Here is a 57,671-nt window from a genome sequence, read left to right on the forward strand (position 1 = left end):
TGCTGAGGGAGCTGGCGCGGGATCCCGGCCGGGGGCTGCTCGGCCGCATCCTGCTGACGGCTTCGCCGCGGACGTACTACGTCGTCCAGTACTGGGAGTCGAAGGAGAAGCTGTACGCGTACGCGAGTTCGCCGGAGATGCTGCACCACGGGATGTGGAGCATCGTGAACCGCAAGGAGCGTGAAGGGAAGCTGCGGCAGCACGTGGGCCTGTGGCACGAGACGTACGTGGCGCCCGAGGGCGCGTACGAGTCGATCTACTTCGACATGCCGGAGTTCGGGATGGGCGCGGCGAGCGGGGTGCTGCCGCTGGAGCGCCGGGGGCGTTACGCGAAGGACCGGTTCGCTCACCGGAGCGCCCCCTAGGGGCGCGGGGAACTGTGCGATCAGCCACGACGGCGTCGCGGACGGCTGACGGCCTGTGGTGGCACATTCTGTGCCGTAGGAGCTTCGCTCACTGGGCGGGTGCGGGCGGCGAGTGGCTGGTCGCGCAGTTCCCCGCGCCCCTGGGTTTCTCCACTCCCGTGGGAAGAGACCTGCCGCGGCGTTGAGGCCGGCCTCTCCCGACGGGAACGTTCGTGTCGGTCCTCAGCCGGAACGGCGCAGCGCCTCCGACAGGCGGGCCGCCGCGTCGATGACCGCCTGCGCGTGCATGCGCCCGGGGTGGCGGGTCAGGCGCTCGATGGGGCCGGAGACGGAGACGGCCGCCACCACGCGGTTGGACGGCCCCCGCACCGGCGCCGACACCGACGCCACGCCCGGCTCGCGCTCGCCGATGGACTGGGCCCAGCCGCGGCGGCGGACGCCCGACAGGGCCGTCGCCGTGAAGCGGGCGCCCTGGAGGCCGCGGTGCAGCCGCTCCGGCTCCTCCCAGGCCATCAGGATCTGCGCCGAGGAACCGGCCTTCATCGTGAGCGTCGAGCCGACCGGGACCGTGTCCCGAAGTCCGGACAGGCGTTCCGCCGCGGCCACGCAGATCCGCATGTCCCCTTGGCGGCGATACAGCTGCGCACTCTCTCCGGTGATGTCACGGAGGTGCGTCAGCACCGGGCCCGCCGTCGCGAGCAGGCGGTCCTCGCCGGCCGCCGCGGCCAGTTCCGCGAGTCGCGGACCGAGAATGAAACGGCCCTGCATGTCGCGTGCCACCATGCGGTGGTGTTCCAGGGCCACGGCCAGCCGATGGGCCGTGGGCCGTGCCAGTCCGGTGGCCCCGACCAGACCCGCGAGGGTGGCCGGACCGGACTCCAGGGCGCTCAGGACAAGGGCCGCCTTGTCCAGAACGCCGACGCCGCTACTGTTGTCCATGCAACGATACTCACGTCTCACTCTGTGAAACGCAAGTTCAATTTTCCGTGGAACGCGCCACCCTGGAATCACACAGTGGCCCGCAGACCAACGGGCCCGGCGGCGGACGCCCGGAACCACGACTTCAGGGGCCCGGTACTCGGGCAGCCGCCTCCTCAAGATCTCTAGTTGGGCCGGTGCACGTCTGCCGGCCGGAGGGAAAGCGATGGGTAGGACACTCGCGGAGAAGGTCTGGGACGACCACGTCGTCCGGCGCGCCGAGGGCGAGCCCGACCTCCTCTTCATCGATCTGCACCTGCTGCACGAGGTGACCAGCCCGCAGGCCTTCGACGGGCTGCGCCAGAACGGCCGCCAGGTGCGCCGCCTCGACCTCACCATCGCGACCGAGGACCACAACACCCCGACCCTCGACATCGACAAGCCCATCGCGGACCCGGTCTCCCGCGCCCAGCTGGAGACGCTGCGCAAGAACTGCGCCGAGTTCGGGGTGCGCCTGCACCCGCTGGGCGACGTCGAGCAGGGCGTCGTACACGTCGTCGGCCCCCAGCTGGGCCTGACCCAGCCCGGTACGACCGTGGTCTGCGGCGACTCCCACACCTCCACGCACGGTGCCTTCGGCGCGCTGGCGTTCGGCATCGGCACCTCCCAGGTGGAGCACGTGCTGGCCACCCAGACGCTGCCGCTGGCCCGCCCCAAGACCATGGCCATCACGGTCGACGGCGAGCTGCCCGACGGCGTCACCGCCAAGGACCTGATCCTGGCGATCATCGCCAAGATCGGTACCGGCGGGGGCCAGGGCTACATCCTGGAGTACCGCGGCTCCGCCATCGAGAAGCTCTCGATGGAGGCCCGGATGACCATCTGCAACATGTCGATCGAGGCCGGCGCCCGCGCGGGCATGATCGCCCCCGACGAGACCACCTTCGCCTACCTGAAGGGCCGTGCCCACGCCCCCGAGGGCGAGGACTGGGACGCCGCCGTCGCGTACTGGAAGACGCTGAAGACGGACGCGGACGCCGAATTCGACGCCGAGGTGCACATCGACGCCGCCGCGCTCTCGCCGTTCGTCACCTGGGGCACCAACCCGGGGCAGGGTGCGCCGCTTTCGGCGGACGTCCCCGACCCGGCTTCGTACGAAGACGCTTCGGAGCGCTTCGCCGCCGAAAAGGCCCTGGAGTACATGGGGTTGGAGGCCGGCCAGCCGCTGCGCTCGATCAACGTGGACACCGTCTTCGTAGGCTCCTGCACCAACGGCCGGATCGAGGACCTGCGCGCCGCAGCCGAGATCCTCAAGGACCGCAAAGTCGCCGACGGCGTACGGATGCTGGTCGTCCCCGGCTCCGCGCGGGTCGGTCTGCAGGCCGTCTCCGAGGGCCTGGACGTGGTCTTCAAGGACGCCGGCGCCGAGTGGCGGCACGCGGGCTGCTCGATGTGCCTCGGCATGAACCCCGACCAGCTGGCCCCCGGTGAGCGCTCCGCGTCCACCTCCAACCGCAACTTCGAGGGCCGGCAGGGCAAGGGCGGCCGTACCCACCTGGTGTCCCCGCAGGTCGCGGCCGCCACGGCCGTCCTGGGCCACCTGGCCTCGCCCGCCGACCTGTCCGACGCCGACGTATCCACGCCCGCTGGAGTCTGATCAGCCATGGAAGCATTCACCACGCACACCGGCCGGGCCGTCCCGCTGCGCCGCTCCAACGTCGACACCGACCAGATCATCCCTGCTCACTGGCTCAAGAAGGTCACCAGGGACGGCTTCGAGGACGGTCTGTTCGAGGCCTGGCGCAAGGACGAGAACTTCATCCTCAACCGCCCCGAGCGGCAGGGCGCGACCGTCCTGGTCGCCGGCCCCGACTTCGGCACCGGCTCCTCCCGCGAACACGCCGTCTGGGCGCTGCAGAACTACGGCTTCAAGACCGTGATCTCCTCCCGCTTCGCCGACATCTTCCGGGGCAACTCGCTGAAGAACGGCCTGCTCACGGTGGTCCTGGACCAGAAGATCGTGGAGGCGCTGCAGGAGCTCACCGAGAACGACCCGCAGGCCGAGATCACCGTCGACCTGGAGGCCCGCGAGGTGCGCGCCGAGGGCGTCACCGCCTCCTTCGACCTGGACGAGAACTCCCGCTGGCGGCTGCTGAACGGCCTGGACGACATCTCCATCACCCTCCGGAACGAGGCCGACATCGCCGAGTACGAGGCCAAGCGGCCGTCGTACAAGCCGCGGACGCTCCAGGTCTGAGCCGGCGCCGCTTCGGCGTGAACCGACACATCTGAATACGGCTGGTTTCAGCCACCGCAACACCCCTCCTGTACCCCCGATCGCCACGATTGGGGGTACAGCCATGTCTGCACCCGAACGGGCGCTCGCGTTGTCGCAGGTCTTGCCAACTTCCCACGTTAGGGCGGATGTTGTCGGGGTACGTGAGTGCTGTGTCCGCGGCTTCCGCAAGTGCCCGGAAGGCCATTTGAGGCGCCAGTTGCACCCTGCGCAGGCGACAACTCGCCCCAGATGGCACAATCTGTGCATGGAACACGACGGCCAACTCCAGCTCTATGCGGCGGTCGCGGGCCAACTCAAGGAAGCGCACACAAAAGTGCGCGCACTGCAAGTCCCGGAGGGCGTACGGATGGCGCTGACCCGGAAGCTGCTGGTCATTACGGCCGCGGCCAAACACGACGTCGCCGACGCGGCAAGGCGGCTCGAACGGTTCAACGCGGACCTCGACGCGGGTCGAATCCCCGAAGAGGACCGCTGACCGGACCGTACGAGCAGGCCGAGTCCGTTGCGGCACAAGGGTGATAAGCCCGTTTCGTGTTTGATTTGCGGTATATATCTGCCTAACGTGCGAAAAAGCTTGAACACATTCGTTCTGGCGATGTCTCCGAAGGGGAAGACGTGAACAAGGCGCAGCTCGTAGAAGCGATTGCCGACAAGATGGGCGGCCGCCAGCAGGCCGCCGAGGCTGTCGACCATGTCCTGGACGCCATCGTCCGCGCGGTCGTCGCGGGTGAGCGGGTCTCGGTCACCGGCTTCGGGTCCTTCGAGAAGGTGGACCGCCCCGCCCGCTACGCCCGCAACCCACAGACGGGCGAGCGGGTTCGGGTCAAGAAGACCTCCGTGCCGCGCTTCCGTGCCGGTCAGGGCTTCAAGGACCTGGTGAGCGGCTCCAAGAAGCTGCCGCGCGGCGGCGAGGTCGCGGTCAAGAAGGCGCCCAAGGGCAGCCTGACCGGCGGCGCTTCGGCGACGGTCAAGAAGGCGGCGGCGAAGAAGACCACCGCGAGGAAGGCCACGGCGGTGGCGAAGAAGACCGCCGTGAAGAAGACGGTGGCCAAGAAGACCACCACCGCTGCCGCGAAGAAGACCACGGCGGCGGCGAAGAAGACCACCGCGAAGAAGACCACGGCGACGGCGAAGAAGACGGCCGCGAAGAAGGCGCCGGCCAAGAAGGTCACCGCCAAGAAGGCGCCGGCCAAGAAGTCGACGGCTCGGAAGGCTCCCGCCAAGAAGGCCACGGCTCGCTGACGCGGGGAGCGTCGAGGTACTCACGCGACGGGCCGGATTCCCTTGGGGAGTCCGGCCCGCGGTGTGTTTGGGGATGCGCGTCGTGTTTCGGGTGCAGCGCCGTGGGGGCTGGTCGCGCAGTTCCTCCCCCAGCCTTCGGCCGGGGGTACCCCCAGCGCCCCTGGTATCTGCACTCAGAGCGTCTGCAAAGTCACCAGGGTGATCCGGAGGGCCGCTCCGGTCCCCTCTGTTTCGATCCGTACTCGCTGCCCCGGCCTGAGCAGGCGCAGTCCGCCCGCCTCGAAAGCCGGGCCGTCGAACGGCACCGGTGTCCCGTCGTCCAGAAGTACCTGGCCACTGTGCGTCACCGGGTCGTACGTGTATGCGGTCGCCTGCATGAGCGCAGCCTACTGGTCCGGGATCAGTAGGCGGGCCGCCAGCGTGGCCGTGCGGGGGCCCACGCCCAGGGCCAGGGCCGCGCGCAGGTCGGCGCCGGTGTCCACGTCCTGGCGTACCGAGTCCACGCCCACCAGTCGCAGTTCCTCGGCGCCCGAGGCGGCGTGCCGGGCGCGGGAATCCAGGCCGAATGCCGGCGCCAATTCATGGCCGGGGGTCGCCGCCAGCAGGGTGGTGCCGATTGCCGCCGCGTCCGGGAGAAAAGCGCGCGGGAATTCCGCGGCCGCGTCCAGGACCCGGGACAATTCCAGTGGGCGCACCGCCGGCAGATCGGCGTTCAGGGCCGCCACGGGGCTTTCCGGACGCGACGCCCGGACGGCCGCCGCGCCGTGCCGCAGCGCCGCGTTCAGGCCGCTCGCTGGCGTGTCCGGGACGATGCGCGCGCCCAGCGCCGACAGCTCGCGCCCGGCCAGCGTGTCGTCCGTGACGACCGCCACATCCTTCACCGACAGGCAGGCCAGCGCCGCCGCCACCGTGTCCTGGGCGAAGGCGAGGGCCAGTGACGGACGCACGCCGTCCGCCGCGGTGTCCGCGAGCCTGCTCTTGGCACGGGCCAGCGGCTTGAGCGGGATGACCAGGGTCCACTGCACAGTCGTACCGTCCCTCCCTTGTTGCCTCATTGTCACCCGGGCTCCCGGGGTGGTCGCGATGCCGAGGCGTACGGTGTTCTCGACAGGCCGGCGGGCCGGGGCCACACTTCTTCCCGATCCCAGGCCGGGATGAAGTCCTAGAGGAAGGTGTCCGCGTGCCCCGCCGGAGAATCGGCTTCTGGTACCGCTTCGCTGCGGTGCTCTGCAAACCTCCGCTGGTCGTTCTGATCAAGCGGGACTGGCGCGGAATGGAGAACATTCCGGCCGAGGGCGGATTTATCACCGCGGTGAACCACAATTCCCACATCGACCCCTTCGCCTACGCCCACTATCAGTACAACACCGGCCGCGTTCCGAGATTCCTCGCGAAGAGCGGGCTTTTCAAGAAGGGATTCGTCGGCGCCGCGATGCGCGGTACCGGCCAGATCCCCGTCTATCGCGAGTCCACCGACGCGCTCAGCGCCTTCCGGGCCGCGATCGACGCCGTGGAGCGCGGCGAGTGCGTCGCCTTCTACCCTGAGGGAACGATCACCCGCGACCCGGACCAGTGGCCCATGACCGCCAAGACCGGTGCCGCCCGGGTCGCCCTGCAGACCAAGTGCCCGGTCATCCCGGTCGCCCAGTGGGGCGCCAACGAACTGCTCCCGCCGTACGCGAAGAAGCTCAACCTGCTGCCCCGCAAGACGCACCACGTCCTCGCGGGCCCGCCGGTCGACCTCACGCGCTTCTACGACAAGGAGATGACCCAGGACGTCCTCAAGGAGGCGACCGAGGTCATCATGGCGGCCATCACCCGCCAGCTGGAGGAGATCCGCGGCGAGAAGGCTCCCGAGACCCCCTACGATCCACGGCAGGTGCGGATCGAGCAGCGCCGCCGCACGCGTGCGCAGAGCGGTGCGGAAGAGGAGAGCGGCAAGTGAGCAAGCCTGCCAAGGCGGCGGTCTTCAGCGCGGGTTCGTGGGGTACGGCCTTCGGGATGGTGCTCGCCGACGCCGGGTGCGAGGTCACCCTGTGGGCGCGGCGCGCGGAGGTGGCCGAGGCCGTCAACTCGGGCCGTACCAACCCCGACTACCTGCCCGGCGTGGAACTCCCCGAGAACCTGCGGGCCACGACCGATCCCGCCGAGGCGGCCGCCGGCGCCGACTTCACGTTCCTGTCGGTGCCGTCCCAGGCCATGCGGGCCAACCTCGCCGAATGGACGCCGCTGCTCGCGCCCGAGACGGTCCTGGTGTCGCTCATGAAGGGTGTCGAACTCGGCACCACCATGCGGATGAGCGAGGTCATCCAGGACGTCACCAAGGTCGCCGCGGACCGCGTCGCCGTCGTCACCGGACCCAACCTCGCCCGGGAGATCGCGGCCCGCATGCCGGCCGCCGCCGTGGTCGCCTGTACCGACGAGACGGTCGCCCGGCGGCTCCAGGCCGCCTGCCACACGCCGTACTTCCGGCCGTACACCGAGACCGACGTGGTCGGGTGCGAGCTGGGCGGCTCGGTGAAGAACGTCATCGGCCTCGCCGTGGGCATCGCCGACGGCATGGGGCTCGGCGACAACGCCAAGGGTTCGCTCATCACGCGCGGCCTCGCGGAGACCGCGCGGCTCGGCCTCGCCCTCGGCGCCGACCCGCTGACCTTCTCGGGTCTCGCCGGGCTCGGCGACCTGGTGGCCACCTGCTCCTCCCCGCTCTCCCGCAACCACACCTTCGGCACCAACCTCGGCAAGGGCATGACCCTGGAGGAGACCATCGCGGTCACCAAGCAGACGGCCGAGGGCGTCAAGTCCTGCGAGTCGGTGGCCGATCTGGCCCGCCGGCACGGCGTGGAGATGCCGATCACCGAGACGGTCGTCGACATCGTGCACGAGGGCAAGCCGCCGGTGGTCGCCCTCAAGGAGCTGATGTCGCGCAGCGCGAAGCCCGAACGACGCTGAGCGAACCCGCCCTGCCGACGCTGTCTCGGGGCCCTACCACCGGGTACTCTCAACGCGATATGAGCACCCAGAACCTCCCCCAGAGCCCTGAGCAGCCCGCTCGCAAGCCGCGCGTGGCCGTCGTCTTCGGCGGCCGCAGCTCCGAGCACGGGATCTCCACGGTCACCGCCGGAGCCGTCCTGAACTCCATCGACCGGACGAAGTACGACGTCCTGCCGATCGGCATCACCCGGGAAGGCCGCTGGGTGCTCACGGCCGACGAACCCGAGCGCATGGCCATCACCGAGCGCCGCACCCCCGAGGTCGGCGACCTCGCCGAGTCGACCGAGGGCGGCGTGGTCCTCCCCGTCGACCCCGCCAGCCGCGAGGTCGTCTACAGCGAGCCCGGCTCGGTGCCCAAGGCGCTCGGCGAGGTCGACGTCGTCTTCCCGGTGCTGCACGGACCGTACGGCGAGGACGGCACCCTGCAGGGTCTCCTGGAGCTGTCCGGCGTCCCGTACGTCGGTTCGGGCGTGCTCGCCTCGGCCGTCGGCCAGGACAAGGAGTACATGAAGCGGGTGTTCGCCTCCTTCGGGCTCGGCGTCGGCCCGTACCTGGTGATCCGCCCCCGCGAGTGGCAGCAGGACGAGTCCGCCGCCCGCAAGCGGATCGTCGACTTCGCCGGCGAGCACGGCTGGCCGCTGTTCGTGAAGCCCGCGCGTGCCGGTTCGTCGATCGGCATCACCAAGGTCGACGACCTCTCCGGCCTGGACGAGGCGATCGCCGAGGCCCAGTCCCACGACCCGAAGATCCTGATCGAGGCGGGCATCCGCGGCCGTGAGATCGAGGTCGGCGTCCTGGAGTTCGAGGACGGCCCACGCGCCTCGGTCCCGGCCGAGATCCCGCCACCCTCCGAGCACGCGTACTACGACTTCGAGGCCAAGTACATCGACTCCACCCCCGGCATCGTCCCGGCCCCCCTCACCCCCGAGGAGACCGCCGAGGTGCAGAAGCTCGCGGTGGACGCCTTCGAGGCCGCGTCCTGCGAGGGCCTGGTCCGCGCCGACTTCTTCCTCACGGAGGACGGCGACTTCGTCATCAACGAGATCAACACGATGCCGGGCTTCACCCCGATCTCGATGTACCCCCAGATGTGGCAGGCGACCGGTGTCGCCTACCCCGAGCTGATCGACCGCCTGATCCAGGCAGCCCTGAACCGCTCGACGGGCCTGCGCTGACGCGCCCCCAAGGGGGCGCTGCCTGACGGGGCGCTGCGGACCTCGCCGGACCCGCCTAGTCGGCAATCCCTTCCGGCACCGCCTTCTTGATGGCAGGCGCCAGACTCACCAACGGCGCCATGCCGTCCCCGGTCCGCCCCGCGGGAATCGTCACCTCGACATACGCCTTCCGCAACGTCGTCGTGAATCGAAACGATTTGTCGGCCTGCTGCTCCAGCAACCAGCCCACCCCGTTCACCTCGACCCCGTCGGCCTCCGGATCGGACATCTTCGCGGGTCGCGAGACACCGCAGCGCAGTATGATCGCGGGGTCCCCCCAGCCCGCGGTCAGCGCGGACGAGGGCTCGGGGTCACGGCGCGTGAGTCCGTCGACCTTCTTCGGCAGCACCCCGTCGAGGCGACGGCACAGCTTCGCAACCGCCCCGCCCGGACTGGGAACCGCCGCCGACGGGGCGTCGTCTGCTGATGAGCAGCCCGCTGCCGCGATCATCAGCGCGGCGAGCGCGGGCAGACCGGATGGCCGGTGACGGAAGATGTTCACCGGCCAAGGGTAGACGGGGGCTACAGATGGACGACCGGGCAGGTCAGGGTGCGCGTGATGCCGTCCACTTGCTGGACCTTCGCGACCACCATGCGACCGAGCTCATCGACTGTGTCGGCTTGCGCGCGCACGATGACGTCGTACGGTCCTGTCACGTCCTCGGCCTGGATGACGCCGGGGATCTTGCTGATCGTCTCGGCGACGGTCGACGCTTTGCCGACCTCCGTCTGGATCAGGATGTACGCCTGTACCACGGAACCTCCAGGGCGGCCACGAGGATCATGTGGGGAAAAGGAACGCCACGGTATCGCGTCGCCGCTCACCGCGGGGAGACCTGCGCGGACAGGGGCTTGCGCGCCGGGGTGCAGGCACGACAGATGTTGACGGTCACCTCGACCGTATCCACGACGACGGTGACGCGCGAGCGGGCACGGCAAGGCAGAGAAGGGGCGTAAGGGCAATGAAGGGCACTGTTGGTGAGCTGGGGGAGTTCGGGCTCATCAGGGAGCTCACCTCCCGTCTCACCACCACTCCGGCGGTCCGGGTCGGTCCCGGCGACGACGCCGCGGTGGTCGCCGCGCCCGACCGCCGGGTGGTGGCGAGCACCGACATCCTGCTGGAGGGCCGGCACTTCCGCCGCGACTGGTCCACGGCCTACGACGTCGGCCGCAAGGCGGCCGCGCAGAACCTCGCGGACATCGCCGCCATGGGCGCCGTGCCGACCGCCCTGCTGCTCGGCCTGGTGGTGCCCGCCGAGCTCCCGGTGACCTGGCCCAGCGAGCTGATGGACGGCCTGCGCGACGAGTGCCAGGTGGCCGGCGCCTCGGTGGTCGGCGGCGACGTGGTCCGCGGCGACACGATCATGGTGTCGATCACCGCGCTCGGCGATCTGCGCAACCAGGAGCCGGTCACCCGGGCCGGCGCCCAGCCCGGCGACCTGATCGCCGTCACGGGCTGGCTGGGCTGGTCCGCGGCCGGCTACGCGGTGCTCTCCCGGGGCTTCCGCTCGCCGCGGGCGTTCGTGGAGGCGCACCGCCGCCCCGAGCCGCCGTACCACGCGGGCCCGGCCGCCGCCGCCCTCGGCGCTACCGCGATGTGCGACGTGAGCGACGGGCTGATCGCCGATCTCGGGCACATCGCCGAGGCCAGCAAGGTGCGGATCGACATCCGCTCCGGCGCGATCGACATCCCGACCCAGATGAACGACATCGGCCAGGCCGTCGGCGTAGACCCCATCCAGTGGGTGCTGACCGGGGGCGAGGACCACGCGATCGTGGCCACCTTCCCGCCGGACGTGAAGCTGCCCGCCCGCTGGAAGGTCATCGGCGAGGTCCTCAACCCGTCCGCGCTGCCCCAGGTGACCGTCGACGGGGCGCCCTGGACCAGCAAGGGCGGCTGGGACCACTTCGGGGACATCGAGTCATGAGCCTGCCGCGGGTCCTGACCGTCGCGGGCTCCGACTCCGGTGGCGGGGCCGGGATCCAGGCCGACCTGAAGACGATGCTGGCGCTGGGCGTGCACGGCATGAGCGTGCTCACGGCGGTGACCGCGCAGAACTCGACGGGCGTGCAGGGGGCTTGGGAGCTGCCGGTGGCGGCCGTCCGCGCCCAGTACCGGAGCGTGGTCGACGACATCGGCGTGGACGCGGTGAAGACCGGGATGCTCGCCTCGGCCGAACTCGTCGAGACGGTCGCGGAGTTGCTCGCCGCCACCGACGTCCCCGTGGTCGTCGACCCGGTCGGGATCTCCAAGCACGGTGACTCGCTCCTCGCCGCCTCCGCCCTCGACTCGGTCCGCACCCAGCTCCTCCCGCTGGCCACCGTCGCCACCCCGAACCTCGACGAGGTGGCCCAACTCACCGGGGTGCGGGTCGAGTCGGAGGCCGATCTGCGCCGGGCCGCGGCGGCCGTGCTGTCGTACGGCCCGACCTGGGTGCTGATCAAGGGCGGGCACCTGCCCGGCGAGGCCGTCGACCTGCTCACGGACGGCACCGACGAGCTCCTGCTGCGCGCCCCCCGGCACGACAACCGGCACACCCACGGCACCGGCTGCACCCTCGCCTCCGCGATCGCGTCGCAGCTCGCGAAGGGGCAGTCCGTGCCGGAGGCGGTGACGGCGGCCAAGGAGTACGTCACCGGTGCGATCGCGGCCGGGTTCGCGCTCGGCGCCGGGATCGGGCCCGTGGACCACGGCTGGGCCCTCAGACCGCGGACAGCGCCGGGTACTCCCGCAGCCTGATGTCCGTGGCCGCCTTCTCGGTCATCCTCTTGAAGAACCGGGCCAGCGGCCGCGAGGCGAGCACCCGGTACATCCGGTCCCGGCTGCGGATGCGCCGCTCGGTCGGCGGGGCGAAGAACGGGCCCGCGTTCCCGGAGATCTTCTGGCAGCCCTTGGCGAAGTCCCGGATCCGGGACTCGTACTCCGCGAAGGCGGTACGGAAGTCGCCGCCCGCGAGAGCCAGTTCACCGGCGAGGACATAGGCCCCGACGATCGCCACGCCGGTCCCCATCCCGCCCATCGTCGCCCCGTACCCGGCGTCCCCGAGCAGCGCCACCCGCCCCTTGACGAGGCGGTCGACGTGGATCTGGGCGATCGCGTCGAAGTACAGGTCGTCGGCGTCTTCGAGGGCCCTGAGGACGGCCGGGGTCTCCCAGCCCATCCCGGCGAAGCGGTCCGCCAGGATCCGCTTGACCGCCGTGACGTCCCGGCGGTCGTACGACAGCTCCTCGGACCGGAAGACCAGCAGTGCGCCCGCACGGTCCGGGTCCCCGTCGTAGTTGCCGATGACGAACGCGCGGCCGGGCTCGCTGTAGACGCGGCCTGTGCGGTCCAGGCCCAGGTGGTTGGGGACGTCGAAGCCGGCCACGTAGTGGTCGAAGAAGCGCAGGTAGCGGGACTCGTCGCCGAAGACGAGCCGGCGGGTGTTGGAGTGCAGCCCGTCGGCGCCGACGACCAGGTCGAAGCGGCGGGGCGCGCCCTGCTCGAAGGTGACGTCGACGCCCTGCGGGTCCTCCGCGAGGGAGGCGATCGAGTCGCCGAAGACGTACTCGACGTCGTTCCTGGTCCGCTCGTACATGATCTGGGCGAGGTCGCCGCGGAAGATCTCCACGTCGCCGCTCATCAGCTCGGCGGGCAGGTCGACGCGCGGGCTGCCGTCGGCGTCGACGACCGTCTGGCGGCCCATGTGGGTCTGGCGGGCGTGGATCTCGTCCCAGATGCCCATGGAGGTCAGGACCGTGCGGTGGACGTGCCCGCGGAAGTCGACCGCGAAGCCGCCCCCGCGCAGGTCCGGGGCCCTCTCGACGACGGTGACGCGGGCGCCGAGCCGGGCGAGGTTGAGGGCGAGGGCGGGTCCGGCGACGCTGGCGCCGGAGATCAGGACACTGAGATCCGAGAGGTTCTTGGTCGTGTTCTTGGTCGTGTTCTTCGTCGTGTTCTTCGTCATGCGATGAGCTTCGGCGGGGGCGCTGACCGTCCCCCTACCGTTCGCTGACCGCCGCCGACCGTTGCCGTCGGCCCTGCTCGAAGGCCTGGTCGTACGCCTCGGCGGTCAGCTTCGCCCGTACCTCCCGTTCGACGCGTACGACGTCCGGGTCCGCCTCGGCCAGGCCGCCCCGCAGGCCCGTCGCCGCACCCAGCAGGACCGCGGCCCGCTCGGCCGAGCCGGCGGCGGAGGCCAGCGCCTCGGCCGCGTCGGCCAGTTCCAGGTCGCCCGGTCCCTCCACGGCCAGCTCGACGGCCTGCCGGAACCAGTCGCGGGCCTCCTCCGCGTGCCCTTCGGCGGCGGCCGTGCGGCCGAGCCCGATGAGGCTGCGCACGGTCTCGCCGACGCTGAACCAGTTGGCGGCGCACTCCTGGAGGGCGTTCTCGTAGTGCACGCGCGCGTGTGCCGTGTCCCCGGACAGCCGGGCCGCGTCGCCCAGACCGCGCCGGGCGGCCGCCACCTTGTCGGGGAGCCCGGCGCCCCGCGCGAGTGCCAGCGCCTCGTCGAAGTGGGCCACCGCGGCCGCCGTGTCGCCCCGGTGCAGCAGCACGGTGGCCCGGGTGCGCAGCAGGTCGGCGGTCTCCTCCGGCGCGGCCAGCTCCCGCACGTACGCCAGTCCCTCGTCGAGCAGTTCCAGGGCCCGGTCGGACTCACCGCGGGTGTGGGCGAGCATGCCGAGCGGGTCGAGGCAGTTGGCCATGCCCCAGCGGTCACCGGTGACCCGGTATCCGGCCAGGGCCCGGGCGAAGTACTCCTCGGACTCCCGCGGCCGTCCCGCGAACTGGGCCCGGAAGCCGAGGCCGACGTCGAGCAGGGCGCGCGCCCAGGGGGAGTCGCCGGCCAGGGTGAGCGCGTGCGCGTCGGTGGCGGGCCGCGGACCGGCCGCGACCGCCCACAGCACGAGGATGTACGGCAGCCGCAACGGCCCCCGGTAGGCGTCCAGCACTGCGTCCACGCGCGCGACGAGTTCCGGTTCGTCGCCCGTGCCGGAGAGCGCGTTGACCGCGCAGAGTACGTACTCCTCCTCCAGGCCGGGCGGCGGCGCGTCCCCGACGGCGGCCAGCAGCTCCCGTGCCGTCGCCACCCGTTCGCCGTGCACCCCGCGCAGTCGCCAGAACCAGGACAGGGGGCCCATGAGGCGCAGGGCGCCCGCGCTGTCACGGCGGACGAGGTGGCGGAGCGCCGCGTCCAGGTCGGCGTGCTCGGCGGCCAGCCGGGCCAGCCAGGGCAGCTGCCCGCCGCCGCGCAGCCGCGGCTCGGCCTCCTCGGCCAGCCGCAGGAAGTAACCGGCGTGGGCGTCCCCGAGATCCTCGGGATCCGGCAGGCTCTCGGCGGCGAAGGCCCGGATCGTCTCCAGCATCCGGTAGCGGCCCTCGGACACCTCCAGGAACGACTTCTCGACCAGCGAGGCCAGCACGTCCTCCGGATACGGCAGCCCGCACACCGCCTCGACCGCCGTCAGCGTCGCGCCCCCGGAGAACACCGTCAGCCGTCGCGCCAGCTCCCGCTCCTCCTCGTCCAGCAGATCCCAGCTCCACTCGACGACCGCGCGCAGGGTGCGGTGCCGGGGCGCCTTGGAACGGTCGCCGCGGGACAGGAGGCGGAAACGGTCGTCGAGGCGGTCGGCGAGTTCGTCGGGGGTGAGGGTGCGCAGCCGGGCCGCGGCCAGCTCGATGGCCAGGGGCAGCCCGTCCAGGGCGGTGCAGATGTCGGCCACACGCGCGTGGCCGGGGAAACCGGGGCGTACCGCGCGGGCCCGGTCCAGGAAGAGCCGCACCGCGGGTTCCGGTGGCAGCGGGGGCACCGGGACCAGGATCTCGCCGGTGATGCCCAGTGACTCCCGGCTGGTGGCGAGCACGCGCACGCCCGGGCAGGCGGCGAGGAGCAGGGCGCAGACCCTGGCGGCCTCCTCGACGAGGTGCTCGCAGTTGTCCAGGACGAGCAGCAGTTCGCGGTCCTCCAGGGCGGCCAGCAGCCGGTCCGTGGTGTCGGCGGCGGGGCTGCGCAGGCCCTCGCGGACGCCGAGGGCGGCCAGGACGGCGTACGGGATCCGGGAGCCGTCGGTGAGGGGCGCGAGTTCCACGAAGCAGGCGGCGGGGCGGAGCTGGGCGGCCTCGACGGCGAGCCGGGTCTTGCCGGCCCCGCCCGGGCCGGTCAGCGTGAGCAGCCGGGAGTCGGCGAGGCCGGCGGCGATCCGGGCGAGTTCGGGTTCACGGCCGACGAAGCGGGTGAGCTGGACCGGGAGGCGGGGCCGCTCGGGTGCCGAGCCCCGCAGCAGCTCCAGATGGAGCGCGGACAGCTCGGGGGAGGGATCGGCGCCCAGCCGGTCGGCGAGCGTGCGGCGGGCCTCCTCGTACACCGTGAGGGCCTCGGCGGGCCGCCCGCCGGCGTGCAGGGCCCGCATCAGCTGCCCGTAGAGCCGCTCGCTCAGCGGGCGGCCGGCCAGCAGCGCCCGGAGCTCCGGCACCAGCTCCGCGCCGCCGCCGAGCGCCAGGTCCGCCTCGATCCGGTCCTGTACGGCGGCCAGCCGCAGCTCCTCGAGCCGCGCGGCCTCGGCCTCGGCGTCCGGGACGTCGGGCAGCGCGGGGCCGCGCCACAGGCCGAGGGCCTCGCGGAGCCGGGCCGCGGCGGTCGCATGGTCGCCGGCGGCGAGGGCGGCGCGTCCGGCCCCGGCCCAGGCTTCGAACTGGTGTGCGTCCACGGTGTCGGGGGCGACGGCGACCCGGTACCCGGTCGCGCCGGCCTCGATCTCCGCGTGCGGGGCCAGCCGCCTGCGCAGCCGGGAGACCTGCGACTGGAGCGCGTTGGCGGCCCCGGCGGGCGGCTCGGCGCCGTACAGCCCGTCGGTGAGGCGCTGGAGGGAGACCGGCCGGCCGGCGTCCAGGAGCAGCAGGGTGAGCAGGGCGCGGGGGCGGGGGCCGCCGGGGTCGAGGGGGGTGCCGTCGTCGGTGCGTACGTCCAGGGGGCCCAGGATGCCGAAGCGCATGGGATCAGCTTGTCAGGCCTGGTGTCGGGCATGGCAAAAAGCCGGCCCACCCTGAGGTGGACCGGCTCACTGCAGCGAACCAGCGTTGGCCGCGCGCTCAGCGACAGTGCGTCAGCGCGAGACCTTGCCGGCCTTGATGCACGAGGTGCAGGCGTTCACGCGCTTCGGCGTCCCGCCGACCACGGTACGCACACGCTGGATGTTCGGGTTCCAGCGGCGGGACGTACGGCGGTGCGAGTGCGAGATGTTGTTGCCGAAGCCCGGCCCCTTGCCGCAGACGTCGCAGTTGGCAGCCACGGGTCACTCCAAAGACTTCAGATGCACTTACGGTTGAATCCCGGCGTGCCGGGATCGAGAGCCTTCGGATCGAAGATCTTGAGTGGCGTTGCCAGGGGAATGGCCCGATCAGATCGGGCAACCGGAGCAGCATACAACGGCTGCGTCCGTTAGACGAAACTAGCATGGCAGCTCAGGGCCCGCCCCCGGCCCTCTTCCGGCGGACACCCCTCCGGGGTCTACGCTGCGTCCACGTTCGGCCGGCTCAGGGAGGCGCAGGTGGCGCAGGTGCCGCAGACATTCTTCGATGCTCTCGCGGTACGCACCTGGTGCGGACTGGCGCTCGGTGCGCTCGGGCGGTCGCGCGAGGAGATCGACGCGATCAACGTCTACCCGGTGGCCGACGGCGACACCGGTACGAACCTCTACATGACGGTGGAGTCGGCCGCGGGGGCCGTGGAGGCCGTCTTCGCGGGTTACGAGCTGGGCGAGGAGGTGCCGACCCTGGCGGACGCCGTCCGCGCGATGGCGCACGGCGCCCTCATAGGCGCGCGCGGCAACTCCGGCACGATCCTGTCCCAGCTGCTGCGCGGCATGGCTCACATCCTCGCCGAGGGTGACGCGACTCACATCGACGCCGACGGGCTGCGGCTCGCCCTGCGGCACGCCGCCGACGCCGCCCGCCAGGCCGTCGCCCACCCGGTGGAGGGCACGGTGCTGTCGGTCGCGGCGGCCGCGGCGGACGCCGCAGACGCGGTGGAGGGCGACTGCGGGGCGGTCGCGCGGGCCGCCTACGAGGGTGCGTGCAAGGCGCTCGCGGCGACTCCGGGACAACTCGCCGCACTGGAGCGGGCCGGGGTGGTGGACGCCGGCGGGCGGGGTCTGGTCGCGGTGCTCGGGGCGCTCGTCGAGGCGTTCACGGGGGAGACGCCCACCGCTTTCGACCTGCACGCGCACGTGGAGGGCCCGGCCGGGCACGCGCGCGTGGACGCCGTCTCCGACGCCCGGGCCGCGAGCTGCGCCGAGCCGGGCGGCGGACCCGCCTTCGAGGTCATCTACCTCCTGGAGGCCGAGGACGCCGCCGTGGACCGGCTGCGAGCCCGGCTCGACGCCCTCGGCGACTCCCTGGTGGTGGTCGGCGGCGACGGCCTGTGGAACGTCCATGTGCATGTCGACGACGCCGGCGCCGCGGTCGAGGCGGGCGTGGAGGCCGGACGCCCTTACCGGATCCGGATCACGCACTTCGGCGCCGGGGACGTGCACACCGGCGGGGAGCGGCCGCAGCGCGAGCGGGTCCAGCGGGCGGTCGTGGCCGTCGTGCCGGGGGAGGGGCTGGCCGGGCTGTACACCGAGTCCGGCGCGACCACCGTGCTCGCCCGCCCCGGGGAGCCGCCCGCCAGCGGGGAGCTGGTGGACGCCGTACGACGCGCCCACGCGCGCGAGGTGGTGCTGCTGCCCAACGACGCCGACCTGCGGCACACGGCCGCCGCCGCGGCCGAGCAGGCCCGCGCGGAGGGCATCCGGGTCGCCCTCATCCCGACCCGCTCGGCGGTCCAGGGCATCTCCGCGCTCGCGGTGCACCAGCCGGACCGCCGCTTCGACGAGGACGTCGTCCAGATGACCTCGGCGGCCGGCGCCACCCGCTACGCCGAGGTCGTGGTCGCCGAGCGGCAGTCCTGGACCATGGCCGGCATCTGCCAGGCCGGGGACGTGCTGGGCCTGATAGACGGCGACGTGGCGGTGATCGGCTCGGACGTCACCGCCACCGCCGAGACCGTCCTGGACCGCATGCTCCAGGCCGGCGGCGAGCTGGTCACCCTCGTCCTCGGCGACGAGGCCCCCGACGGCGTCGCCGACCGCCTGGAGGCACGCGTGCGCGAGGCGTACCTCGCCGTCGACACGGTGGTCTACCGGGGCGGCCGGCAGGGGGCTCCGCTCCTCATCGGCGTCGAGTGAGCCCCGCTCCCGCCCACCTTCACTCCTCCGTGGGCTCCAGCAGCTGCCGGGCCTCCGCCCGCCGGGCCCGGACCGTCTCGTCGGCCGGGTCGGCGCCCTCGTAGGCGTCCAGCACCGCACGCGCGCGTGCGGTCGCCGCGGCCGGACGGCTGAGGTCGGCCTCCAGCCAGCCGGCGGCCAGCTCCGCGGCGGTACGGCCGTGCAGCCCGTCCTCGCCGAGCGTGGCGAACACCGAGATCGCCGCCGCCATCTCCGCGAGCGCCGCCTCGAACGCCTCCTGGATCGCCGGATCGTCGGCGTCCTCCGGCACGGAACGGGCCAGCAGGTCACCGAACTGCCGGTGGGTGTGCCCGAGTTCACCGGCGAGCCGCTCCGCCGCCGCCGGGTCCGCGACGCCCTCCAGCGCCGACTCGCACTCCCGGACCGCGTCCGCCATCAGCTTCCGCGCGCCCTCCGTCCCCGCCTCCGTCCGCAGCGCCAGCCACGCGCGGGCCCGCAGCGAACGCACCAGGAAGTGCACATTGCCCATCTCCCGCCACAACTCGCCCGCCCGCGTGTACGCCTGGTCCGCCTCGGCGGGCAGCCCCGCGTTGCCCAGTGACTCCGCGGCCAGGTGGGCCAGGGTGGCGTGGTCGTGCTGCTCGGGCCAGTGCCGGGCGATCTCGGCCGCCTGCAGCCGCCGTTCGGCCGCCGCGTGATGCTCGCCCAGCTCGCTCAGACAGTCCCCGAGCCACCACTGGGTCTGGACGACCGCGCCGTCGCCGTGCGTCTCGGCGCTCAGGTCGGCCAGCGCCGACTCCAGCACCTCGGCGGCCTCCGCGAACCGCCCCTGCCGCAGCAGGAAGCCGCCCAGCTGGTGCCGGGCCCACGCGCCCAGCGTGCCGCTCTCCCCGGCCTCGTCGGCCCAGTGCGCGGCCTCCAGGGCATGCTCGGCGGCCTCCTCGGCCGCCCCGCGGCCGCCGACCACCTCCGCGAGCTGGAGATGCAACTGCGCCCGCCCGACCGGCTCCACGTACGGCCCGCCGTGCTCCAGCGCCGCGCGCAGCGCCCGCTCCGCCTCCGCCGGGTCGCCCTGCTCGTGGGCGAGCGCGGCCACCCGCACCTCGTACTCGACCGCGAACCACGGCAGCTCCGCGCCGACGAACTGCGCCGACGCCTGCCGGAACAGCTCACCCGCCCGCTCCCCGTCCCCGGCGTGCTCGGCCAGTTCGGCGAGCATCGCCCGCCCCTCGGCCGCCCGGGACACCAGCCGCACGTCGGACCCGCCGCGCCCGCCGACCAGCGCCAGCAGCTCCCGTACCGCCTGCTCGGCCTCCGCGGCGCCCTCGGACCGCTCGTGCACCTGCCGCATCAGGATCCGGGCCCGGCTCATCAGCACGGACGCCGTCTGCCGCACCCCGGTCGAGTCGTCCGCATACAGGGCGAGGATCCGGTCGTACGGTTCGTCGATCGCGGCCAGCGCCTCGGCCAGCTCCCCGGACAGCGCGCGCACGTACGCGGCACGCGCGCGTGCCGCGATCGCCTCGCCCTCGTCGCCCGCCTCCGCGTACAGCTCCGCCGCCCGCTCGAACAGCTCGACCCCCTCGGGGCCGCGCCCCATCGCCGTGTGGTCGGCGATCTCCGCGCGGACATACGTGTCCACCTCGGTCTCCTCGGCGGCCTCCGCCACCGCCGCCCAGGCCTCCAGCGCGTGCGGCTGGAGCGTGTCCGACAGCCGCCGGGCCTCGGCCAGGAGCGCGGGCAGCGACGGCTGTTCCGACTGCTCCGGCGCGTGCGCCGGGGCGACCGGCACGACGGGGCCGGCGGGCGCCGTCCGGGCCGCCCGCACGCCCAGCGGCAGCCGGTCCGCCAGCGGTTGCTGCGCCATCCGCTCGCGCAGCTGGTCACCGACGTAGGAGGTGCCGTTGCGGGCGTCGAACCGCGCGGCCAGCTCCAGGGCCTCCGCGCGCGCGTGCCCGGCGAGTTCCCCGGCGGTCCACGCCCGCCCGGCGGGCCCCGGCACCCGCTGCCCGCCGAGCCCCAGCCCGGTCAGCCGGTCCATCAGCAGCGCCACCACCGCCAGGAAGTCCATCCGGCTGCGCGGCTGCCCGGTGTCCGTGAAGTAGGCGGGACGTTCCGCCAGCAGCTCCAGACCGCGCGCCTCGTTGCCCGTCAGCGCGCAGAACTCGACGTGGTCCGCGTAGGCGCCCCGCATGCTCTCCATCGGGCGGACGAGACGGAAACCGCGCAGATGGTGCGCGCGGGCCTCCTCGACGCGGCCGAGGCGCAGCAGCGGCACCAATGAGGAAGCCAGCACCGTGTGCGGCTCGTGGGCGCAGCTGTACTCGCCGTCCAGCACCGGCCCCCACACCTCCAGGGCCTCCGCGTCCCGGCCGTTCCTCAGGTGCCAGCCGCCCTGCCCGTGCAGCTCGCACGCGTGACAGTCGGCCATCCGGTCCCGGTCCGCCGCCAGCCAGGCCTCATACGCCCGCTCCGCGCGCGGGAGGTCACCGATGTGCCCGGCGACACTGAACTCGGCGCTGCGCACCGCCCGCTCGGAGTGCCCGGCCAGCCGGTAGCGGTGCTCCATCTCGCCCAGCCACTTCTCGATCGAGGCGAGCGGGATGTGCGGCTGGTCGAGCATGCCTGCCGACATCCACTTGAAGACCCAGTGCAGCGAATGCGCCTCGTACTCGTCGAAGTCCTCGGGCCGCTCGTCCCACATCCGCAGCAGCCGCGCGAACGGGACGAACATCTTGTCCTTCTCGGAGCTGTAGTTGTAGACCTTCAGCTGGTGCCCGAGCGCCTCGATCACGGCGAGCGGGATGTTCAGCTTCTCGGCCTCCGCCAGCAGCTGCTCCGCGCGCGCGTTGCGGGCGGGACCCTCCGGCTCCTCGGAGTTCTCCGCCATCGCCCGGCGCAGCGAGTCGAAGTCAGCAATCTCCATCAGCGATCGTCTTCCCCATGCGTGGCCCATTCCAGGAGGCCGATGAACGAGCGGTTGAGCAGCGCCGAGTCGGCCGGCCGCAGCGGGCGCTGGGCCATCAGCAGCGCCTGACCGTAGAGCGACTCGGTCGCGGTGCCGATCAGCTCCGGGTCCTTGAGGGCACTGATCCGCCGGATCAGCGGGTTGAGGTGGTTGAGCACCAGACGGGCGCGGGGCGCGCTGCCGCGCAGCGAACCCAGGATGCCCGCCCACAGGTCGTCGGCCTGCTCCTCGGCCTCCGCACGGGCCTGTTCGTGGCGGGCGGCGCGGTCGTCGAGGTGGAGGGCGGGGACCGAGAGGGGATGGAAGGCCCTCAGTACAATGTCACATTGCAGTGGGTCCAGCTTCGCCCGCGCCACCCCCAGGAACCCCGCCACCGCCAGCTCCTCCGCCGGGTCCACGGCATCGAGATGCGCGGTCACGGTGTCCGCGTCCAGCTCCGCGACCACCGTCCCGGGCCGCACCGACGGCAGCGCCTCGACCAGCTCGCTGTCGTACGTGTAACCGCCGTTGATCACCCCGACGCCCTGCGCGGAGGCGATCGGCGCGACCTGCCGGTACTCCTCGACCGTCCGCGTGAAGTGCACCACCGGGTGCCGCTGCGCGAACTCCTCCAGGGACAGCTGCCCGTCGGTGGTCTCGAAGGGGAGCCACGGCAGCATGGTCCGCAGCATCTCCGGGTCGTGCCGGGCCAGCGACTTCACCCCGAGGTGATGCACGGACAGGAACGCGGCCAGGCGTTCCGGATCACCGGCCGCAAGACCGGTCAGCCAGGACCGAATCCTTTCGCCGAGCGCCTCCCGTACGGCGGCCAGCGTCTCGTCCTCGTACAGCGACTCGCGCGAGGCGGTCGGCCGCAGACTGTCCGTGTCCAGGACGCAGCGCACGAAGAACGCCCAGTCCGGCAGCAGCTGTTCGGCCCGCTCGGTGAGCAGCATGCCCTTGAGGTGCACACGATGCGTGGCCCGCTGCGCCGGACTCACCGCCGACGGCAGCACGTACGCCACCCCCCGGATCCCGGCCAGCGGCACGTCCAGCGCGATCGAGTCCAACGGCGTGAACCCGAACAGCTCGTGACAGTGCCGGGCCAGCGCCACCCGCCGGGTGCTGGGGGAGGGGTACGGCCGGTCCCAGGGCGCCGGCAGGTCGGTGACCGCCTCGTCGCCCACCCGCACGTCGTACGGCAGCAGCGAACCGAAGTCCCGCGCCAGCGCGAGCACCCGCCGCTCGTCCAGCCACTCGGCCGCACCCGCCCGCGCCACCAGATGCACGGTGGTACCGGGCTCGGGGCGGGCCTCGGGCGCCAACGTCCTTACGGTGTACGACCCGTCGTCGCGCGCCGTCCACTCCACGGGCGGCGCGTCCGGCGTGCGGGCGCTGCGGCTGACCACCCGGATCCGCTCGGCGACCACGAAACAGGCCAGCAGCCCGATGCCGAACTGGCCCAGGAAGTCGGAACGGGCCTCCTGCAGCCCGTCCCCCCGTTTGGAACTGCGCCCGATGGTCGCGAGCAGGCTGTGCACGTCGGACTCGGTGAGCCCGACGCCGCTGTCCTCCACCCGAAGGGCGCTGCCGTCGGCGTACAGCCGCACCCGCGCCGGGGCGTCGGGCTGTTCGGCCCGTCTCGCGGTGATCGCGTCCACGGCGTTCTGCAGCAGTTCGCGCAGGTAGACCTTGGGGCTGGAGTACAGGTGATGGGAGAGCAGGTCCACCAAACCACGCAGGTCGACCTGGAACGTATGAGGTGACTGTGATGCCTGGGATGACTGTGAGGTCTGGGAGTCCATCGTCGCTGCGCCGGAGGGGGGAAGACGTGGTCGGCGCGGGGTCGGGCGGTCCCTGGTGGGGTGGTGACCGCGGAAGGATGGCCGGAGCGCGCCATCCTATGACTCAAAACGGCCGTCTGACCAGGGGTTTCCCGAGACATATACGGCATTGTCAGTGGTGTGGTGTGCAATGGATCTCGTGCCCGCACTGGAAGAACCGCTGAAGAAAGTGCTCGGCCCAGCCACCGCAAAGGTGATGGCCGAGCATCTCGGCCTGCACACCGTCGGCGACCTCCTGCACCACTACCCCCGCAGATACGAGGAGCGCGGCCAGCTCACCCACCTCGCCGACCTGCCCATGGACGAGCACGTGACGGTGGTCGCCATGGTCGCCGACGCCCGCCTGCACACGTTCGCCTCCGCCAAGGCGCCCCGCGGCAAGGGCCAGCGCCTGGAGGTCACGATCACCGACGGCAGCGGCCGGCTCCAACTGGTCTTCTTCGGCAACGGCGTGCACAAACCCCACAAGGAACTCCTGCCGGGCACCCGCGCGATGTTCGCCGGCAAGGTCTCGGTCTTCAACCGCCGCCTGCAACTGGCCCACCCGGCCTACGAGTTGCTGCGCGGCGACGACCCGGCCGAATCGGTGGAGACCTGGGCAGGAACCCTGATCCCCCTCTACCCGGCCACCGCGAAGCTGGAGTCCTGGAAGATCGGCAAGGCGGTCCAGATCGTCCTCCCCAGCGCCCAGGAGGCCCTGGACCCGCTCCCCCCGCCCCTCCGTGAAGGCCGCGGTCTGGTCTCCCTCCCCGAAGCCCTCCTCAAGATCCACCGCCCGCACACCAAGGCGGACATCGCCGCGGCCCGCGACCGCCTCAAGTGGGACGAGGCCTTCGTCCTCCAGGTCGCCCTGGCCCGCCGCCGCCACGCGGACGCCCTGCTCCCCGCGGTGGCCCGCAGACCGGCCCCCGACGGCCTCCTGACGGCCTTCGACGACCGCCTCCCGTTCACCCTCACGGACGGCCAGCAGAAGGTCTCGAAGGAGATCTTCGACGACCTGGCGACGGAACACCCCATGCACCGCCTCCTCCAGGGCGAGGTCGGTTCGGGCAAGACGCTGGTCGCCCTCCGCGCCATGCTCGCCGTGGTCGACGCGGGCGGCCAGGCGGTCATGCTCGCCCCCACCGAGGTGCTGGCCCAGCAGCACCACCGCTCGATCACCGAGATGATGGGCGAGCTGGCCGAGGGCGGCATGCTCGGCGGCGCGGACCACGCCACCAAGGTCGTCCTCCTCACCGGCTCGATGGGCACGGCGGCCCGCCGCCAGGCGATGCTCGACCTGGTCACGGGCGACGCGGGGATCGTGATCGGCACGCACGCGCTGATCGAGGACAAGGTCCAGTTCCACGACCTCGGCCTGGTGGTGGTCGACGAACAGCACCGCTTCGGCGTCGAACAGCGGGACGCCCTCCGGGGCAAGGGCAAGCAACCGCCCCACCTCCTCGTCATGACCGCCACCCCCATTCCCCGCACGGTCGCCATGACGGTCTTCGGTGACCTGGAGACCTCGGTCCTGGACCAGCTCCCGGCCGGCCGCTCCCCGATCGCCACCCACCTCGTCCCCGCCGCCGACAAGCCCCACTTCCTGGCCCGCGCCTGGGAACGGGTCAGAGAGGAGGTCGGGAACGGCCACCAGGCCTACGTCGTCTGCCCCCGCATCGGCGACGACATCGATGAGGCGGCCGACCCCAAGAAGGCGAAGAAGTCCGCCGAGGACGAGGCGGAGAAGCGCCCCCCGCTCGCCGTCCTGGACGTGGCCGACCACCTCGCCAAGGGCCCGCTGAACGGGCTCCGGGTCGAGGTCCTGCACGGCCGCATGCACCCCGACGACAAGGACGCGGTCATGCGCCGCTTCGCCGCGGGCGACACGGACGTCCTGGTGGCCACGACGGTCATCGAGGTCGGCGTCAACGTCCCCAACGCCACCGCCATGGTGATCATGGACGCCGACCGCTTCGGCGTCTCCCAGCTCCACCAGCTGCGCGGCCGGGTGGGCCGGGGCTCCGCCCCCGGCCTCTGCCTCCTGGTCACGGAGATGCCGGAGGCGAGCGCCGCCCGCCAGCGCCTCACGGCGGTCGCCTCCACCCTGGACGGCTTCGAGCTCTCCCGCATCGACCTCGAACAACGCAGAGAGGGCGACGTCCTGGGCCAGGCCCAGTCGGGCGCCCGCTCCAGCCTCCGCGTCCTCGCCGTGATCGAGGACGAGGAGATCATCGCGGAGGCGAGGGAGGAGGCGACGGCGCTGGTGGCCGAAGACCCGGAGCTGACCGACCTCCCGGGTCTGCGAACGGCCCTGGACGCCCTCTTGGACGAGGAGAGAGAGCAGTACCTGGAAAAGGGCTGAGCCGCCGCGCCCCGAAAGGGGCGCGGGGAACTGCGCGAGCAACCGCATCGGACCCGCAGCCGCCGTCCCGGACCAGGCACCCACCCCAGTAGGCCTGCCAAACTGAACCCGTAAGCCGCCCTCGAAGAAGGACCCTCCCATGACCCGCGTGATCGCCGGCCAGGCAGGCGGACGGCGCCTCTCCGTGCCGCCCGGCACCGGAACCCGCCCCACCTCCGACCGCGCACGCGAAGGCCTCTTCTCCACCTGGCAGTCCCTCCTGGGCGGCCCCCTGGACGGCGAACGCGTCCTCGACCTCTACGCGGGATCCGGGGCCGTGGGCCTGGAGGCCCTCTCCCGGGGCGCCGGCCACACCCTCCTCGTCGAGGCCGACCCCAGAGCCGCCCGCGTCGTACGTGAAAACGTGAAGAATCTGGGGCTCCCCGGCGCCGAGGTAAGAGCGGGCAAGGCCGAGCAGGTCATCCAGTCACCGGCGCCCACACCGCCGTACGACATCGCCTTCCTGGACCCCCCGTACGCCGTCACGGACGACGATCTTCGGGAGATTCTCCTCACACTCCGCTCGGAGGGCTGGCTCGCGCCGGACGCTCTCGTCACCGTGGAGCGCAGCACCAGAGGTGGCGTCTTCAACTGGCCGACCGGCTTCGAAGGCCTCCGGTCCCGTCGCTACGGCGAGGGAACGTTTTGGTACGGTCGCGCCGCCTCTACGTGCGAAGACGCACGATGACCGGACCGGAGAGCGAGGGATCTCAAGTGCGCCGCGCCGTCTGTCCCGGGTCGTTCGACCCGATCACCAACGGACACCTCGACATCATTGCCCGTGCGTCCCGTCTCTACGACGAGGTCTACGTCGCGGTGATGATCAACAAGTCCAAGAAGGGCCTGTTCGAGATCGACGAGCGGATCGACCTGATCCGCACCGTCACCTCCGACTACGGAAACGTCCGGGTCGAGGCCTTCCACGGCCTCCTCGTCGACTTCTGCAAGCAGCGTGACATCCCGGCCATCGTCAAGGGCCTGCGGGCCGTCAGCGACTTCGACTACGAGCTGCAGATGGCCCAGATGAACAACGGTCTGTCGGGTGTCGAGACGCTGTTCGTACCGACCAACCCGACCTACAGTTTCCTCTCCTCCTCGCTGGTCAAGGAGGTGGCCCAGTGGGGCGGCGACATCGCCCACCTGGTTCCGCCGGCCGTTCTGGAGGCCCTCAACAAGCGTCTCGGCAGGGACTGATGGGGCTACAGTCGTCCCGTCCGTCTCCAACCCAGCTGTAGAGAGTGGCGAGCACAGGTGGACGTGCAGAAGAAGCTCGACGAGATCGTGACCTCGGTCACCGGCGCCCGGTCCATGCCCATGTCGGCGTCGTGCGTGGTCAACCGCGCCGAGCTGCTCGCGATGCTCGAAGAACTGCGCCAGGCGCTGCCCGGCTCGCTCGCGCAGGCCGAGGAGCTGATCGGCGGCCGGGACCAGATGGTCGAGCAGGCCCGCATGGAGGCCGAGCGGATCATCGAGACCGCGCACGCCGAGCGCGGCTCGCTGATCTCCGACACCGAGGTGGCCCGCCGTTCCCAGGCCGAGGCCGACCGGATCCTCGCCGAGGCCCGCCAGGAGGCCGAGGAGGTCCGCGCCGACGCCGACGACTACGTCGACTCCAAGCTCGCGAACTTCGAGGTCGTCCTCACCAAGACCCTCGGCTCGGTCGGCCGCGGCCGCGAGAAGCTGCTCGGCACCGGCCCCGGACTCGACGAGCAGGGCTACGAGGACGAGGACGCCCCCGAGCGCAGCCACGACCCCGAGACCCTGCGCCGGGACGCCGACGCCTACGTCGACGTCAAGCTCGGCGCCTTCGAGGCGGTCCTCGCCAAGACCCTGGAGGCGGTCGGCAAGGGCCGCGCCAAGCTGCACGGCCGGATCGCCTCCGACGCCCTCGGCGCCCTCGCCGACGACGACACGACCTTCCAGCACTCCAGCGACGCCGACTACCTCGCCGACCTCGCGGCCCTCGCCGACCAGGACGCCCAGGCGGCGCAGGCGCAGGCGCAGGCAGCCCCGGCCGAGCAGCCCCAGCCCCAGCAGCAGCCGCAGTACGACCAGCAGCCCATGCAGCAGCCGGTCGCGCAGGATCCGTACGGCTACCCCCAGCAGCAGCCCGTCTACGCCCAGCAGGACGCGTACGGCTACCAGCAGGACCCCTACGGCTACCAGCAGGCCGATCCGTACGCCGCCGCCTACCAGGGCTACGACACCGGCCAGCAGCCCGTCTACGACCCCCAGCAGCAGCCGGCGGCCCAGCACCAGCCGCACCAGTCGTACGCCCTCGACGAGACCAGCCTCTTCGACACCGGCATGATCACGCCGGAGCAGCTGCGGGCGTACGAACAGGGCCGGGGCCTGTAGGAAACCGGCTGGAAACCCGGCCGGAAACCCGGCGGAAGGCGGCCGGAAGACAGGCGGATTGGGCCGACAGCGAAAGGTCCAGTATCCTGGCTCTTCGGTCGCGTCTACGCCCGCGATCCACGCTGCCCGGAGGCATCTCAGGACGGCGTCCCTCTGAGCTCGAAGATCGAAAGCAGGAATGGCTCCTCACACGCGCCTCGACCACCGCAACCCGTTCGTGTTCGACACACACGAGCTGGGACGGCGTCCTGGTGCCCTGCAGCGCCTGACCCGCACGATCGACGCTCCCGAGGACTTCGGGATCAAGGGGGTCATCGGAGTGCCGCAGGGCGCCCCGGTGGAGCTCGAACTCCGGCTCGAGTCGGTCATGGAAGGTGTGCTCGTCACCGGCACCGCCCGTGCACAGGCCGAGGGGGAGTGCGTAAGGTGTCTGGAGCCGGTCGAGCAGGAGCTCGAAGCGGACTTCCAGGAACTGTTCTCGTACCCTGACGCCGACGACCGGGGCCGCGTGATCGCGGAACCGGGCGACGACGCCGAGGACGACGAGGACAGGTTCTTCATCGAGGACGGCCTGTTCGACCTCGAGCCAGTGCTGCGTGATGCGGTGGTGCTCGCACTGCCGATGCAGCCGGTGTGCCAGGACGACTGCCTGGGCCTGTGTTCCGAATGCGGAGCCCGGCTCACGGACGACCCGGACCACCACCATGACGCCGTCGACATCCGTTGGGCGGCTTTGCAGGGACTCGCCGGTTCCATGAAGGACGGCGAGAAGGACGAGATGTCCGGCGCTGACGCGGAAGCGGGCGTCGACGAGAAGCAGGAGAAGTAGCCGTGGCTGTTCCGAAGCGGAAGATGTCGCGCAGCAACACGCGCCACCGCCGGTCGCAGTGGAAGGCTGCGGTCCCCACCCTGGTTGCGTGCGAGCGCTGCCACGAGCCCAAGCTGCAGCACATCGCGTGCCCGTCTTGCGGCACCTACAACAAGCGCCAGGTCCTCGAAGTCTGAGCGGCCAGGTGAGAGGCACTGTGTCCAGTCCCAAGAAGGGCGATGAGCCCAAGGCGGACCCAACCGCCAAGAAGAAGGCGGACAGCACGGCCTCGTCCCACACGCTTCTGGAAGGGCGGCTCGGCTACAAGCTCGAGTCCGCCCTTCTGGTGCGTGCGCTGACCCACCGTTCCTACGCGTACGAGAACGGCGGCCTGCCGACGAACGAGCGGCTGGAGTTCCTCGGTGACTCCGTCCTCGGTCTCGTCGTCACGGACACGCTGTACAACACCCACCCCGACCTGCCCGAGGGCCAGCTGGCCAAGCTCCGGGCAGCGGTGGTGAACTCGCGTGCGCTCGCGGAGGTGGGCCGCGGTCTCGACCTGGGCTCCTTCATCCGGCTCGGCCGCGGTGAAGAGGGCACGGGCGGCCGGGACAAGGCGTCCATCCTCGCCGACACCCTGGAAGCGGTGATCGGCGCGGTCTATCTCGACCAGGGCCTCGATTCGGCGTCCGAGCTGGTGCACCGGCTCTTCGACCCGCTGATCGAGAAGTCCTCGAACCTCGGAGCCGGCCTGGACTGGAAGACCAGTCTCCAGGAGCTCACCGCGACGGAGGGCCTCGGCGTGCCCGAGTACCTGGTCACGGAGACCGGCCCCGACCACGAGAAGACCTTCACTGCTGCCGCCCGCGTCGGAGGCGTCTCGTACGGCACCGGCACCGGCCGCAGCAAGAAGGAGGCGGAGCAGCAGGCCGCCGAGTCCGCCTGGCGCGCCATCCGCGCCGCGGCGGACGAGCGTGCCAAGGCCAAGGCAGCCGAACAGGCGGCCGAGGCCGAGGCTGAAGAGGACGACGGCCCGCCGTCGTCCGCCGCCTCCGCCTGACGAACAGCGCAGCCCGAGCGCCCGCCACCTTTCCACGGAGGCGGGCGCTCGGATCGTCCACGGTCCTTCCCGGGAGTCCCGATGCCTGAATTGCCCGAGGTGGAGGTCGTACGGCGCGGCCTGGAGCGGTGGGTCGCCCATCGCGTCGTCGCCGAGGCCGAGGTCCTGCACCCGCGTGCCGTACGACGGCACCTCGCCGGCGCCGACGACTTCACGCACCGGCTCAAGGGCCACCGCTTCGGCACCCCGAGCCGGCGCGGCAAGTACCTGTGGCTGCCACTGGAGGACACCGGCCAGTCGGTCCTCGCCCACCTGGGCATGAGCGGCCAGCTGCTGGTGCAGCCGCACGACGCCCCGGACGAGAAGCACCTCAGAATCCGCGTCCGATTCGCCGACGAGGTTGACACCGAACTCCGCTTCGTGGACCAACGCACCTTCGGCGGGCTGTCGTTGCACGACAACACCCCCGACGGACTGCCGGACGTCATCGCGCACATCGCCCGCGACCCCCTCGACCCGCTGTTCGACGACGAGGCCTTCCACCGGGCGCTGCGCCGGAAGCGGTCCACCATCAAGCGGGCGCTGCTCGACCAGTCGCTGATCAGCGGAGTCGGCAACATCTATGCGGACGAGGCGCTTTGGCGCGCCCGACTCCACTACGAGCGGCCGACCTCCGGCTTCACTCGCCCGCGCACCGCCGAACTCCTCGGCCACGTACGGGACGTGATGAACGCGGCGCTGGCCGTCGGCGGCACCAGCTTCGACAGCCTGTACGTCAACGTCAACGGTGAGTCGGGGTACTTCGACCGCTCACTGGACGCCTACGGCAGGGAGGGGCTGCCCTGCCGCAGGTGCGGCACGCCGATGCGCAGGCGGCCCTGGATGAACCGGTCCAGCTACTTCTGCCCGAAGTGTCAGCGGGCGCCGCGCGAGTCGTCGTAACGCTCGCGGGCGGCCAGTACCTCGCCCATCCGGCCCTCCACGAAGTGGACGACGGCCAGCAGGTGCTCGGCGACCCCGCGGCCGAGCGGGGTGAGTTCGTAGTCGACGCGCGGCGGGTTGGTCGGCTGCGCCTCGCGGTGCACCAGGCCGTCGCGCTCCAGGGCCTGGAGGGTCTGGGAGAGCATCTTCTCGCTGACGCCGTCCACCCGGCGGCGCAGTTCGTTGAACCGGAACGACCCCTCGTGCAGCGCGCTCAGGGTGAGCCCGCCCCAGCGGCCCATCACGTGCTCGAGGGTGGTGCGCGAGGGACAGGCCCGGGCGAAGACGTCGTACGGAGGCTGCGGCTCCATGACGCCGTCCTGGGTGATGGTCATGCGTCAAGCGTACGGGAGCACAGCGCTAACCGACAGGGTGCGCTAACTGCTGGTTAGTGTGGCCCTGTCGACTAGTACCCGAAGTCCTGCGTCCACCACGGCCCGCCCTCGCCGAAGTGCACCCCGACCCCGAGGGTCTTGAAGTCGCAGTTCAGGATGTTGGCGCGGTGGCCCTCGCTGTTCATCCAGGCGTCCATGACGGCCTGGGCGGTGGCCTGGCCGCGGGCTATGTTCTCGCCGCCGAGGTTGGATATGCCGGCCGCCGCGGCCCGGTCCCACGGCGTCTTGCCGTCCGGGTCGGTGTGGTCGAAGAAGTCCCGCGCGGCCATGTCGTCGCTGAACGCCTCGGCCAGCTTGGTCAGCGAGGAGTTCGCGGACAGCGCGCTGCAGCCGACCTTCGCCCGCTCCTCGTTCACCAGCTTCAGCACCTCGGCCTCGACGACCGCCTCCTGGGAGGTGGTGATCGGCGCGGCGGTCTTCACCGGTGCCTTGGTGGCCGTCCTGCTCGGGGTGGCCGTCGCCTTCTTGGACGGCGTGGCGGTGTCCGTCGGCTTCTCGGTCGCCGTCTTGGTCGGGGTGGGCGACGAGGAGGCGGAGGCCGACGCGGAGGCGGACTTCGAGGCGGGCGCCGTCGGGGTCGGCGAGGTGGACCGCTGGGTGTCCCGGCTGGTCGAGGACCCGGTGCCGCGGCTCTCGGCGCTGCCGGAGGTGCCGCCCTGCTCGGCGGCCGTGTTGCTGGGCGTGCCGTCGGCCTGCACCCGCTCGCCGCCGGTCGTGCTGCTGTTGCCGCCGAGCTTGTAGTTCTCCAGGCCCGGCACCACACCGGTGGCCACCGCGACCGTGCCGATGGCGACCGCGGCGGAGACCCCGAGCAGGCCGGTGGCCACGGGCCGCCCCGACTTCTTCCGGCGCCGGTGCCCGCCGCCCGAGGGGGAGCCGCCGGCCGGGGCGAACTCCTCGGCCGGGAACTCGGCGGTGTTCATGAAGCGGGCGTAGTCGTCCTCGGTCGCGAACAGGTAGGCCGAGCTGCGCGCGTTGGTGTCGGCGTACTCCTCCTGGCGCAGGTAGGCCGCCGTGCCGGTGCCGTAGCGGAGGCCCGCGTACGAGTCCTGCGGGTCGTGGCCGCCCGTGTGCGAGCCGTCGTGCTCCGTGACCCCCGTGGCGCGGCCCGTGGCGGCGCGGCCGGCGGCGTGGCGTCGGTGGCGTCCCATGTCCTTGCCCTCTTCCCTCGTCCTCGCGGTCGGGGTCGACCAGGGGCCGGTGTGGCCAGTGACTCCTTCTGGTCAACCAGGCTCACTCGATCGAGTGAGTTTCATATGAGATTCATTGGGTGGGGACGGTACCCCATACCGCTGAGGGAGGAGGTGTCCCGAGTGACATTGGCCGGTTAGGTTGCAGCCATGAGCGAGGATGCGCGACTGGTCGCCTGGGTCCGTGGACGCGTACAGGGTGTGGGATTCCGCTGGTTCACGCGGGCCAAGGCGCTGGAGATCGGGGGCCTGAGTGGTTTTGCTCTCAATTTGGGCGACGGTCGCGTCCAGGTGGTCGCGGAGGGCTCCCGGGCGGGCTGCGAAGGACTGCTCGACTGGCTCCAGGGCGATGACACGCCCGGGCGGGTGGAGGGTGTCACCGAGATCTGGGACACACCCCGGGGCGGCTACGACGGCTTCGCCATCCGCTGAGTGCTCTCTGTAAAGCCGCGCAGGCGGAAGCGGAGCGATCTGCCACTGGCATGTGCCCCGAGCGGAAATGGCCTGGTGGTTGCCAAGAACCGCGCGTCGTGGCAGGCTCCGCACTTACAGATGATCGCCACGCCCTGAGGGCCCCGCAGGAGTCGCAGCGCTGCCCGGCCAGGGCCGTGTGATCCCGGGTTCGCCCGCCAATACGGGGCGTGATCGTGTTGACCGTCAAACTTTTTGGTGAGACGCTGAAAGCCCCGCGCACCTTAGCTGTTTGGCATGGCGCAACAGTCGAGCAACACTCGGATGTGTCAAGCACCGCGGGTGCGAATCCCTCACGACCCACACCGCTTCGGTCGGTCACTCAGTGTGGAGGACCATCCATCATGGCAAAGGCGCTTCTCGGTTACGTCGGCGGCTCCGACCCGCGACTCCTCGCCGAGATGCGACGGCTCCAGCAGCGTGTCCAGGACCTCGAATCCGAGCTCGTACGGATTCAGGCCGAGAACGACGCGCTGACGGCTGCCGCTTCTCCCGACAGGATCATGGAGAGCATCGACGCACACCAGGCGGAGCCTGCGCTCACCTGATCGCTGCATCGCTCCACAACAGCACATGCGGCGGTTGGGCAGCCCTTTCAACCGCTTAAGTTGTCAAGATTTGCAAGGGACGCTCCGGCGTCCCTTCTTTCTTGCCTGCCATGCCCCCGATACCCCCGACCTGCCCCCGAGCCCGGCCCTTCCAGCCCCGCGCATCCTTTCACCTTCTTTAACGTCTGGTGTGCCCTGCATGTTCATGCGCGAAACCGCGAGGTTGCGAGGGGTCGTGGAGTGCGGTAGCGGCGCCGGGTAGAGTCCGACGCCGTGCACCTCAAGGCCCTGACCCTCCGCGGGTTCAAGTCGTTCGCCTCGGCGACCACGCTCCGGTTCGAGCCGGGGATCACGTGCGTCGTCGGTCCGAACGGCTCGGGCAAGTCCAATGTGGTGGACGCGCTCACCTGGGTCATGGGCGAGCACAGCGCCAAGTCGCTGCGCGGCGGCAAGATGGAGGACGTCATCTTCGCCGGCACCACCGGCCGCCCCCCGCTGGGCCGCGCCGAGGTGTCCCTGACCATCGACAACTCCGACGGCGCGCTGCCCATCGAGTACGCCGAGGTCACCATCACGCGGATCATGTTCCGCAACGGCGGCAGCGAGTACCAGATCAACGGCGACACCTGCCGCCTCCTGGACATCCAGGAACTCCTCTCCGACTCCGGCATCGGCCGCGAGATGCACGTCATCGTCGGCCAGGGCCAGCTCGACTCCGTCCTGCACGCGGACCCGATGGGCCGCCGCGCCTTCATCGAGGAGGCGGCCGGCGTCCTCAAGCACCGCAAGCGCAAGGAGAAGGCGCTGCGCAAGCTGGACGCGATGCAGGCCAACCTCGCGCGCGTGCAGGACCTGACCGACGAACTCCGCCGCCAGCTCAAGCCCCTGGGCCGCCAGGCCGCCGTCGCCCGCCGGGCCGCCGTCATCCAGGCGGACCTGCGCGACGCGCGCCTGCGCCTGCTCGCCGACGACCTCGTACGACTCCGCCAGGCACTCCAGACCGAGGTCGCCGACGAGGCCGCCCTCAAGGAACGCAAGGAAGCCGCCGAGCAGGAGCTGAAGAAGGCCCTCCAGCGGGAGGCGCTCCTGGAGGACGAGGTACGGCAGCTCACCCCGCGCCTGCAGCGGGCCCAGCAGACCTGGTACGAGCTGTCCCAGCTGGCCGAACGCGTCCGCGGCACCATCTCGCTGGCCGACGCCCGGGTGAAGAGCGCCACCTCCACGCCTCCCGAGGAACGGCGTGGCCGCGACCCCGAGGACATGGAGCGCGAGGCCCACCGCATCCGTGAGCAGGAGGCCGAACTCGAAGCCTCCCTGGAGGCGGCCCAGCACGCCCTGGACGACACCGTCGCCCACCGCGCCGAGCTGGAGCGCGAGCTCGCCCTCGAAGAGCGGCGCCTGAAGGACGTGGCCCGCTCCATCGCCGACCGCCGCGAGAGCCTGGCCCGGCTGAACGGCCAGGTGGGTGCCGCCCGCTCGCGCGCCGCGTCCGCCCAGGCCGAGATCGACCGGCTGGCCGCCGCCCGCGACGAGGCTCAGGAGCGGGCGGTCTCGGCGCAGGAGGAGTACGAGGCGCTGAAGGCCGAGGTGGACGGCCTCGACGCCGGCGACGAGGAACTGGCCGCACAGCACGACGAGGCCAAGCACCGGCTCGCCGAGGCGGAGGCCGCCCTGACCGCGGCCCGCGAGGCGGTCACGGCGGCGGAGCGCAGCCGCGCCGCGACCCAGGCTCGCCACGAGGCGCTGGCGCTGGGCCTGCGCCGCAAGGACGGCACGGGAATACTGCTCGGCGCCCGGGACCGCCTCACCGGCGTCCTGGGCCCGGCGGCAGAACTGCTCACCGTGACCCCGGGCCACGAGGTCGCCCTGGCAGCAGCCTTCGGCACGGCGGCGGACGCGATCGCCGTGACGACCCCGTCCTCGGCGGCCGACGCGATCCGATTGCTCCGCAAACAGGACGGCGGCAGAGCAGCACTGCTGCTGGCGGGCGCCCCGGAGACACCACGGTCTGGAGCGCCCCAAAGGGACGCGGGGAACGGCGCGACCAGCCACGACGCACCCGCAGCCGAAAACGCCGCTTCCGGGGCAGCGCCCCATAGGGGCGCGGGGAACGGCGCGACCAGCCCCCACCCACCCGCACCCGACCGACGACCCGCCACGGCCCCCCCGTCAGGGAACTTCGCCGCCGACCTCGTCCGCGGCCCCGCCGACCTGATGCCCGCCGTACGACGGCTGCTCGAGGACATCGTCGTCGTGGAGAACCTCGAAGCCGCCGAGGACCTCGTCTACCGCCACCCCCACCTCACCGCCGTCACCGCCGAAGGCGACCTCCTCGGCGCCCACTTCGCCCACGGCGGCTCCGCCGGCGCACCCAGCCTCCTCGAAGTGCAGGCCTCCGTGGACGAGGCCGCCGCCGAGCTGGAAGAGCTCGCCGTCCGCTGCGAGGAGCTGTCGGAAGCCCAGGAGTCGGCCCAAGCACTCCGCAAGGAGTCCGCGGCACTCGTCGAGGAACTGGGCGAGCGGCGCCGCGCCGCCGACCGCGAGAAGTCGGCCGTCGCCCAGCAGCTCGGCCGCCTCGCCGGACAGGCCCGCGGCGCGGCAGGCGAGGCGGAACGTTCCACGGCCGCCGCCACCCGTGCCCAGGACTCCCTCGACAAGGCCCTGGAAGAGGTCGAGATCCTGGCCGAGCGGCTCGCCGTGGCCGAGGAGATGCCCGTCGAGGAGGAGCCCGACACCTCCGCCCGGGACCGGCTCGCCGCCGACGGCGCCAACGCCCGCCAGACCGAGATGGAGGCCCGCCTCCAGGTCCGTACCCACGAGGAGCGGGTCAAGGGGCTCGCCGGCCGCGCCGACTCCCTCGACCGCGCCGCCCGCGCGGAACGCGACGCTCGCGCGCGTGCGGAACAGCGCCGGGCCCGGCTGCGCCACGAGGCGGCGGTCGCGGAGGCCGTCGCCGCCGGTGCCCGCCAGCTGCTCGCGCACGTCGAGGTCTCGGTCGGCAAGGCAGAGCAGGAACGTGCCGCCGCCGAAGCCGCGAAGGCCCGCCGCGAGCAGGAGCTGACCGCCGCCCGCACCACCGGCCGCGACCTCAAGGCGGAGCTCGACAAACTCACGGACTCGGTTCACCGGGGCGAGGTACTCGGCGCCGAGAAACGGATGCGGATCGAGCAGCTGGAGGCCAAGGCGCTGGAGGAGCTCGGGGTCGAACCGGCGGGGCTCGTCGAGGAGTACGGCCCGCACCAGCTCGTGCCGCCCTCGCCACCCGCCGAGGGCGAGGTGCTGCCGGACGACCCCGAGCACCCGCGCAACCAGCCGAAGTCCTTCCACCGGGCCGAGCAGGAGCGCCGGCTCAAGGCGGCCGAGCGGGCCTACCAGCAGCTCGGCAAGGTCAACCCGCTCGCCCTGGAGGAGTTCGCGGCCCTCGAGGAGCGGCACAAGTTCCTCAGCGAGCAGCTGGAGGACCTGAAGAAGACCCGCGCCGACCTGCTTCAGGTCGTGAAGGAGGTCGACGAGCGCGTCGAGCAGGTCTTCACGGAGGCCTACCGGGACACGGCGAGGGAGTTCGAGGGCGTCTTCAGCCGCCTCTTCCCGGGCGGCGAGGGCCGGCTGATCCTGACCGACCCGGACAACATGCTCACCACGGGCGTGGACGTCGAGGCCCGCCCGCCGGGCAAGAAGGTCAAGCGGCTCTCCCTGCTGTCGGGCGGCGAACGCTCGCTGACCGCCGTCGCGATGCTGGTGTCGATCTTCAAGGCTCGTCCCAGCCCGTTCTACGTCATGGACGAGGTCGAGGCGGCCCTGGACGACACCAACCTGCAGCGGCTGATCCGCATCATGCAGGAGCTCCAGGAGTCGTCCCAGCTCATCGTGATCACGCACCAGAAGCGGACGATGGAGGTCGCCGACGCGCTGTACGGCGTGTCCATGCAGGGCGACGGTGTGTCGAAGGTCATCAGCCAGCGGCTTCGCTGACGCTGGGTCCTGGCCGACTTCTTCGGGTGCGGGTGCGTCGTGGCTGGTCGCGCCCCGCGGCGGAGCCGCAGATCAACACAGCCCCGCGCCCCTTTGAGGCGCGTCACCTTCGCCCGTTCTTCAAGAAGTGAACACATCTTCGTTGCGTGGTGACTGCAACTTCACACCTGTCCGCCTATTGACTTCGAAACTTGAAGGCATAGTCTCTGCAACGTTGCTTTTACCTTCAGGTGTGAGCGGTGTGCGGATGTGCGCCACTTAGACCTTGAGAGGGCTCACCCCCCACCCCCGGCAGCGTTGCCGGTGGCCCGAGGAGTTTTTTGTGACCAGCACTGCGCAGGCACCCCAGTCAGGAGCCGGGACGGCTCACCCCGATCACCTCGGGCATGTCATCTTCATCGCGGCGGCGGCCGCCATGGGTGGTTTCCTCTTCGGCTACGACAGCTCCGTCATCAACGGCGCCGTCGAGGCGATCCGGAGCCGTTACGACATCGGGTCCGCGGCCCTCGCCCAGGTCATCGCCATCGCCCTGATCGGCTGCGCCATCGGCGCCGCGACCGCCGGCCGCATAGCCGACCGCATCGGCCGCATCCGGTGCATGCAGATCGCGGCCGTGCTGTTCACCATCAGCGCCGTCGGCTCGGCGCTGCCCTTCGCCCTGTGGGACTTCGCCCTCTGGCGGATCATCGGCGGCTTCGCCATCGGCATGGCCTCCGTCATCGGCCCCGCCTACATCGCCGAGGTCGCGCCGCCCGCCTACCGCGGCCGCCTCGGCTCCTTCCAGCAGGCCGCGATCGTCATCGGCATCGCCATCTCGCAGCTGGTCAACTGGGGTCTGCTGAACGCCGCCGGCGGCGACCAGCGCGGCAAGCTGATGGGCCTGGAGGCCTGGCAGGTCATGCTCGGCGTCATGGTGGTCCCGGCCGTCCTGTACGGCCTGCTCTCCCTCGCGATCCCCGAGTCCCCGCGCTTCCTGCTCTCCGTCGGCAAGCGTGACCGCGCCCGCGCGATCCTCGAAGAGGTCGAGGGCAACAGCGCCGACCTGGACGCCCGCGTCGCCGAGATCGAGCACGCGATGAGGAGCGAGCACAAGTCCACGTTCAAGGACCTGCTCGGCGGCTCCTTCTTCTTCAAGCCGATCGTCTGGGTCGGCATCGGTCTCTCGGTCTTCCAGCAGTTCGTCGGCATCAACGTCGCGTTCTACTACTCCTCCACGCTCTGGCAGTCGGTGGGCGTCGACCCGACGGACTCGTTCTTCTACTCCTTCACGACGTCGATCATCAACATCATCGGCACCGTGATCGCGATGATCTTCGTGGACCGCATCGGCCGCAAGCCGCTGGCCCTCATCGGTTCGGTCGGCATGGTCGTCGGCCTCGCCCTGGAGGCCTGGGCCTTCTCCTACCACCTGGTCGACGGCAAGCTCCCGTCCGCGCAGGGCTGGACCGCGCTGATCGCCGCCCACATCTTCGTCCTCTTCTTCGCCCTGTCCTGGGGTGTGGTCGTCTGGGTCATGCTCGGCGAGATGTTCCCGAACAGGATCCGCGCCGCCGCCCTGGGCGTGGCCGCCGCCGCGCAGTGGATCGCCAACTGGGCCATCACCGCGAGCTTCCCGTCGCTGGCCGACTGGAACCTCTCCGGGACCTACGTGATCTACACGGTCTTCGCGGCCCTCTCCATCCCGTTCGTCCTCAAGTACGTCAAGGAGACGAAGGGCAAGTCCCTGGAGGAGATGGGCTGACCAGCCCCCCGACTCGGGGAGAAGGGGCAAGTCCTCGCTGCCCCTCTCCTCGTACCCCCCGCCGCCCCGCCCGGTCACTGCCCGGGCGGGGCGGCGGTTCGTTTCCTGATCCGCCGCACATCTTCCGGAACTGAACTCCGCCGCTTCACCACTCTCCGCCGCAACGGCGATCAGCCGAGGCGGCGCTGCCCGGCGGTGCCGAGCGCTCCCGCATCCACGCGCCGCGCGGACTCCCCGTCTTCTTGATCCGCCGCACATCTCCCGGAACTGAACTCCGCCGCTTCACCACTCTCCGCCGCAACGGCGATCAGCCGCGACGGCGCTGTCCGGCGGTGCCGGAATCTCCGCGGCCGCCCGCCGACACGCCTCGCCCCCGTTACGCCGGCAGCGCCGGGAGTACGGTCTCCGCGAAGAGGTGCAGGCTTCGCCAGCCCTCCTCCACCGGCATGCCGCCGGCCAGCGGATGGAGGACCAGGTTCTCCAGTCCCGCCGCCACACACTCCTCGGGCGTGAGGATCCGGTAGACGCCCTCCGCGCGGAGCTGCTCCACCGTCGTGGCCTCCGACCGCACCGCCGAGCGGATGTCCCCGGACTGCCAGGACGCGTACGTCCGCGCCTCGTGCAGGAAGTGCTCGCCGTACTCCGCCCACGCCCGGTCCGGGTCCTCGGCGATGTGCAGCAGCGGTGTCTCGGCCGTGGGCATCATCGTCCAGCCCTCCGTGCCGTACTCGGTGAGCTGCTCCTTGTAGTACGCCTCCAGCCCCGGCAGATGCGCGCTCGGGAAGAACGGCAGGCCCAGGCGGGCGGCGCGGCGGGCGGCGGCCCTGGAGGAACCGCCGACCAGCAGGAGAGGGTGCGGATCGGTGAAGGGGCGCGGAGTGACCCGTACCGTACGGCCCCGGTACTCGAACTCCTCCCCGGTCCACGCCTTGAGCAGCGTCTCGAGCAGCTCGTCCTGGAGCCGCCCGCGCCGCTTCCACTCCACGTCGAACAGGGCGTACTCCTCGGGCCGGTAGCCGATCCCGGCCACCGTCACCAGCCGGCCCCCGCTGAGCAGGTCGAGGACCGCGATGTCCTCCGCGAGACGCAGCGGGTCGTGCAGCGGGCCGATCACCGCCGACACGGTCACCGCGATGGTCCGGGTCGCCCCGAAGACCGCGCCCGCGAAGGCGAAGGGCGACGGCAGCCAGTTGTTGCCGACCCCGTGGTGCTCCTCGGTCTGCACGGTGGTGACCCCGTGCTCGTCGGCGTACGCGGCCATGTCGAGGGCCGCCCGGTACCGGGCGCCCAGGGAGGCCGGGGAGGCACCGGGCTCGACGAGGTTGAAGCGGACGACCGAGACGGGCATGGGAGTTCCCCTTCACCTTGGCTGGCCGGGCAGGTGTGCGGGGACAGTAGCTGACGGTTCGTCAGACGGCCAGGGGTGCGGGCTTCCCGGCTGAAGCCGGGACCACCGCCGGCTTCGGCAGTACCGCGTACAGCAGGCCCGAGACGACGATCGTCGCGATCCAGCCGAGGCCGTACCGGCCGACGGGGTTGTTGGTCGCGAGCGGGCCGGTGAACCAGTCGCAGGTGGTGAAGACCAGGCCGGTGGCCAGGCCCAGCGCCCAGGCCGCGACGGCGGCGGGGGAGAAGCCGGCCCGGTACCAGTAGGCACCGGCGGGCGTGGTGTCGAGGAGGGCCGTGCCGTCGTACTCGCGCCGCCGGAGCATGTCGACACCGAACACCCCCACCCACGCCGAGAACGCCACCGCCAGCAGCGACAGGAAGGCGATGAACGAGCCCAGGAAGGAGGTCGCCGCCAGCATCAGGACGCCGCCGAGGACCAGCGAGATCACCGCGTTGATCGAGACCGCCCAGTGGCGGTGGACACGGAAGCCGAGCGTCTGGGCGGTGAAGCCCGCCGAGTACATCGACATCGCGTTGATCAGCAGCATCCCGACCAGGGCGACGAGGAGGTAGGGGGCCGCGAGCCACAGGGGGAGGGCCGCGCCGAGGAAGGAGACCGGGTCGGCCGCCCTGGCCAGGCCCGGGGTGGCGGACGCCATCACCGCGCCCGTCAGGACCATGGGGAGGACGGCGATCCCGGCACCGCCGACCGTGTTGCGTACGATCGCCGCCGAGGACGCCGTACCCGGCAGATACCGCGTGAAGTCCGGCGCGGCCGGCGCCCAGCTCATCCCGCCCGCCGTGATCAGCCCGGCCCCGGTGACCATCGCGGCCGTGGCGCCGGCGGGCCGCCCGAACACCCCGGCCCAGTCCGTCGTCGCGATCAGGTAGCCGAGGACCAGCAGTGAGAAGGCGCCGAACAGCCAGGTGGCCCACCGGTTGCAGTACCGCACCGCCTTGATCCCCATGCCCGAGATCGCGAACGTGGTGATCACGAAGAGGAGCAGGGTGACGATGATCAGGGCGGTGTTGCTCCCGATCCCGAAGAGGATCTCCAGAACCGCCAGCAGCGCATAGGTGCCGGTCACCGCGTTGATCGTCTCCCAGCCCCAGCGTGCGACCCAGATCAGCCCGCCCGGGAGCAGGTTGCCGCGCTGGCCGAAGACCGCGCGGGAGAGTGCCATGCCCGGTGCGCCGCCGCGCTTGCCCGCGATGCCGATCAGGCCGACCAGGCCGTACGACACGATCGGAGCCGCGGTGCCCACCACCAGGGACTGCCAGAAGTTCAGCCCGAACGACACCACCAGGCCCGCGCCCATGGTCACCAGCAGGACGGTGATGTTGGCGGCGATCCAGGTGGGGAGCAGACCGCGGGGTGTGGCGGTGCGTTCGTCGTCCGGGACCGGTTCGATGCCCCTGGTTTCGAGGCCGTGGTGCTCCAGCGACTCTTCGAGATGTTCGAGCGCGCCATCGTGGCCGGCGGTGGTGCCCATAGGCAGTCATCGTACGTTAGTCCGACGAATGACCTCAAAAGAGACATCCGTATTCGGAGGATCATCCAGAAACTCCCGCGCGAGGGAGCAAAGTCGGCCGCGGGGGAGGGATGGATACTGGACGGGTTATGGAAACCGTCATCCTTGCTGTAGTCATCGCCGTGGTCGTGCTCGGCGCGCTCGGCGGGCTCGTCATCGGCAGCCGGCGCAAGAAGTCGCTGCCCCCGCCGCCCCCCGCCGCGCCCGACATCACCGCGCCCCCGGCCGAGCCGCACGTCGGCGACGAGGCCGAGACGCCGCGCGACGAACCGCGCCGGACGATAGAGGAGGTCGACCTTCCCGACGGCTCGGCTCCCGTCGTCGTAGAAGAGCTTCCCGCTCCCGAGATCGAGATCCCCGAGCCCACCGCCGGCCGGCTGGTCCGGCTGCGCGCCCGGCTCTCCCGGTCCCAGAACGCCCTCGGCAAGGGGCTGCTCACGCTGCTCTCGCGCGAGCACCTCGACGACGAGACCTGGGAGGAGATCGAGGACATCCTGCTCACCGCCGACGTCGGCGTGCTGCCCACCACCGAACTGGTGGACCGGCTGCGCGAGCGCGTCAAGGTGCTCGGCACCCGTACCCCCGACGAGCTGCGCGGCCTGCTGCGCGAGGAGCTGCTCAAGCTGGTCGGCACCGACGTCGACCGCGCGGTGAAGACCGAGCCCGAGGACCGCAAGCCCGGCATCGTGATGGTCGTCGGCGTCAACGGCACCGGCAAGACCACCACCACAGGCAAGCTCGCGCGCGTGCTCGTCGCCGACGGCCGTACGGTCGTGCTCGGCGCCGCCGACACCTTCCGGGCCGCCGCCGCGGACCAGCTCCAGACCTGGGGCGAGCGGGTCGGTGCCCACACCGTGCGCGGCCCTGAGGCCGGTGACCCCGCCTCCGTCGCCTTCGACGCGGTGAAGGAGGGCAAGGAGATGGGGGTCGACGTCGTCCTCATCGACACCGCCGGGCGGCTGCACACCAAGACCGGTCTCATGGACGAGCTGGGCAAGGTCAAGAGGGTCGTCGAGAAGCACGCCCCGCTGGACGAGGTGCTGCTCGTCCTCGACGCCACCACCGGCCAGAACGGCCTGGTCCAGGCCCGGGTCTTCGCCGAGGTCGTCGACATCACCGGCATCGTGCTCACCAAGCTGGACGGCACCGCCAAGGGCGGCATCGTGATCGCGGTCCAGCGCGAACTGAACGTGCCGGTCAAGCTCATCGGCCTGGGCGAGGGCGCGGACGACCTGGCGCCGTTCGAGCCGGAGGCGTTCGTGGATGCCCTTATCGGTGACTGACCTGAGGGGGGTAAATTTACCCGCCCCGAAATCGCGAAGAAGCGCCCGATCCCCGAGATACATCCGGGGGCGGGCGCTTCGGCGTATGTGCCCCCCTGCGGCTACGTCCTGCGGCTACGTCCTGCGGCTACGCGCTGCGACTACGCCCGCGACCGGTGCGCCACGTACGCCAGCGTCCCCAGCAGCAGCCTCGCCGCCGGCGGCCTCGTCGCCGAGTCCAGGGCCGGCGGGCGCAGCCAGCGCACCGCGCCCAGGCCGCCCCGGTCGGACGGCGGGGCCGTGATGTGCGTGCCCGAGCCGAGACCGCGCAGGTCCAGGGAGGTCGGATCGTCCCAGCCCATGCGGTAGAGCAGCTCGGGGAGTTCGGCGGTGGCGCCCGGGGCGACGAAGAAGTGGGCGCGGCCGTCCGGCGTGGCGGTGACCGGGCCGAGCGGGAGGCCCATCCGCTCCAGGCGGGCCAGGGCGCGGCGCCCGGCGGACTCGGCGACCTCGATCACGTCGAACGCGCGGCCGACCGGCAGCATCACCGCCGCACCGGGGAACTCCCCCCAGGCCTTGGTGACTTCGTCGAGCGTGGCGCCTGCGGACACCTGGGGCGCGAAGTCCAGCGGATGCGCTCCCGGCGCGGGGCAGCCGGCGTGCCCGCAGGAGCACGCGCCGGCCGCGGACCGGGCGCCCGGCACCACGTCCCAGCCCCACAGTCCGGTGAACTCGGCGACGGCGGTGCAGTCCGATGAACGACCGCGCCGACGCGTGCCGGAGCGGATCTCGCGAATGCCGCCGATCGTGAAGCCCATGCCCCCTCCAACGGGTCCGGCGCGCCGGTGGTTACGACACGGAAAGAGACGGAAACGGAACGTGACGCTACGGCTCCGCCTTCCCTCGCGCCCGCAAGGTCATGGCGGCGCTCTGAAGCGCCCCAGGTGGTGCACCTGGGGGTGTGCGCCCCTGAGTGCATCGCTCCGCCTACTCCCGGCCGTCCTATGTCAAGTGAATCGCGCCAAGGGCATCGTGAGTTCATTCGAAGGGGTGGCGAATGGTGGCGTTTCCGGGATCGCCATGGCTGGAGCAGTGATCGTAGGATTACTTTGAGTGCACGAGGCCTGGGGGCACATGCACTCGTGGGTATGCCGGAGGCAACTCGGCATCCCGTTCGAAGGGTGAGAACTACCGGACGGGCGGCCGTATTTACCGGCATTCTGATAGGGCTTGGCGCATCCGGCATCAAGTGGTCTCAGGGATGGGGGCGTTCCAGTGGGCGGCAACGGCGGTAGCGGGACGACCGCGACCAGTACGGACAAGCGCCCCAACGAGCTGCTCAACTCGTGGTTCGTGCGCAGCGGCTGGTCGAAGGGCGAGCTGGCGCGGCAAGTGAACCGCAGGGCACGCCAATTGGGCGCCAACCACATCTCCACGGACACGTCCAGAGTGCGCCGCTGGCTCGACGGGGAGAACCCGCGTGAGCCGATCCCCCGCATCCTCTCCGAGCTGTTCTCCGAGCGGTTCGGCTGCGTCGTCTCGGTCGAGGACCTCGGTCTGCGGGCCGCCCGCCAGTCACCCTCCGCGACCGGCGTCGACCTGCCCTGGACGGGCCCGCAGACGGTGGCTCTGCTCAGCGAGTTCTCGCGCAGCGACCTGATGCTGGCGCGGCGCGGCTTCCTCGGAACCTCGCTGGTGCTGTCGGCGGGCCCGTCCCTCATCGAGCCGATGCAGCGCTGGCTGGTCCCCTCGCCCGCCGGACCGCCGTCGCCCCCCGAGTCGGCCGCCGACTCCCGCCGCCCCGGGCGCCTCTCCAAGCCCGAGCTGGAGCTGCTGGAGTCCACCACGGTCATGTTCCGCCAGTGGGACGCCCAGTGCGGCGGCGGCCTGCGCCGCAAGGCCGTCGTCGGCCAGCTGCACGAGGTCACCGACCTCCTCCAGGAACCCCAGCCCGAGGCCACCGCCCGCAAGCTCTTCAAGGTCGCCGCCGAGCTGGCCGAGCTGGCCGGCTGGATGTCCTACGACGTCGGCCTCCAGCCCACCGCCCAGAAGTACTTCGTACTCGCCCTGCACGCGGCCAAGGAGGCCGGTGACAAGCCGCTGGGCTCGTACGTCCTCTCCAGCATGAGCCGCCAGATGATCCACCTCGGCCGGCCCGACGACGCCCTGGAGCTGATCCACCTCGCCCAGTACGGCAGCCGGGACTGCGCGAGCCCGCGCACCCAGTCGATGCTGTATGCGATGGAGGCCCGCGCCTACGCCAACATGGGACAGCCCGGCAAGTGCAAGCGGGCGGTCCGGATGGCCGAGGACACCTTCGCCGATGCCGACGACTGGGACGACCCGGACCCCGACTGGATCCGCTTCTTCTCCGAGGCCGAGCTCTACGGCGAGAACAGCCACTCCTTCCGCGACCTCGCCTATGTCGCCGGCCGCAGCCCCACCTACGCCTCGCTGGCCGAGCCGCTGATGCAGAAGGCCGTGGAGCTGTTCGCCAAGGACGCCGAGCACCAGCGGTCGTACGCACTCAACCTCATCGGCATGGCCACCGTGCACCTGCTGCGGGGCGAGGCCGAGCAGAGCACGGTTCTGGCCGCCGAGGCCATGGGCATCGCCAAGAAGGTGCGCTCCGAGCGCGTCAACACTCGTATTCGAAAGACGGTCGACTCGGCCGTCCGCGACTACGGCGACCTGGCGGCGGTCGTCGACCTCACCGAGCAGCTCGCCGTCGACCTCCCGGAGACCGCCGAGGCGGTCTGAATCCCGGTAACCCCAAGACCCCGGCCGCGGCCGGCCCTCCCGAACTGCCCGACTCGGCTCCCCCACGCCAGGTCATCGGAAGGCCGTCCGCGGCCGGTTCCATCCTCCGAGAGAAGGTTGCGCCACGATAACGATCCGGTCGGCGAACATCAGGCAGTTCATCGACGCGTAACACCCGCGACTCCTTCGTCACTCCCGTGAAACAACGAGGGGCGGTGTCCGAAACCGCGCTGCGTCAATCTCATGGCGCATAACCGGCCCACCCCCCGCTTGACCGGACACATTCAGGCAACGCCCGCACACGGGGCCGTACCAATCGACGAGGAGACGCCGATGGCACCAGCCGCCATCACGCTTGCCGCGGAGGCACCCAAGCTGTCCTCCGCGAACACAGGCTTCATGCTCATCTGTTCCGCCCTGGTGCTGCTCATGACGCCGGGACTCGCCTTCTTCTACGGAGGCATGGTCCGCGTCAAGAGCACCCTGAACATGCTGATGATGAGCTTCGTCAGCATCGGGATCGTCACCATCCTGTGGGTGCTCTACGGCTTCTCCCTGGCCTTCGGCTCCAGCAACGGCTTCATCGGCTTCAACTCCGACTGGCTGGGCATGAGCAACGTCGGCCTGACGGAGCTCTGGGACGGCTACACGATCCCGATCTTCGTCTTCATGGTCTTCCAGATGATGTTCGCGGTCATCACCCCGGCCCTGATAAGCGGTGCCATCGCCGACCGCGTCAAGTTCTCGGCCTGGGCGCTCTTCGTCGCCCTGTGGCTCACGGTCGTCTACGTCCCGGTCGCCCACTGGGTCTGGGGTGCCGACGGCTGGGCCTTCAAGCTCGGTGTGATCGACTTCGCCGGTGGTACCGCGGTCCACATCAACGCCGGTGCGGGCGCCCTCGGCGTCATCCTGGTCATCGGCAAGCGCGTCGGATTCAAGAAGGACCCGATGCGCCCGCACAGCCTCCCGCTGGTCATGCTCGGCGCCGGTCTGCTGTGGTTCGGCTGGTTCGGCTTCAACGCCGGCTCGTGGCTCGGCAACGACGACGGCGTCGGCGCGCTGATGTTCGTCAACACGCAGGTCGCCACCGCCGCCGCCATGCTGGCCTGGCTCGCCTACGAGAAGATCCGGCACGGCGCGTTCACCACCCTGGGCGCCGCCTCCGGCGCGGTCGCCGGTCTGGTCGCGATCACCCCGTCCGGTGGTGCGGTCTCCCCGCTCGGCGCGATCGCCGTCGGCGCCATCGCCGGTGTCGCCTGCGCCGCGGCCGTCGGCCTGAAGTTCAAGTTCGGTTACGACGACTCGCTCGACGTGGTCGGCGTCCACATGGTCGGCGGCATCATCGGCTCCCTGCTCATCGGCTTCTTCGCCACCGGCAAGGGCCAGTCCACCGCGACCGGCGTCTTCTACGGCGACCACTCCTTCACCCAGCTGTGGAAGCAGTTCGCCGGTGTCGGCGCGGTCCTCGGCTACTCCCTGGTCGCCTCCGCGGTCCTCGCCTTCCTCCTCGACAAGACCCTCGGCATGCGGGTCACCGAGGACGAAGAGGTCTCCGGCATCGACCAGGCCGAGCACGCCGAGACTGCATACGACTTCAGCGGTGCGGGCGGCGGTGTCGTCAGCTCCGTCTCCGCGGCGCTGGCCGGCACGAGCAAGAAGGTGGACGCATGAAGCTCATCACCGCCGTCGTGAAGCCCCACCGGCTCGACGAGATCAAGGAGGCCCTGCAGGCCTTCGGCGTCCACGGCCTCACGGTCACCGAGGCCAGCGGCTACGGTCGGCAGCGCGGCCACACCGAGGTCTACCGTGGTGCCGAGTACACGGTCGACCTGGTGCCCAAGATCCGCATCGAGGTGCTGGCCGAGGACGAGGACGCCGAGCAGCTGATCGACGTCGTCGTCAAGGCCGCCCGCACCGGCAAGATCGGTGACGGCAAGGTCTGGTCCGTCCCGGTCGAGACCGCCGTACGGGTCCGCACCGGCGAGCGCGGCCCGGACGCGCTGTAGAACAGAACCATCTGAATACAGGCAGGAGTCGCTGGGTGACGGGTACGGAAGTTCGGAACGACGCAGAGAACACGGGACCCAGCGGCTACGCGGCGGCCCGGCTGCGCCTCCTCACCGAGGGGGCGCGGTCCGGGCCGCCGCGCCGTACCGCCCTCGCCGAGCTGACCGACGAATGGCTGACCGGGCTGTTCGCGGCGGCCACCGAGGGCATCAGGGGCGGCGTCTCCCTGGTCGCCGTCGGCGGCTACGGCCGCGCCGAGCTCTCCCCACGCAGCGACCTCGACCTCCTGCTGCTGCACGACGGCGCCGACTCCGGCGCGGTGGCCGCCGTCGCCGACCGGCTCTGGTACCCCGTCTGGGACCTGGGCCTGGCCCTCGACCACTCCGTGCGCACCCCCGCCGAGGCCCGCAAGACCGCCGGCGAGGACCTCAAGGTCCAGCTCGGCCTCCTCGACGCCCGCCACATCGCCGGCGACCTGGGCCTGACCTCCGGACTGCGCACCGCGATCCTCGCCGACTGGCGCAACCAGGCGCCGAAACGTCTCCCCGAGCTCCAGGAACTCTGCGCCGAGCGCGCCGAACGCCAGGGCGAGCTCCAGTACCTCCTGGAACCCGACCTGAAGGAGGCCCGCGGCGGCCTCCGCGACGCCACCGCGCTGCGCGCCGTCGCCGCCTCCTGGCTGGCCGACGCCCCGCGCGAGGGCCTCGCCGACGCCCGCCGGCGCCTCCTCGACGTCCGTGACGCCCTGCACCTGACCACAGGGCGCGCCACCGACCGCCTGGCGCTCCAGGAGCAGGACCAGGTCGCCGCCGAACTCGACCTCCTCGACGCCGACACCCTGCTGCGCCAGGTCTACGAGTCCGCGCGCGTCATCTCGTACGCCAGTGACGTCACCTGGCGCGAGGTGGGGCGCGTACTGCGCTCGCGCGCCGTCCGGCCGCGGCTGCGCGCCATGCTGGGCGGCGGCAAGCCCGTCGCCGAGCGCTCCCCGCTCGCCGAGGGCGTGGTGGAGCAGGACGGCGAGGTGGTCCTCGCCCGCGCCGCCCGCCCCGAACGCGACCCCGTGCTCCCGCTGCGCGCCGCGGCCGCCGCCGCCCAGGCCGGCCTCCCGCTCTCCCTGCACGCCGTACGGCGCATGGCCGCCACCGCACGCCCGCTGCCCACGCCCTGGCCCGCCGAGGCCCGCGAGCAGCTCGTCACCCTGCTCGGCTCCGGCCGCCCGACCGTCGAGGTCTGGGAGGCGCTGGAGGCCGAGGGCCTCATCACCCGCCTGCTCCCCGACTGGGAGCGGGTCCGCTGCCGGCCGCAGCGCAACGCCGTGCACATCTGGACCGTCGACCGGCACCTCATCGAGACCGCCGTCCGCGCCTCCGAGTTCGCCCGCCGCGTCCACCGCCCCGACCTGCTCCTGGTCGCCGCCCTGCTGCACGACATCGGCAAGGGCTGGCCCGGCGACCACTCGGTGGCCGGCGAGATCATCGTCAAGGACGTGGCCGCGCGGATCGGCTTCGACCGCGCCGAGGTGGCGGTCCTGTCGACGCTCGTACGACACCACCTGCTGCTCATCGAGACCGCCACCCGGCGCGACCTGGAGGACCCGGCCACGGTCCGCCTGGTCGCCGAGGCGGTCGGCACCCAGAGCACCCTGGAGCTGCTGCACGCCCTCACCGAGGCCGACGCGCTGGCCACCGGCCCGGCGGCCTGGTCGACCTGGCGCGGCTCGCTCGTCGCCGACCTGGTGAAGCGGGTCTCGGCGGTCCTCGCCGGGGACGCCGACGACGAGCCCGAACCGGGCGCGCCCACCGCCGAGCAGGAGCGGCTCGCCATCGAGGCCTTCCGCACCGGCGCCCCGGTCCTGGCCCTGCGCGCCCAGACCGAGCCGGCGGCCACGGACGAGGAGCCCGCCCGCGACCCGGAACCGCTCGGCGTCGAGCTGCTCATCGCCGTACCGGACCAGCCGGGCGTCCTCCCCGCCGTCTCCGGCGTGCTGGCCATGCACCGCCTCGCGGTCCGCACGGCCGAACTGCGCGCCCTCCAGCTCCCCTCCGACGTCGACGACGGCACCGTCCTGCTCCTCGACTGGCGGGTCGCCGCCGAGTACGGCTCCCTGCCGCAGGCGGCCCGGCTCCGCGCCGACCTGGTCCGCGCCCTGGACGGCTCCCTGGACATCGCCGGCCGCCTCGCGGAGCGGGACGCGGCCTACCCGAGGCGCCGGGGCTGGGTGGCCCCGCCGCCGCGCGTGACGGTGGCCTCCGCGGCCTCCCGGCACGCGACGGTGTTCGAGGTACGGGCCCAGGACGCGCCTGGCCTGCTGTTCCGGATCGGGCGGGCCCTGGAGGACGCCGCGGTACGGGTGCGCAGCGCGCATGTCAGCACGCTCGGGTCCAACGCCGTCGACGCCTTCTACGTGACCGGCACCGACAACGCGCCCCTGCCGCCCGAGGAGGCGGCCTCCGTGGCGCGCAAGCTGGAGGAGACGCTCAGGGCCTGACCGCACGGTCGTGCAAGGCGGGGGCGACTTCCTTGCGCGGCCGGATACCCTGGAAGACGCCCACCGACCCCGACTCCGAGGACCGACGCCGCCGTGTTCGACACTCTCTCCGATCGCCTTTCAGCGACCTTCAAGAATCTGCGCGGAAAAGGGCGTCTGAGCGAAGCCGACATCGACGCCACGGCCCGGGAGATCCGGATCGCGCTGCTCGAGGCCGACGTCGCTCTCCCGGTCGTCCGCACGTTCATCAAGAACGTCAAGGAGCGGTCCCTCGGCGCCGACGTCTCCAAGGCGCTGAACCCGGCCCAGCAGGTCCTGAAGATCGTCAACGACGAGCTGGTGACGATCCTCGGCGGCGAGACGCGCCGGCTGCGGTTCGCCAAGCAGCCGCCCACCGTGATCATGCTGGCCGGTCTCCAGGGTGCCGGTAAGACCACCCTCGCCGGCAAGCTCGCCCACTGGCTCAAGGAGCAGGGCCACTCCCCGCTGCTCGTCGCCGCCGACCTGCAGCGCCCCAACGCCGTCAACCAGCTGAGCGTGGTCGCCGAGCGCGCCGGTGTCGCCGTCTACGCGCCCGAGCCGGGCAACGGCGTCGGCGACCCGGTCAAGGTCGCCAAGGACTCCATCGAGTTCGCCAAGCAGAAGGTCCACGACATCGTGATCGTGGACACCGCCGGCCGGCTCGGCATCGACCAGGAGCTGATGCAGCAGGCGGCCGACATCCGGGACGCCGTCTCGCCCGACGAGATCCTCTTCGTCGTCGACGCCATGATCGGCCAGGACGCCGTCACCACCGCCGAGGCCTTCCGCGACGGCGTCGGCTTCGACGGTGTCGTCCTGTCCAAGCTCGACGGCGACGCCCGCGGTGGTGCCGCGCTCTCCATCCGCCAGGTCACCGGCAAGCCGATCATGTTCGCGTCGAACGGCGAGAAGCTGGAGGACTTCGACGCCTTCCACCCGGACCGGATGGCCTCCCGCATCCTCGACATGGGTGACCTGCTCACCCTCATCGAGCAGGCGGAGAAGACGTTCAGCCAGGAAGAGGCCCAGAAGATGGCCTCCAAGCTGGCGTCGAAGAAGGGCCAGGACTTCACCCTGGACGACTTCCTGGCCCAGATGGAACAGGTCAGGAAGATGGGCAGCATCAGCAAGCTGCTCGGCATGCTGCCCGGCATGGGGCAGATCAAGGACCAGATCAACAACCTCGACGAGCGGGACGTCGACCGCACCGCCGCGATCATCAAGTCGATGACCCCGGGCGAGCGCCAGGACCCGAACATCATCAACGGCTCCCGTCGCGCCCGCATCGCCAAGGGCTCGGGTGTCGAGGTCAGCGCGGTCAAGGGACTCGTCGAGCGGTTCTTCGAGGCCCGCAAGATGATGTCCCGCATGGCACAGGGCGGCGGCATGCCGGGCATGCCGGGGATCCCGGGCATGGGCGGCGGCCCCGGCCGTGCCAAGAAGCAGCCGAAGCAGGCCAAGGGCAAGCAGCGCTCCGGCAACCCGATGAAGCGCAAGCAGCAGGAGCTGGAGGAGGCCCAGCGCCGCGAGGCCGCCGCACAGGGCGGCGGCGCCTTCGGGCTGCCGCAGCAGGGCGGTCAGGACTTCGAGCTGCCGGACGAGTTCAAGAAGTTCATGGGCTGAGTTCACCTGTGCGGGTGCCAGGGGTTGGTCGGTGTCGTACGGTCCCGATATGACCAACCCCGCGCCGCCGCGCAAGTCACCCGACCAGCCCTGGCGTACCGAGGGTGCTCCCGAGGAGCCGCCCAAGCCGCCGAACGGCGGTCGGAGGATGCACGGCGGCTGGTGGCGGCTGATCGTCACGGCCCTGGTCGTGTACCTGCTGGCCAACCTGGTCCTGTCGTACTTCGACCAGGCGAACGAGCCGACGATCTCGTACACCGAGTTCAGCAAGCAGGTGGACGCGGGCAACGTACAGAAGATCTACGCCAAGGGCGACTCGATCCAGGGTCAGCTGAAGAAGGAACAGAAGAACCCCGAGGGCGACGGGAACTACACCAAGTTCAACACCGAACGCCCGTCGTTCGCCGGTGACGACCTCTGGTCCAGCCTGACCAAGCACAACGTGACGGTCACCGCCGAACCGGTCGTCCAGCACCGCAGCTTCCTGTCGAACCTGCTGATCTCACTGGCGCCGATCATCCTGCTGGTCGCGGTGTGGGTCTTCATCGCCCGCCGGATGAGCGCGGGCCTCGGCGGCGCGGGCGGCATGCTGGGCCGCAAGGCGCCGCCCAAGCCGGTCGAACTGGAGCCCGGACAGCAGCGGACCACCTTCGAGGACGTGGCCGGCATCGACGAGGTCGAGGGCGAGCTCAACGACGTCGTCGACTTCCTGAAGAACCCCGACGCCTACCGCAGGATGGGCGCCAAGATGCCCCGCGGTGTGCTGCTGGCCGGCCCGCCCGGCACCGGCAAGACGCTGCTCGCGCGGGCCGTCGCAGGCGAGGCGGGGGTGCCCTTCTTCTCGGCCTCCGCCTCCGAGTTCATCGAGATGATCGTGGGCGTCGGCGCCTCCCGGGTGCGCGAACTGTTCGCGGAGGCCCGCAAGGTCGCCCCCTCCATCATCTTCATCGACGAGATCGACACCATCGGCCGGGCCCGCGGCGGCGGCGCCTCCATGGGCGGTCACGACGAGCGCGAGCAGACCCTCAACCAGATCCTCACCGAGATGGACGGGTTCTCCGGCTCCGAGGGCGTCATCGTCATCGCGGCCACCAACCGCGCCGACATCCTGGACCCCGCGCTCACCCGCCCCGGCCGCTTCGACCGGGTCGTCCAGGTCTCGCCCCCGGACCGCACCGGCCGCGAGGCGATCCTCCAGATCCACACCCGCCAGATCCCGCTCGCCGAGGGCGTCGACCTCGCCCAGGTCGCCCGCACCACCCCGGGCATGACCGGCGCCGAACTGGCCAACCTCGCCAACGAGGCCGCGCTGCTCGCCGTCAAGCGCAAGCAGGACAGGGTCACCCAGTCCGACCTCTCGGAGGCCCTGGAGAAGGTCCAGCTCGGCGCCGAGCGGCCCCTCGTCATGCCCGAGGAGGAGCGCAGGCGCACCGCCTACCACGAGAGCGGGCACGCCCTGCTGGGCATGCTCCAGCCCGGCGCCGACCCGGTCCGCAAGATCACCATCGTCCCGCGCGGCCGCGCCCTCGGCGTCACGCTCTCCACGCCGGACGCCGACAAGTACGCGTACACCGAGGAGTACCTGCGCGGCCGGATCATCGGCGCCCTCGGCGGCATGGCCGCCGAACAGGTCGTCTACGACGTGATCACCACCGGCTCCGAGAGCGACCTCGAACAGGTCACCAACATCGCGCGCGGCATGGTGTCCCGCTGGGGCATGAGCGAGGAGGTCGGCCGCCTCTCCGCCCTCCCGAGCGATGCCCAGCAGGCCTACGGACTGGCCGCCGCGCCCCAGACCCTCGACGTCATCGACACCGAGATGCGCCGGATCGTCGACGAGTGCTACGAGGAGGCCTGCCGCAAACTCCGCGACCACCGCGCCCAGTTGGACGCCCTGGCCCAGGCCCTCCTGGAGAACGAGACCCTGGAGGAGGCGGACGCGTACCGCATCGCGGGGATCACGCGCCTGACCAAGGACCCCGACGAGGCCTGACCGCCCCGGATCTGAGCGCCTCCGGATCTGAGCGCCCCGAAAGGGGCGCGGGGAACTGCGCGACCAGCCACGACGGCGGCGCACCCGAACGACGGCGGCTCTCCCAGCGTGGCGTCAGCGCACCCGCGCGATCAGATACCGGAAGACATTCGCCATCCACACCGTCCCGTTCGCCCGCTGGAACGGGTGCAGCGCCTCGGTCAGCTCCTTGCCGACCTGCTCCTGATCGGCCGCCGCGATCCCCGCGTCGAACAGCCCGGTCGACAGCAGCCCCCGCACCGCGCTGTCCACATCGGCGTACCCGAACGGGCAGGAGACCCGCCCGGAACCGTCGATCCGCAGACCGGCCCGCTCGGCGATCTCCTCCAGGTCGTCCCGCCCGGCCGGCCGCCAGCTGCTCGCACTGCGCAAAGGATCGGCCAATTTCGCGGCCACCCGCAGCACGGACGAGGTCGCACAGCGCTCCGGCGGACCCCAGCCGGTCAGCACCACGGCGGCCCCGCGCTCCGCCAGGGGTGTCGCCTCGGCGAGCAGGCCACCGAGGGCCTCGGCGTCGCCGGCCAGGCAGCCGACCGGGTCGAAGGCGGTGATCAGGTTGTACGCCGGTGCCTGCGCGTCCGCCGCGGCCCCGGGCGAGCCCTCGACGATCCGGGCGGCACGGCCACGCGCGCGTGCGCTCGGGGCAGGGTCGGGCAGCAGACGCTCACGGGCGAGGGCGAGCCGTTCGGGGGAGAGGTCGACACCGGTGACCGCGGCCCCTCTGGTCGCCGCCATCAGCAGGGCGAGACCGGAACCGCAGCGCAGGCCGAGCAGCCGGGTGGCGGGGCCCACTTCGAGTCGCTCGTGGACGGTCTCGTAGAGCGGGACCAGCATCCGCTCCTGGATCTCGGACCAGTCACGCGCGCGTGCCCACAGGTTCACGCGGGGGGTGGAATCCGCGTGAGACCGGTGCTGCCGCACGAGCGTAGGTGTCATAGGTAAGCGCCCCAATCCGCCGAGAGTTACGCACTGACCGATTCCGTGGCCCCCGTGCCGTGCGCTCGCACTTCCCACCTATGCCACATAACTCCGGGCTCGCGGTGGCGTCCAGAGGTCGCGGGTCCCTGCTTGTACGTGGGCTGTGACTGTGGCGAGATTTCACATCCCGGCAACTTGGGGCTCTACCATCGGACCCACGGCACGGCGGTTCTGGCCATGGTCGGCCGCCACAGTGACCGCACTGCGTGAGGTCGCCGGAGACGGGCCGGCGCCGGATGACGACGGGCCGCGGGTAACGTCGGGGCCGCCGCGGACGCTGACCGGGAGGGGACTCCCGCCACGAGAGCGACCGAAACGCCTCTTGCGCATCCACCGGCCTTCGCCGTCCAGGCGTCCGGGCCAGGGGTACGTGGCGGGTCGTACGTCAGACTACGCACCGGCTTGGTATGAGCTGTGAGGCTTCTCCGCAGATCAGCGCACCCGTACTCGTCTCCACGCATCAGCGGCAACTGACGGGTACGTGCAAATTATTTGGGATGCCCCGGAATAGGAACACAGGGGCACTCCCGCTCGTTCTCATTACGTGAGCACGACACAGACACCACCTGTTCTCGCCGCAGAGCTGGCAGAGGCGTGGGCCGACATTCAGCGGTACCACCCCGAGCTGCCGGACCTTGCCGCGCCAGAGTCCCTGATCGGGGAGTCGTCGTCCGCGTGCGGTCACGAACTCTCCTTCGAACGACTGCTCCATGAGGCAGTCCACGGCATCGCCGCCTCCCGTGGAGTCCGCGACACCTCCCGGGCCGGCCGCTACCACAACCGCCGATTCCTCGCGATCGCCGAGGAGCTGGGCCTGGACCACCCCGACGAGCCGCATCCCAGCAGCGGCTTCTCGCTGGTCACGCTCAACCCCGAGGCGAAGCGACGCTACCGCCCGACCATCGAGAGACTGCAGCGCGCCCTCAAGGCGCACACGGTGGCCACCTCCGCCGACACCTCCCGCACCTTCCGCGGCCCGGCCGCCCGCCACGGCTCCTCCGGCGGCGGCGTCCGGGTCAAGGCGGTGTGCGACTGCGGTCGCAACGTCCGGGTGGTCCCGTCGGTCCTGGCCCAGGCCCCCATCGTCTGCGGCGGCTGCGGCAAGCCGTTCCGCATCCCGGAGGTCGTGGGAGCGGCATAGGCCACGGCTGCTCGTGGCAGCCGCAGCCATTGCTCATCGCCACGCCCTCGGCCCCCGGTGGGCGCCGGGGTCCCTCCTCCGGGGGAGGCACCCCGCCGGCGCCGGGCAGCGCACCCGACGTGACCTCACCTCCACGCCGGGTGCCTCTCCGGCATGCCCGCGCACCCCGTACCCACCCGTCGGCCAAAAGCGACCCGCAGGGTGTGGCACAATGGCTAGCTGTACTCGACAGCCGCACAGGACCCCTCTCTCCTCCGGCTGACGCGTCCATCGGGCACTCGGGTACCGCAACCCCACGCGGCAGTCTCGCCGTGCCCAACCACGTCAAAACCAGGAGAACCCACTCCCGTGGCAGTCAAGATCAAGCTGAAGCGTCTGGGCAAGATCCGTTCGCCTCACTACCGCATCGTCATCGCCGACTCCCGCACCCGCCGTGACGGCCGTGCGATCGAGGAGATCGGCAAGTACCACCCGACCTACAACCCGTCGGTCATCGAGGTGGACGCCGACCGCGTCGCGTACTGGCTGGGTGTCGGCGCGCAGCCGACCGAGCCCGTGCTCGCCATCCTGAAGAAGACCGGCGACTGGCAGAAGTTCAAGGGCGAGCCCGCCCCGGCGCCGCTGCTCGTGGCCGCTCCGAAGGCCACGCGTCCGTCGTTCGAGGCGCTCGGCGGTGACGACGAGGGCAAGGGTGAGGCGATCACCCAGAAGAAGAAGGCTGAGAAGAAGGACGAGGCCGCGGCTGAGTCCGAGTCGACCGAGGCCTGAGCAGCATGCTCGAAGAGGCGCTTGAGCACCTCGTGAAGGGCATCGTCGACAACCCCGACGATGTGCAGGTCGCCTCGCGCAACCTGCGTCGCGGGCGCGTGCTGGAGGTCCGGGTGCACCCCGACGACCTCGGCAAGGTGATCGGCCGCAACGGCCGCACCGCGCGTGCCCTGCGCACCGTCGTGGGCGCCATCGGCGGCCGCGGAGTCCGCGTCGACCTCGTCGACGTGGACCACGTCCGCTGACGCTTTCGCAGCACCGGCTCGGGCCGGGGAGGGCCGCTACCGGCCGTCCCCGGCCCGTAGTCGTATGAGGTCGTACGAGCAGGAGATGACAGGAGAACAGGCACAGTGCAGCTGGTAGTCGCACGGATCGGCCGCGCCCACGGCATCAAGGGCGAGGTCACCGTCGAGGTACGTACCGACGAGCCGGAGCTCAGGCTCGCGCCCGGCGCCGTACTCGCCACCGATCCCGCCTCGACGGGACCGCTCACCATCGAGACCGGGCGGGTGCACAGCGGCCGTCTGCTCCTGCGCTTCGAGGGCGTCAAGGACCGCACCGGCGCCGAGAACCTGCGCAACACCCTCCTGATCGCCGAGATCGACCCGGAGGAACTGCCCGAGGGCGAGGACGAGTACTACGACCACCAGCTCATCGACCTGGACGTGGTCACCGAGGACGGCACCGAGGTCGGCCGGATCACCGAGATCTCGCACCTGCCCTCCCAGGACCT

50 protein-coding genes (2 of these 50 cut by a window edge) are annotated in these 57,671 nt (G+C 71.4%); 34 read left to right on the top strand and 16 right to left on the bottom strand.

All coding sequences use genetic code 11. The features are described from left to right. Positions 1–365: the 3' portion of a DUF4188 domain-containing protein gene (locus ACFWPQ_RS16875; protein ID WP_384034525.1), read on the top strand. It extends 136 nt beyond the left edge of the window; 365 of the gene's 501 nt are visible here — the last part of the coding sequence; its start codon lies beyond the left edge, outside the window; it ends in the stop codon at positions 363–365. A gap of 222 nt (positions 366–587) precedes the next feature. Here the strand turns inward: ACFWPQ_RS16875 and ndgR are convergent, their stop codons facing one another. After that, complete coding sequence (gene ndgR / locus ACFWPQ_RS16880; protein WP_123973900.1) at positions 588–1,304, bottom strand: IclR family transcriptional regulator NdgR; 717 nt, start codon at positions 1,302–1,304, stop codon at positions 588–590. A 205-nt stretch (positions 1,305–1,509) separates the two neighbouring features. Here ndgR and leuC point away from each other — a divergent pair, with 205 nt between their 5' ends. From leuC to ACFWPQ_RS16900, 4 genes are all read left to right on the top strand, one after another. Then, a complete protein-coding gene (gene leuC / locus ACFWPQ_RS16885) occupies positions 1,510–2,940 on the top strand; it encodes a 3-isopropylmalate dehydratase large subunit (protein ID WP_384034528.1) in 1,431 nt (476 codons plus the stop codon). Positions 2,941–2,946: 6 nt separating this feature from the next. Further along, the gene (gene leuD, locus ACFWPQ_RS16890) at positions 2,947–3,540 is read left to right on the top strand and encodes a 3-isopropylmalate dehydratase small subunit (RefSeq protein WP_361289716.1); all 594 of its coding nucleotides are present in this window, start codon (positions 2,947–2,949) and stop codon (positions 3,538–3,540) included. 286 nt (positions 3,541–3,826) lie between these two features. Next, entirely contained in the window at positions 3,827–4,057 is a 231-nt protein-coding gene (locus ACFWPQ_RS16895) for a hypothetical protein (RefSeq protein WP_181802287.1), read from the top strand. Positions 4,058–4,197: 140 nt separating this feature from the next. Beyond that, positions 4,198–4,824, top strand: coding sequence for an HU family DNA-binding protein (locus ACFWPQ_RS16900; protein WP_384034533.1), 627 nt, complete (start codon positions 4,198–4,200; stop codon positions 4,822–4,824). Positions 4,825–4,997: 173 nt separating this feature from the next. Here ACFWPQ_RS16900 and ACFWPQ_RS16905 read toward each other — a convergent pair whose 3' ends face one another. Next, on the bottom strand, positions 4,998–5,201 hold the full coding sequence (locus tag ACFWPQ_RS16905) for a hypothetical protein (RefSeq protein WP_384034535.1): 204 nt from the start codon (positions 5,199–5,201) through the stop codon (positions 4,998–5,000). Between the two features lie 9 nt (positions 5,202–5,210). After that, entirely contained in the window at positions 5,211–5,849 is a 639-nt protein-coding gene (gene cofC, locus ACFWPQ_RS16910) for a 2-phospho-L-lactate guanylyltransferase (protein ID WP_384034538.1), read from the bottom strand. A gap of 155 nt (positions 5,850–6,004) precedes the next feature. On the opposite strand from cofC, the gene ACFWPQ_RS16915 reads away from it, so the two are divergent. Genes ACFWPQ_RS16915 through ACFWPQ_RS16925 form a run of 3 tightly spaced genes read left to right on the top strand, consistent with a single transcriptional unit; the run spans position 6,005 to position 8,993 of the window. Next, entirely contained in the window at positions 6,005–6,769 is a 765-nt protein-coding gene (locus ACFWPQ_RS16915; protein ID WP_361289704.1) for a 1-acyl-sn-glycerol-3-phosphate acyltransferase, read from the top strand. Further along, the gene (locus tag ACFWPQ_RS16920) at positions 6,766–7,776 is read left to right on the top strand and encodes an NAD(P)H-dependent glycerol-3-phosphate dehydrogenase (RefSeq protein ID WP_384034541.1); all 1,011 of its coding nucleotides are present in this window, start codon (positions 6,766–6,768) and stop codon (positions 7,774–7,776) included. The genes ACFWPQ_RS16915 and ACFWPQ_RS16920 overlap by 4 nt, the downstream gene beginning before the upstream one ends. Positions 7,777–7,835: 59 nt before the next feature. Beyond that, positions 7,836–8,993 carry a D-alanine--D-alanine ligase family protein gene (locus tag ACFWPQ_RS16925; protein ID WP_384034544.1) on the top strand — a complete coding sequence of 386 codons (1,158 nt, stop codon included), beginning with the start codon at positions 7,836–7,838 and terminating at the stop codon, positions 8,991–8,993. A 55-nt stretch (positions 8,994–9,048) separates the two neighbouring features. On the opposite strand, the gene ACFWPQ_RS16930 is transcribed toward ACFWPQ_RS16925, so the two are convergent. Then, entirely contained in the window at positions 9,049–9,534 is a 486-nt protein-coding gene (locus ACFWPQ_RS16930) for a DUF3515 domain-containing protein (RefSeq protein WP_384034547.1), read from the bottom strand. A 20-nt stretch (positions 9,535–9,554) separates the two neighbouring features. Then, the gene (locus ACFWPQ_RS16935; protein WP_028802415.1) at positions 9,555–9,788 is read right to left on the bottom strand and encodes an Lrp/AsnC family transcriptional regulator; all 234 of its coding nucleotides are present in this window, start codon (positions 9,786–9,788) and stop codon (positions 9,555–9,557) included. 206 nt (positions 9,789–9,994) lie between these two features. Here ACFWPQ_RS16935 and ACFWPQ_RS16940 point away from each other — a divergent pair, with 206 nt between their 5' ends. Beyond that, positions 9,995–10,960, top strand: coding sequence for a thiamine-phosphate kinase (locus ACFWPQ_RS16940; protein WP_089098531.1), 966 nt, complete (start codon positions 9,995–9,997; stop codon positions 10,958–10,960). Then, complete coding sequence (gene thiD, locus ACFWPQ_RS16945) at positions 10,957–11,772, top strand: bifunctional hydroxymethylpyrimidine kinase/phosphomethylpyrimidine kinase (protein WP_384034550.1); 816 nt, start codon at positions 10,957–10,959, stop codon at positions 11,770–11,772. Before ACFWPQ_RS16940 ends, thiD begins: the two co-directional genes overlap by 4 nt. On the opposite strand, the gene ACFWPQ_RS16950 is transcribed toward thiD, so the two are convergent. The 3 genes from ACFWPQ_RS16950 to rpmB all read right to left on the bottom strand — a co-directional run bounded on the left by ACFWPQ_RS16950 (position 11,735) and on the right by rpmB (position 16,301). Continuing rightward, complete coding sequence (locus ACFWPQ_RS16950; protein ID WP_384034553.1) at positions 11,735–12,979, bottom strand: FAD-dependent monooxygenase; 1,245 nt, start codon at positions 12,977–12,979, stop codon at positions 11,735–11,737. The two genes, thiD and ACFWPQ_RS16950, sit on opposite strands and share 38 nt — an antisense overlap. A 34-nt stretch (positions 12,980–13,013) precedes the next feature. Further along, positions 13,014–16,004: a BTAD domain-containing putative transcriptional regulator gene (locus tag ACFWPQ_RS16955; protein ID WP_384034556.1), complete on the bottom strand. Its 2,991-nt coding sequence runs from the start codon at positions 16,002–16,004 to the stop codon at positions 13,014–13,016. Between the two features lie 111 nt (positions 16,005–16,115). Continuing rightward, a complete protein-coding gene (gene rpmB, locus ACFWPQ_RS16960; RefSeq protein WP_003993230.1) occupies positions 16,116–16,301 on the bottom strand; it encodes a 50S ribosomal protein L28 in 186 nt (61 codons plus the stop codon). Between the two features lie 258 nt (positions 16,302–16,559). On the opposite strand from rpmB, the gene ACFWPQ_RS16965 reads away from it, so the two are divergent. Next, a complete protein-coding gene (locus ACFWPQ_RS16965) occupies positions 16,560–18,236 on the top strand; it encodes a DAK2 domain-containing protein (protein ID WP_384034559.1) in 1,677 nt (558 codons plus the stop codon). 19 nt (positions 18,237–18,255) lie between these two features. Here ACFWPQ_RS16965 and ACFWPQ_RS16970 read toward each other — a convergent pair whose 3' ends face one another. Further along, positions 18,256–21,165 carry a tetratricopeptide repeat protein gene (locus ACFWPQ_RS16970; RefSeq protein WP_384034946.1) on the bottom strand — a complete coding sequence of 970 codons (2,910 nt, stop codon included), beginning with the start codon at positions 21,163–21,165 and terminating at the stop codon, positions 18,256–18,258. Next, entirely contained in the window at positions 21,162–22,988 is a 1,827-nt protein-coding gene (locus tag ACFWPQ_RS16975) for an HSP90 family protein (protein ID WP_384034562.1), read from the bottom strand. Before ACFWPQ_RS16975 ends, ACFWPQ_RS16970 begins: the two co-directional genes overlap by 4 nt. A 169-nt stretch (positions 22,989–23,157) precedes the next feature. On the opposite strand from ACFWPQ_RS16975, the gene recG reads away from it, so the two are divergent. The 8 genes from recG (at position 23,158) to mutM (ending at position 30,578) form a co-directional block, all read left to right on the top strand. After that, positions 23,158–25,371: an ATP-dependent DNA helicase RecG gene (gene recG, locus ACFWPQ_RS16980; protein ID WP_384034565.1), complete on the top strand. Its 2,214-nt coding sequence runs from the start codon at positions 23,158–23,160 to the stop codon at positions 25,369–25,371. A gap of 139 nt (positions 25,372–25,510) precedes the next feature. Further along, positions 25,511–26,098, top strand: coding sequence for a 16S rRNA (guanine(966)-N(2))-methyltransferase RsmD (gene rsmD / locus ACFWPQ_RS16985; protein ID WP_384034568.1), 588 nt, complete (start codon positions 25,511–25,513; stop codon positions 26,096–26,098). Positions 26,099–26,124: 26 nt separating this feature from the next. Further along, entirely contained in the window at positions 26,125–26,604 is a 480-nt protein-coding gene (gene coaD / locus ACFWPQ_RS16990) for a pantetheine-phosphate adenylyltransferase (protein WP_383704326.1), read from the top strand. Between the two features lie 57 nt (positions 26,605–26,661). Further along, positions 26,662–27,768, top strand: coding sequence for an ATP synthase F0 subunit B (locus ACFWPQ_RS16995; RefSeq protein WP_384034571.1), 1,107 nt, complete (start codon positions 26,662–26,664; stop codon positions 27,766–27,768). Positions 27,769–27,946: 178 nt separating this feature from the next. After that, positions 27,947–28,597, top strand: coding sequence for a YceD family protein (locus tag ACFWPQ_RS17000; RefSeq protein WP_384034574.1), 651 nt, complete (start codon positions 27,947–27,949; stop codon positions 28,595–28,597). Positions 28,598–28,599: 2 nt separating this feature from the next. Further along, the gene (gene rpmF, locus ACFWPQ_RS17005; protein WP_007493396.1) at positions 28,600–28,773 is read left to right on the top strand and encodes a 50S ribosomal protein L32; all 174 of its coding nucleotides are present in this window, start codon (positions 28,600–28,602) and stop codon (positions 28,771–28,773) included. Between the two features lie 8 nt (positions 28,774–28,781). Continuing rightward, a complete protein-coding gene (gene rnc / locus ACFWPQ_RS17010; protein WP_384034577.1) occupies positions 28,782–29,636 on the top strand; it encodes a ribonuclease III in 855 nt (284 codons plus the stop codon). Positions 29,637–29,717: 81 nt separating this feature from the next. Next, positions 29,718–30,578 carry a bifunctional DNA-formamidopyrimidine glycosylase/DNA-(apurinic or apyrimidinic site) lyase gene (gene mutM / locus ACFWPQ_RS17015; RefSeq protein WP_384034580.1) on the top strand — a complete coding sequence of 287 codons (861 nt, stop codon included), beginning with the start codon at positions 29,718–29,720 and terminating at the stop codon, positions 30,576–30,578. Here mutM and ACFWPQ_RS17020 read toward each other — a convergent pair. Both ACFWPQ_RS17020 and ACFWPQ_RS17025 read right to left on the bottom strand, forming a co-directional pair. Continuing rightward, positions 30,551–30,952 (bottom strand): winged helix-turn-helix transcriptional regulator, encoded by a 402-nt coding sequence (locus tag ACFWPQ_RS17020; protein ID WP_384034582.1) that lies wholly within the window; start codon positions 30,950–30,952, stop codon positions 30,551–30,553. The two genes, mutM and ACFWPQ_RS17020, sit on opposite strands and share 28 nt — an antisense overlap. A gap of 71 nt (positions 30,953–31,023) precedes the next feature. Continuing rightward, positions 31,024–32,163 carry a CAP domain-containing protein gene (locus tag ACFWPQ_RS17025; protein ID WP_384034585.1) on the bottom strand — a complete coding sequence of 380 codons (1,140 nt, stop codon included), beginning with the start codon at positions 32,161–32,163 and terminating at the stop codon, positions 31,024–31,026. 189 nt (positions 32,164–32,352) lie between these two features. On the opposite strand from ACFWPQ_RS17025, the gene ACFWPQ_RS17030 reads away from it, so the two are divergent. The 4 genes from ACFWPQ_RS17030 to ACFWPQ_RS17045 all read left to right on the top strand — a co-directional run bounded on the left by ACFWPQ_RS17030 (position 32,353) and on the right by ACFWPQ_RS17045 (position 38,934). Then, on the top strand, positions 32,353–32,634 hold the full coding sequence (locus ACFWPQ_RS17030) for an acylphosphatase (RefSeq protein WP_384034588.1): 282 nt from the start codon (positions 32,353–32,355) through the stop codon (positions 32,632–32,634). 383 nt (positions 32,635–33,017) lie between these two features. Continuing rightward, a complete protein-coding gene (locus tag ACFWPQ_RS17035) occupies positions 33,018–33,221 on the top strand; it encodes a hypothetical protein (protein WP_361289655.1) in 204 nt (67 codons plus the stop codon). Between the two features lie 273 nt (positions 33,222–33,494). Beyond that, complete coding sequence (locus ACFWPQ_RS17040; RefSeq protein ID WP_384034591.1) at positions 33,495–37,193, top strand: AAA family ATPase; 3,699 nt, start codon at positions 33,495–33,497, stop codon at positions 37,191–37,193. A gap of 322 nt (positions 37,194–37,515) precedes the next feature. Further along, on the top strand, positions 37,516–38,934 hold the full coding sequence (locus ACFWPQ_RS17045) for a sugar porter family MFS transporter (RefSeq protein ID WP_384034594.1): 1,419 nt from the start codon (positions 37,516–37,518) through the stop codon (positions 38,932–38,934). Between the two features lie 376 nt (positions 38,935–39,310). On the opposite strand, the gene ACFWPQ_RS17050 is transcribed toward ACFWPQ_RS17045, so the two are convergent. Both ACFWPQ_RS17050 and ACFWPQ_RS17055 read right to left on the bottom strand, forming a co-directional pair. Then, positions 39,311–40,282 (bottom strand): LLM class flavin-dependent oxidoreductase, encoded by a 972-nt coding sequence (locus ACFWPQ_RS17050; RefSeq protein ID WP_384034596.1) that lies wholly within the window; start codon positions 40,280–40,282, stop codon positions 39,311–39,313. A 61-nt stretch (positions 40,283–40,343) separates the two neighbouring features. Continuing rightward, entirely contained in the window at positions 40,344–41,816 is a 1,473-nt protein-coding gene (locus ACFWPQ_RS17055; protein ID WP_384034598.1) for a cytosine permease, read from the bottom strand. Between the two features lie 128 nt (positions 41,817–41,944). Here ACFWPQ_RS17055 and ftsY point away from each other — a divergent pair, with 128 nt between their 5' ends. Beyond that, entirely contained in the window at positions 41,945–43,138 is a 1,194-nt protein-coding gene (gene ftsY, locus ACFWPQ_RS17060; protein WP_384034601.1) for a signal recognition particle-docking protein FtsY, read from the top strand. Between the two features lie 140 nt (positions 43,139–43,278). Here ftsY and ACFWPQ_RS17065 read toward each other — a convergent pair whose 3' ends face one another. Then, a complete protein-coding gene (locus tag ACFWPQ_RS17065; protein WP_384034604.1) occupies positions 43,279–43,935 on the bottom strand; it encodes a bifunctional DNA primase/polymerase in 657 nt (218 codons plus the stop codon). A 457-nt stretch (positions 43,936–44,392) separates the two neighbouring features. Between ACFWPQ_RS17065 and ACFWPQ_RS17070 the strand changes: the two genes are divergently transcribed. The 6 genes from ACFWPQ_RS17070 to ftsH all read left to right on the top strand — a co-directional run bounded on the left by ACFWPQ_RS17070 (position 44,393) and on the right by ftsH (position 54,012). Continuing rightward, a complete protein-coding gene (locus ACFWPQ_RS17070) occupies positions 44,393–45,877 on the top strand; it encodes a hypothetical protein (RefSeq protein ID WP_384034606.1) in 1,485 nt (494 codons plus the stop codon). Positions 45,878–46,210: 333 nt separating this feature from the next. Then, positions 46,211–47,548, top strand: coding sequence for an ammonium transporter (locus tag ACFWPQ_RS17075; RefSeq protein ID WP_384034608.1), 1,338 nt, complete (start codon positions 46,211–46,213; stop codon positions 47,546–47,548). Then, a complete protein-coding gene (locus ACFWPQ_RS17080) occupies positions 47,545–47,883 on the top strand; it encodes a P-II family nitrogen regulator (protein ID WP_089098508.1) in 339 nt (112 codons plus the stop codon). The genes ACFWPQ_RS17075 and ACFWPQ_RS17080 overlap by 4 nt, the downstream gene beginning before the upstream one ends. A 35-nt stretch (positions 47,884–47,918) precedes the next feature. Then, positions 47,919–50,375: a [protein-PII] uridylyltransferase gene (locus ACFWPQ_RS17085; protein WP_384034611.1), complete on the top strand. Its 2,457-nt coding sequence runs from the start codon at positions 47,919–47,921 to the stop codon at positions 50,373–50,375. 93 nt (positions 50,376–50,468) lie between these two features. Continuing rightward, positions 50,469–52,019, top strand: a complete 1,551-nt coding sequence (gene ffh, locus ACFWPQ_RS17090; protein WP_384034614.1) for a signal recognition particle protein — start codon at positions 50,469–50,471, stop codon at positions 52,017–52,019. 49 nt (positions 52,020–52,068) lie between these two features. Continuing rightward, entirely contained in the window at positions 52,069–54,012 is a 1,944-nt protein-coding gene (gene ftsH, locus ACFWPQ_RS17095) for an ATP-dependent zinc metalloprotease FtsH (RefSeq protein WP_384034617.1), read from the top strand. Positions 54,013–54,126: 114 nt separating this feature from the next. On the opposite strand, the gene ACFWPQ_RS17100 is transcribed toward ftsH, so the two are convergent. Continuing rightward, complete coding sequence (locus tag ACFWPQ_RS17100) at positions 54,127–54,987, bottom strand: class I SAM-dependent methyltransferase (protein WP_384034619.1); 861 nt, start codon at positions 54,985–54,987, stop codon at positions 54,127–54,129. Positions 54,988–55,573: 586 nt separating this feature from the next. Between ACFWPQ_RS17100 and ACFWPQ_RS17105 the strand changes: the two genes are divergently transcribed. The 4 genes from ACFWPQ_RS17105 to rimM form a co-directional block, all read left to right on the top strand. Next, the gene (locus tag ACFWPQ_RS17105) at positions 55,574–56,170 is read left to right on the top strand and encodes a hypothetical protein (RefSeq protein ID WP_093498845.1); all 597 of its coding nucleotides are present in this window, start codon (positions 55,574–55,576) and stop codon (positions 56,168–56,170) included. A gap of 348 nt (positions 56,171–56,518) precedes the next feature. Continuing rightward, positions 56,519–56,938, top strand: coding sequence for a 30S ribosomal protein S16 (rpsP, locus tag ACFWPQ_RS17110; RefSeq protein ID WP_089098502.1), 420 nt, complete (start codon positions 56,519–56,521; stop codon positions 56,936–56,938). A gap of 5 nt (positions 56,939–56,943) precedes the next feature. Further along, the gene (locus ACFWPQ_RS17115) at positions 56,944–57,183 is read left to right on the top strand and encodes an RNA-binding protein (protein ID WP_003973401.1); all 240 of its coding nucleotides are present in this window, start codon (positions 56,944–56,946) and stop codon (positions 57,181–57,183) included. A gap of 105 nt (positions 57,184–57,288) precedes the next feature. Further along, positions 57,289–57,671, top strand: partial view of a ribosome maturation factor RimM gene (gene rimM / locus ACFWPQ_RS17120; protein WP_384034623.1) — the 5' portion only. Its footprint extends 163 nt past the window's final position; only the first 383 of its 546 coding nucleotides appear in the window; the start codon lies at positions 57,289–57,291; its stop codon lies beyond the right edge, outside the window.

The organism is Streptomyces sp. NPDC058464 (genome assembly GCF_042721035.1).
In the GTDB taxonomy this organism is placed as follows: Bacteria; Actinomycetota; Actinomycetes; order Streptomycetales; family Streptomycetaceae; genus Streptomyces.

Coding starts and splice junctions, on each gene's coding strand:
- ACFWPQ_RS17000 (WP_384034574.1), top strand. CDS start 27,947: ATGGCTCCTCACACGCGCCTCGACCACCGCAACCCGTTCGTGTTCGAC.
- thiD (WP_384034550.1), top strand. CDS start 10,957: ATGAGCCTGCCGCGGGTCCTGACCGTCGCGGGCTCCGACTCCGGTGGC.
- mutM (WP_384034580.1), top strand. CDS start 29,718: ATGCCTGAATTGCCCGAGGTGGAGGTCGTACGGCGCGGCCTGGAGCGG.
- ACFWPQ_RS17075 (WP_384034608.1), top strand. CDS start 46,211: ATGGCACCAGCCGCCATCACGCTTGCCGCGGAGGCACCCAAGCTGTCC.
- ACFWPQ_RS16955 (WP_384034556.1), bottom strand. CDS start 16,004: ATGCGCTTCGGCATCCTGGGCCCCCTGGACGTACGCACCGACGACGGC.
- ACFWPQ_RS17035 (WP_361289655.1), top strand. CDS start 33,018: ATGGCAAAGGCGCTTCTCGGTTACGTCGGCGGCTCCGACCCGCGACTC.
- ACFWPQ_RS16975 (WP_384034562.1), bottom strand. CDS start 22,988: ATGGACTCCCAGACCTCACAGTCATCCCAGGCATCACAGTCACCTCAT.
- leuC (WP_384034528.1), top strand. CDS start 1,510: ATGGGTAGGACACTCGCGGAGAAGGTCTGGGACGACCACGTCGTCCGG.
- rsmD (WP_384034568.1), top strand. CDS start 25,511: ATGACCCGCGTGATCGCCGGCCAGGCAGGCGGACGGCGCCTCTCCGTG.
- ACFWPQ_RS17030 (WP_384034588.1), top strand. CDS start 32,353: ATGAGCGAGGATGCGCGACTGGTCGCCTGGGTCCGTGGACGCGTACAG.
- ACFWPQ_RS17080 (WP_089098508.1), top strand. CDS start 47,545: ATGAAGCTCATCACCGCCGTCGTGAAGCCCCACCGGCTCGACGAGATC.
- ndgR (WP_123973900.1), bottom strand. CDS start 1,304: ATGGACAACAGTAGCGGCGTCGGCGTTCTGGACAAGGCGGCCCTTGTC.
- ACFWPQ_RS16895 (WP_181802287.1), top strand. CDS start 3,827: ATGGAACACGACGGCCAACTCCAGCTCTATGCGGCGGTCGCGGGCCAA.
- ACFWPQ_RS16940 (WP_089098531.1), top strand. CDS start 9,995: ATGAAGGGCACTGTTGGTGAGCTGGGGGAGTTCGGGCTCATCAGGGAG.
- ACFWPQ_RS17115 (WP_003973401.1), top strand. CDS start 56,944: ATGCTCGAAGAGGCGCTTGAGCACCTCGTGAAGGGCATCGTCGACAAC.
- ACFWPQ_RS16905 (WP_384034535.1), bottom strand. CDS start 5,201: ATGCAGGCGACCGCATACACGTACGACCCGGTGACGCACAGTGGCCAG.
- recG (WP_384034565.1), top strand. CDS start 23,158: ATGGATCTCGTGCCCGCACTGGAAGAACCGCTGAAGAAAGTGCTCGGC.
- ACFWPQ_RS17065 (WP_384034604.1), bottom strand. CDS start 43,935: ATGGGCTTCACGATCGGCGGCATTCGCGAGATCCGCTCCGGCACGCGT.
- ACFWPQ_RS17025 (WP_384034585.1), bottom strand. CDS start 32,163: ATGGGACGCCACCGACGCCACGCCGCCGGCCGCGCCGCCACGGGCCGC.
- ACFWPQ_RS17100 (WP_384034619.1), bottom strand. CDS start 54,987: ATGACACCTACGCTCGTGCGGCAGCACCGGTCTCACGCGGATTCCACC.
- ftsY (WP_384034601.1), top strand. CDS start 41,945: ATGGAAACCGTCATCCTTGCTGTAGTCATCGCCGTGGTCGTGCTCGGC.
- ACFWPQ_RS17050 (WP_384034596.1), bottom strand. CDS start 40,282: ATGCCCGTCTCGGTCGTCCGCTTCAACCTCGTCGAGCCCGGTGCCTCC.
- leuD (WP_361289716.1), top strand. CDS start 2,947: ATGGAAGCATTCACCACGCACACCGGCCGGGCCGTCCCGCTGCGCCGC.
- ACFWPQ_RS16950 (WP_384034553.1), bottom strand. CDS start 12,979: ATGACGAAGAACACGACGAAGAACACGACCAAGAACACGACCAAGAAC.
- ACFWPQ_RS16925 (WP_384034544.1), top strand. CDS start 7,836: ATGAGCACCCAGAACCTCCCCCAGAGCCCTGAGCAGCCCGCTCGCAAG.
- ACFWPQ_RS17055 (WP_384034598.1), bottom strand. CDS start 41,816: ATGGGCACCACCGCCGGCCACGATGGCGCGCTCGAACATCTCGAAGAG.
- ACFWPQ_RS17020 (WP_384034582.1), bottom strand. CDS start 30,952: ATGACCATCACCCAGGACGGCGTCATGGAGCCGCAGCCTCCGTACGAC.
- ftsH (WP_384034617.1), top strand. CDS start 52,069: ATGACCAACCCCGCGCCGCCGCGCAAGTCACCCGACCAGCCCTGGCGT.